This window comes from Guptibacillus spartinae (assembly GCF_028610625.1).
Lineage (GTDB): Bacteria > Bacillota > Bacilli > Bacillales > Guptibacillaceae > Guptibacillus > Guptibacillus spartinae.
On sequence record NZ_JAQQWU010000018.1, the window covers coordinates 1 to 57,671 of the forward strand.

Annotated in this window: 50 protein-coding genes and 2 riboswitches (1 of these 52 running past the window's edge); of the genes, 14 read left to right on the forward strand and 36 right to left on the reverse strand. The window is 40.7% G+C overall.

The genetic code is table 11. The annotated features are described in order from the left end of the window. Positions 1-416 precede the first annotated feature (416 nt). Positions 417-1,148, forward strand: a complete 732-nt coding sequence (locus PQ511_RS20950) for an MBL fold metallo-hydrolase (protein WP_273853918.1) — start codon at positions 417-419, stop codon at positions 1,146-1,148. Between the two features lie 34 nt (positions 1,149-1,182). Here PQ511_RS20950 and PQ511_RS20955 read toward each other — a convergent pair whose 3' ends face one another. From PQ511_RS20955 to msrB, 3 genes are all read right to left on the reverse strand, one after another. Beyond that, complete coding sequence (locus PQ511_RS20955) at positions 1,183-2,241, reverse strand: GGDEF domain-containing protein (RefSeq protein ID WP_273853919.1); 1,059 nt, start codon at positions 2,239-2,241, stop codon at positions 1,183-1,185. A gap of 138 nt (positions 2,242-2,379) precedes the next feature. Next, positions 2,380-3,375 carry an NAD(P)/FAD-dependent oxidoreductase gene (locus tag PQ511_RS20960; RefSeq protein WP_273853920.1) on the reverse strand — a complete coding sequence of 332 codons (996 nt, stop codon included), beginning with the start codon at positions 3,373-3,375 and terminating at the stop codon, positions 2,380-2,382. Further along, positions 3,372-4,331, reverse strand: coding sequence for a peptide-methionine (R)-S-oxide reductase MsrB (gene msrB, locus PQ511_RS20965; protein ID WP_273853921.1), 960 nt, complete (start codon positions 4,329-4,331; stop codon positions 3,372-3,374). Before msrB ends, PQ511_RS20960 begins: the two co-directional genes overlap by 4 nt. Before the next feature lie 222 nt (positions 4,332-4,553). On the opposite strand from msrB, the gene PQ511_RS20970 reads away from it, so the two are divergent. Continuing rightward, positions 4,554-5,786: an aminopeptidase gene (locus tag PQ511_RS20970; protein ID WP_273853922.1), complete on the forward strand. Its 1,233-nt coding sequence runs from the start codon at positions 4,554-4,556 to the stop codon at positions 5,784-5,786. A 130-nt stretch (positions 5,787-5,916) separates the two neighbouring features. Next, positions 5,917-6,861: an ATP-grasp domain-containing protein gene (locus PQ511_RS20975; RefSeq protein ID WP_273853923.1), complete on the forward strand. Its 945-nt coding sequence runs from the start codon at positions 5,917-5,919 to the stop codon at positions 6,859-6,861. 19 nt (positions 6,862-6,880) lie between these two features. On the opposite strand, the gene PQ511_RS20980 is transcribed toward PQ511_RS20975, so the two are convergent. After that, complete coding sequence (locus PQ511_RS20980) at positions 6,881-8,023, reverse strand: HD domain-containing phosphohydrolase (protein ID WP_273853924.1); 1,143 nt, start codon at positions 8,021-8,023, stop codon at positions 6,881-6,883. A 250-nt stretch (positions 8,024-8,273) separates the two neighbouring features. Here PQ511_RS20980 and PQ511_RS20985 point away from each other — a divergent pair, with 250 nt between their 5' ends. Next, positions 8,274-9,365: a DUF2515 family protein gene (locus PQ511_RS20985; protein ID WP_273853925.1), complete on the forward strand. Its 1,092-nt coding sequence runs from the start codon at positions 8,274-8,276 to the stop codon at positions 9,363-9,365. 47 nt (positions 9,366-9,412) lie between these two features. Here PQ511_RS20985 and PQ511_RS20990 read toward each other — a convergent pair whose 3' ends face one another. The 3 genes from PQ511_RS20990 to PQ511_RS21000 form a co-directional block, all read right to left on the reverse strand. Further along, a complete protein-coding gene (locus PQ511_RS20990) occupies positions 9,413-9,865 on the reverse strand; it encodes a hypothetical protein (protein WP_273853963.1) in 453 nt (150 codons plus the stop codon). A 4-nt stretch (positions 9,866-9,869) separates the two neighbouring features. Further along, entirely contained in the window at positions 9,870-10,676 is an 807-nt protein-coding gene (locus PQ511_RS20995; RefSeq protein WP_420541745.1) for a DUF3100 domain-containing protein, read from the reverse strand. Between the two features lie 213 nt (positions 10,677-10,889). Further along, positions 10,890-12,110 (reverse strand): dicarboxylate/amino acid:cation symporter, encoded by a 1,221-nt coding sequence (locus tag PQ511_RS21000; RefSeq protein WP_273853926.1) that lies wholly within the window; start codon positions 12,108-12,110, stop codon positions 10,890-10,892. 209 nt (positions 12,111-12,319) lie between these two features. Here PQ511_RS21000 and PQ511_RS21005 point away from each other — a divergent pair, with 209 nt between their 5' ends. Next, the gene (locus PQ511_RS21005) at positions 12,320-12,607 is read left to right on the forward strand and encodes a hypothetical protein (protein ID WP_273853927.1); all 288 of its coding nucleotides are present in this window, start codon (positions 12,320-12,322) and stop codon (positions 12,605-12,607) included. A 33-nt stretch (positions 12,608-12,640) separates the two neighbouring features. Here the strand turns inward: PQ511_RS21005 and PQ511_RS21010 are convergent, their stop codons facing one another. Together PQ511_RS21010 and PQ511_RS21015 are read right to left on the reverse strand one after the other, a co-directional pair. After that, positions 12,641-13,270 (reverse strand): class D sortase, encoded by a 630-nt coding sequence (locus tag PQ511_RS21010; protein ID WP_273853928.1) that lies wholly within the window; start codon positions 13,268-13,270, stop codon positions 12,641-12,643. A gap of 50 nt (positions 13,271-13,320) precedes the next feature. Next, positions 13,321-14,244, reverse strand: coding sequence for a DUF6612 family protein (locus tag PQ511_RS21015; RefSeq protein WP_273853929.1), 924 nt, complete (start codon positions 14,242-14,244; stop codon positions 13,321-13,323). Between the two features lie 388 nt (positions 14,245-14,632). Here PQ511_RS21015 and PQ511_RS21020 point away from each other — a divergent pair, with 388 nt between their 5' ends. The 3 genes from PQ511_RS21020 to ulaA are packed head-to-tail and all read left to right on the forward strand — an operon-like array spanning position 14,633 to position 18,408. Continuing rightward, positions 14,633-16,735: a BglG family transcription antiterminator gene (locus PQ511_RS21020; protein ID WP_273853930.1), complete on the forward strand. Its 2,103-nt coding sequence runs from the start codon at positions 14,633-14,635 to the stop codon at positions 16,733-16,735. A gap of 14 nt (positions 16,736-16,749) precedes the next feature. Continuing rightward, entirely contained in the window at positions 16,750-17,025 is a 276-nt protein-coding gene (locus tag PQ511_RS21025) for a PTS sugar transporter subunit IIB (RefSeq protein WP_160918338.1), read from the forward strand. Between the two features lie 3 nt (positions 17,026-17,028). Continuing rightward, positions 17,029-18,408, forward strand: coding sequence for a PTS ascorbate transporter subunit IIC (gene ulaA / locus PQ511_RS21030; protein WP_273853931.1), 1,380 nt, complete (start codon positions 17,029-17,031; stop codon positions 18,406-18,408). Between the two features lie 38 nt (positions 18,409-18,446). Here the strand turns inward: ulaA and PQ511_RS21035 are convergent, their stop codons facing one another. From PQ511_RS21035 to PQ511_RS21050, 4 genes are all read right to left on the reverse strand, one after another. Next, positions 18,447-19,013: a GNAT family N-acetyltransferase gene (locus tag PQ511_RS21035; RefSeq protein ID WP_273853932.1), complete on the reverse strand. Its 567-nt coding sequence runs from the start codon at positions 19,011-19,013 to the stop codon at positions 18,447-18,449. A gap of 15 nt (positions 19,014-19,028) precedes the next feature. Continuing rightward, on the reverse strand, positions 19,029-19,709 hold the full coding sequence (locus PQ511_RS21040; RefSeq protein ID WP_273853933.1) for an alpha/beta fold hydrolase: 681 nt from the start codon (positions 19,707-19,709) through the stop codon (positions 19,029-19,031). A 164-nt stretch (positions 19,710-19,873) separates the two neighbouring features. Beyond that, on the reverse strand, positions 19,874-20,053 hold the full coding sequence (locus tag PQ511_RS21045) for a hypothetical protein (RefSeq protein WP_273853934.1): 180 nt from the start codon (positions 20,051-20,053) through the stop codon (positions 19,874-19,876). A gap of 196 nt (positions 20,054-20,249) precedes the next feature. After that, positions 20,250-21,674 (reverse strand): aldehyde dehydrogenase family protein, encoded by a 1,425-nt coding sequence (locus PQ511_RS21050; protein ID WP_273853935.1) that lies wholly within the window; start codon positions 21,672-21,674, stop codon positions 20,250-20,252. A gap of 201 nt (positions 21,675-21,875) precedes the next feature. Between PQ511_RS21050 and PQ511_RS21055 the strand changes: the two genes are divergently transcribed. After that, positions 21,876-22,598 carry a 3-ketoacyl-ACP reductase gene (locus tag PQ511_RS21055; RefSeq protein ID WP_273853936.1) on the forward strand — a complete coding sequence of 241 codons (723 nt, stop codon included), beginning with the start codon at positions 21,876-21,878 and terminating at the stop codon, positions 22,596-22,598. A gap of 68 nt (positions 22,599-22,666) precedes the next feature. Here the strand turns inward: PQ511_RS21055 and PQ511_RS21060 are convergent, their stop codons facing one another. Continuing rightward, entirely contained in the window at positions 22,667-23,875 is a 1,209-nt protein-coding gene (locus PQ511_RS21060; protein WP_273853937.1) for an ABC transporter permease, read from the reverse strand. 2 nt (positions 23,876-23,877) lie between these two features. Then, on the reverse strand, positions 23,878-24,762 hold the full coding sequence (locus tag PQ511_RS21065; protein ID WP_273853965.1) for an ABC transporter ATP-binding protein: 885 nt from the start codon (positions 24,760-24,762) through the stop codon (positions 23,878-23,880). 688 nt (positions 24,763-25,450) lie between these two features. Between PQ511_RS21065 and PQ511_RS21070 the strand changes: the two genes are divergently transcribed. Next, positions 25,451-26,710, forward strand: a complete 1,260-nt coding sequence (locus tag PQ511_RS21070) for a helix-turn-helix domain-containing protein (protein ID WP_273853938.1) — start codon at positions 25,451-25,453, stop codon at positions 26,708-26,710. Positions 26,711-26,889: 179 nt separating this feature from the next. Here PQ511_RS21070 and mmuM read toward each other — a convergent pair whose 3' ends face one another. The 6 genes from mmuM to PQ511_RS21100 all read right to left on the reverse strand — a co-directional run bounded on the left by mmuM (position 26,890) and on the right by PQ511_RS21100 (position 33,011). Further along, positions 26,890-27,831 (reverse strand): homocysteine S-methyltransferase, encoded by a 942-nt coding sequence (gene mmuM / locus PQ511_RS21075; RefSeq protein ID WP_273853939.1) that lies wholly within the window; start codon positions 27,829-27,831, stop codon positions 26,890-26,892. Further along, positions 27,806-29,209 (reverse strand): S-methylmethionine permease, encoded by a 1,404-nt coding sequence (gene mmuP / locus PQ511_RS21080; RefSeq protein ID WP_273853940.1) that lies wholly within the window; start codon positions 29,207-29,209, stop codon positions 27,806-27,808. Before mmuP ends, mmuM begins: the two co-directional genes overlap by 26 nt. A gap of 83 nt (positions 29,210-29,292) precedes the next feature. After that, positions 29,293-29,395: riboswitch (SAM riboswitch) on the reverse strand. Between the two features lie 62 nt (positions 29,396-29,457). Then, positions 29,458-29,607 carry a hypothetical protein gene (locus tag PQ511_RS21085; protein ID WP_226654248.1) on the reverse strand — a complete coding sequence of 50 codons (150 nt, stop codon included), beginning with the start codon at positions 29,605-29,607 and terminating at the stop codon, positions 29,458-29,460. Between the two features lie 129 nt (positions 29,608-29,736). Continuing rightward, positions 29,737-30,969 carry an SGNH/GDSL hydrolase family protein gene (locus PQ511_RS21090; RefSeq protein ID WP_273853941.1) on the reverse strand — a complete coding sequence of 411 codons (1,233 nt, stop codon included), beginning with the start codon at positions 30,967-30,969 and terminating at the stop codon, positions 29,737-29,739. Between the two features lie 273 nt (positions 30,970-31,242). Then, positions 31,243-32,418, reverse strand: a complete 1,176-nt coding sequence (locus PQ511_RS21095) for a GNAT family N-acetyltransferase (RefSeq protein ID WP_273853942.1) — start codon at positions 32,416-32,418, stop codon at positions 31,243-31,245. Between the two features lie 11 nt (positions 32,419-32,429). After that, positions 32,430-33,011 (reverse strand): hypothetical protein, encoded by a 582-nt coding sequence (locus tag PQ511_RS21100; RefSeq protein ID WP_273853943.1) that lies wholly within the window; start codon positions 33,009-33,011, stop codon positions 32,430-32,432. Positions 33,012-33,192: 181 nt separating this feature from the next. Here PQ511_RS21100 and PQ511_RS21105 point away from each other — a divergent pair, with 181 nt between their 5' ends. After that, a complete protein-coding gene (locus PQ511_RS21105) occupies positions 33,193-33,477 on the forward strand; it encodes a spore morphogenesis/germination protein YwcE (protein WP_226654239.1) in 285 nt (94 codons plus the stop codon). A gap of 57 nt (positions 33,478-33,534) precedes the next feature. Here PQ511_RS21105 and qoxD read toward each other — a convergent pair whose 3' ends face one another. The 7 genes from qoxD to PQ511_RS21140 all read right to left on the reverse strand — a co-directional run bounded on the left by qoxD (position 33,535) and on the right by PQ511_RS21140 (position 41,837). After that, complete coding sequence (qoxD, locus tag PQ511_RS21110) at positions 33,535-33,858, reverse strand: cytochrome aa3 quinol oxidase subunit IV (protein ID WP_273853944.1); 324 nt, start codon at positions 33,856-33,858, stop codon at positions 33,535-33,537. A 1-nt stretch (position 33,859) separates the two neighbouring features. Next, on the reverse strand, positions 33,860-34,468 hold the full coding sequence (gene qoxC, locus PQ511_RS21115) for a cytochrome aa3 quinol oxidase subunit III (RefSeq protein WP_273853945.1): 609 nt from the start codon (positions 34,466-34,468) through the stop codon (positions 33,860-33,862). 14 nt (positions 34,469-34,482) lie between these two features. After that, positions 34,483-36,426 carry a cytochrome aa3 quinol oxidase subunit I gene (gene qoxB, locus PQ511_RS21120; RefSeq protein ID WP_273853946.1) on the reverse strand — a complete coding sequence of 648 codons (1,944 nt, stop codon included), beginning with the start codon at positions 36,424-36,426 and terminating at the stop codon, positions 34,483-34,485. 17 nt (positions 36,427-36,443) lie between these two features. Further along, positions 36,444-37,394 carry a cytochrome aa3 quinol oxidase subunit II gene (gene qoxA, locus PQ511_RS21125; protein ID WP_273853966.1) on the reverse strand — a complete coding sequence of 317 codons (951 nt, stop codon included), beginning with the start codon at positions 37,392-37,394 and terminating at the stop codon, positions 36,444-36,446. Positions 37,395-37,767: 373 nt separating this feature from the next. Continuing rightward, positions 37,768-39,207: a sucrose-6-phosphate hydrolase gene (locus tag PQ511_RS21130; RefSeq protein WP_273853947.1), complete on the reverse strand. Its 1,440-nt coding sequence runs from the start codon at positions 39,205-39,207 to the stop codon at positions 37,768-37,770. Positions 39,208-39,272: 65 nt separating this feature from the next. Continuing rightward, on the reverse strand, positions 39,273-40,667 hold the full coding sequence (locus PQ511_RS21135) for a sucrose-specific PTS transporter subunit IIBC (protein ID WP_273853948.1): 1,395 nt from the start codon (positions 40,665-40,667) through the stop codon (positions 39,273-39,275). Between the two features lie 180 nt (positions 40,668-40,847). Beyond that, positions 40,848-41,837 (reverse strand): LacI family DNA-binding transcriptional regulator, encoded by a 990-nt coding sequence (locus tag PQ511_RS21140; protein WP_273853949.1) that lies wholly within the window; start codon positions 41,835-41,837, stop codon positions 40,848-40,850. A gap of 219 nt (positions 41,838-42,056) precedes the next feature. Here PQ511_RS21140 and PQ511_RS21145 point away from each other — a divergent pair, with 219 nt between their 5' ends. Then, a complete protein-coding gene (locus PQ511_RS21145; protein ID WP_273853950.1) occupies positions 42,057-43,457 on the forward strand; it encodes an MFS transporter in 1,401 nt (466 codons plus the stop codon). A 41-nt stretch (positions 43,458-43,498) separates the two neighbouring features. On the opposite strand, the gene PQ511_RS21150 is transcribed toward PQ511_RS21145, so the two are convergent. From PQ511_RS21150 to PQ511_RS21175, 6 genes are all read right to left on the reverse strand, one after another. Continuing rightward, on the reverse strand, positions 43,499-44,830 hold the full coding sequence (locus PQ511_RS21150) for an NAD(P)/FAD-dependent oxidoreductase (RefSeq protein ID WP_273853951.1): 1,332 nt from the start codon (positions 44,828-44,830) through the stop codon (positions 43,499-43,501). A gap of 109 nt (positions 44,831-44,939) precedes the next feature. Next, on the reverse strand, positions 44,940-46,823 hold the full coding sequence (locus tag PQ511_RS21155) for a cation:proton antiporter (protein ID WP_273853952.1): 1,884 nt from the start codon (positions 46,821-46,823) through the stop codon (positions 44,940-44,942). Between the two features lie 341 nt (positions 46,824-47,164). Next, on the reverse strand, positions 47,165-49,327 hold the full coding sequence (locus PQ511_RS21160) for a DNA topoisomerase III (protein WP_273853953.1): 2,163 nt from the start codon (positions 49,325-49,327) through the stop codon (positions 47,165-47,167). A gap of 128 nt (positions 49,328-49,455) precedes the next feature. Continuing rightward, positions 49,456-50,364, reverse strand: a complete 909-nt coding sequence (locus tag PQ511_RS21165) for an HD-GYP domain-containing protein (RefSeq protein WP_273853954.1) — start codon at positions 50,362-50,364, stop codon at positions 49,456-49,458. A 99-nt stretch (positions 50,365-50,463) separates the two neighbouring features. Beyond that, positions 50,464-50,946 carry a hypothetical protein gene (locus tag PQ511_RS21170; protein ID WP_273853955.1) on the reverse strand — a complete coding sequence of 161 codons (483 nt, stop codon included), beginning with the start codon at positions 50,944-50,946 and terminating at the stop codon, positions 50,464-50,466. Between the two features lie 213 nt (positions 50,947-51,159). Then, complete coding sequence (locus PQ511_RS21175; protein ID WP_273853956.1) at positions 51,160-52,821, reverse strand: glycoside hydrolase family 13 protein; 1,662 nt, start codon at positions 52,819-52,821, stop codon at positions 51,160-51,162. A gap of 213 nt (positions 52,822-53,034) precedes the next feature. Then, a riboswitch (purine riboswitch) is annotated at positions 53,035-53,136 on the forward strand. A 41-nt stretch (positions 53,137-53,177) separates the two neighbouring features. Here PQ511_RS21175 and ade point away from each other — a divergent pair. Further along, positions 53,178-54,893, forward strand: coding sequence for an adenine deaminase (ade, locus tag PQ511_RS21180; RefSeq protein WP_273853957.1), 1,716 nt, complete (start codon positions 53,178-53,180; stop codon positions 54,891-54,893). Positions 54,894-54,932: 39 nt separating this feature from the next. On the opposite strand, the gene PQ511_RS21185 is transcribed toward ade, so the two are convergent. Next, the gene (locus PQ511_RS21185) at positions 54,933-56,096 is read right to left on the reverse strand and encodes an iron-containing alcohol dehydrogenase (protein ID WP_273853958.1); all 1,164 of its coding nucleotides are present in this window, start codon (positions 56,094-56,096) and stop codon (positions 54,933-54,935) included. Between the two features lie 66 nt (positions 56,097-56,162). After that, positions 56,163-57,134 (reverse strand): Gfo/Idh/MocA family protein, encoded by a 972-nt coding sequence (locus tag PQ511_RS21190; protein WP_273853959.1) that lies wholly within the window; start codon positions 57,132-57,134, stop codon positions 56,163-56,165. 174 nt (positions 57,135-57,308) lie between these two features. Between PQ511_RS21190 and PQ511_RS21195 the strand changes: the two genes are divergently transcribed. Then, on the forward strand, positions 57,309-57,671 hold the 5' portion of the coding sequence (locus PQ511_RS21195) for a CarD family transcriptional regulator (RefSeq protein WP_098445563.1). It continues 123 nt past the right edge of the window; the window shows 363 of its 486 coding nt (coding positions 1-363); its start codon is at positions 57,309-57,311; its stop codon lies off the right edge, out of view.

Genomic DNA, 57,671 nt, shown 5'->3' on the forward strand with positions numbered 1-57,671 from the left:
TTGTCTAGATTGGAACATTAAAATCACCGCCTAAATAGAATCTACCTATAGGATAACAAAACAAAATGGATAATTGAGGGAAATGAGATAAAAAAACAGGCTGTCGAGACTTTCTCGACAGCCTGAGAGCTGCCGATTGTCGGCAGCTCTTTTTGGTGTGGTTTTTATGGTTTGGCCAATAAATATGGAATTTGGCTAATAAAATCTTAATTTAGCCAATAAATTTCGATTTTGGCCAATAAAACTAAATTTTAGCCAATATCCCTCACCCCCCACTAGAAGATGAGCTTTTTTTCCATTTAAAAATCGCTATACTAGAAGTAGATTAGCGGAAGGTGTGATGGATTGTGCTCACCGTTTCAGAATTCGAGAGTATGAAAGCGATAAAAGGGACTTTCCAACTAGGTAGCGTAAGAATGAACGTGTATATGTACCTTGTCGATGAACTTTTAATCGACTGCGGACCTAGTCGTCTTCGAAAAGAAATTATTAATTTCCTTTCGAAGGAGAGCTATACCCAAATAATCTTAACGCATCACCACGAGGACCATACAGGCAATGCTCCCATTGTGCCATCCTCGATTCCAATTTATATTCACCCAAAAGGCGTACCTCTTTGTCGTACAAGACCTCATCTCCCACTCTATCGTCGTGTTTTCTGGGGTTCACGGAAGCCATTTGAAACGAAAGGAATCGAACATCAAATAAAAACGAAGCACCATACATTCGATTTGCTTCATACGCCAGGCCATGCACCTGATCATCTTGCCCTTCTAGAGAAAGATCAGGGGTGGCTGTTTACAGGGGATCTTTACGTGATGAGTCATCCTAAAAGCATTTTCGCCTTTGAGTCCATACCAGACGTCATTCAATCGCTTCAAAAAGTGTTATTATATGATTTTGACACTGTATTTTGTTCACATGCGGGAATTTTACATAATGGACGGAACCGTTTAGAAGAAAAGCTAGATTACCTCCTTTCTATTCAAGCGCAGGTCCTTCAAAAGTACAACGATGGGAAGCCTGTATCCGCCATTCAGAAGGAACTTTTCCCCGACCGACATGTGCTGAATTATTTTTCCTTATTTGAAAATTCCTCCAAGCATATCATCACGTCCATATTAAATAGAGGGGCCACACACCAATAAATCGCCATTCTTACAAAAAGGCTCACGCTTCCCCCTAACGCTGGGAGAGCCGTGAGCCTTTTTCTACATTTTGGTCGTACCAGAAGATTTGGTTTCTTCCCTGCTTCTTTGCTAAATACAATCGCTCATCTGCAAGTCTCATACTCGACATCATGCTGTCTTCGAGAGGAAAGAGCGCGGTTCCAAAACTCATCGTTACGCCAAACCGTTCCCCTTCTACCGTAAAAGTTGTGTTTCTAATGGCAACTTGAATGTTTATTAAACACGTTCTCGCTTCTTCTATGTTCGTTGAATCAAGTAAAATCGCAAGCTCTTCGCCCCCATAACGGTAGGCGCGTCCCTTTGTTCCAATTTGCTTCTTCAATACATCCCCAATCTTACGAAGCACCTGGTCTCCAACCAGATGGCCAAATTGATCATTAACGGATTTAAAATAGTCAAGATCCGCTAGAACGAGGAGAATTGGTTTTTCTTGATCAGCACAGTAACGCAAATCTTCTTGAAAAGAGCGATGATTGAACAAATCCGTTAAAAAATCCTTTCGGGCAATGTCTTCTAATTGCGAGTTTTTTGAACGCATCGTACGCTCTCTTGTAACGATTATTCCCCCTAATACCCCAATAAAAATTAAGAACATCCAGTTAAAAAGATAGGGGATGAGATTTTCACCGGTGAACGAGTAGTCACTAAATAGGAGAATGCCGGTATACCCTCCGCCTAGAAAAAGCGCTGCAATCATACCACCGCTAAACTTCCAATAAACCGCAACATGTAAAATAATTAAATAGGCGATTGGAAACAATGGACTCTCACCGCCACCTGTTAGCACAATTAGCCACAGGAAAGCAACATAGTCAAAACCAACGCTTACTTTCGTCATATATTGGTATCTTTTCGAATTCAAAGGAGACCGATGTAGCGCCATTTCAGCGGCCGTCATATAGACTACGCCAAATAAAAGTAAAAAGAAAAAGGAGATACTAGTCCCCTGCATGATGATATAGTAATAACCGCCTGCAATGATCAAAAATACCCATCGAAAAAGGGATAAAATCTTTTCAATCGTATGATCATTTTCTTTTGAAACGTTCACTTTGCTTTTCACCCTTTTCATGATGAACTTACGCAACTATGAAAATTTTTCCACTACCTTTATTATAACGTAATTCCATACCAACAATCATATGTTTTCAAAACTTTCGGAAATCTGATCATATAAAAAAAGAAGGCTTCACGTAGAAGCCTTCTCGTTCAAGTATCGCTGCAATTCTTCGGCTACTGAGAGCCCTGAAAGCACGGCACTTTCGACACGCGTTTTTCCTGCTGGGTCATTTTTTTGTAAGAAAGCATCACCTGCAACATAGATGGCTTCATTCGTAGAAACTTGCAGAAACGGATGATGATGCACGTGTTTCGCCTGAGCGTACCGCCATCTTTTTAACTGACGAGAAATAATGGCTTCATGAGGAAGAAGATGCCCCAATTTACCTAACATAAGCTCCAGGACGCTCTCATCATCTTGGTGATCGTAAGCTTTCGAAAAAGCAGGAGTGGCATAAATCGATATGATTTTTTCGTCAGAAATTCCTTTTACCTGATTATCCACGATTCGCTCAATTCCATCAGGAAGATGTGAGTCTTTGTGCCCTTCGAGGGAAAGTCCTGCTGTCTCACCACTCATCGTAAGGAGCCCAACGAGCGCAGGATCAAAAGTTATTTCTTTCAGTGTTTTCGACGCCTCTTCTGAAAGAAGGACCTCACTGTTTTCAAGTAGCTCAAGCGTTTGGGGCGCTGGTGGGGTAAAAAGGATCGCGCTGGATTTTACTTGCTCTCCTTTTTCAGAGAAGACCACGTACTTTTCCTCATTCCGCTCGATGCGCTCAACTTTACTAACGAGCTGAAGCGGGACTTCATTTGCCAGGTTCTTTACTAACTGATTCATTCCATTCACTGCTTTGTATCTCGGATGTTTCTCTCCAAACCACTTTGATACCCACCCGTTTGTTCTCCACTCATCTACCAGCTCTTGAAACGAATCAGTTCGAACAGTAAAAAACTGGGCACCGTGATCAGCACGGCCGCCCCCTATCCTTCTGGTAGCGAGACGGCCCCCTACACTTTTACTTTTATCCAGCACCAGGACCCTAAATCCAGTATTCATTAGTTTTCTTGCCGCTAGAATGCCCGTAACTCCGCCACCTACAACTGCAACGTCAATTTCCCTCATTCTTCAAATAGTACTCGGTATTCGCCGTATCCTTCTTCTTCAAGACTTTCTTTCGGAACAAACTTCATCGCCGCAGAATTGATGCAGTAGCGAAGACCATTTTCACCTGGACCATCGTTAAAGACGTGACCAAGATGAGAATCTGCTTCCTTGCTGCGCACTTCGGTTCGGATCATAAAATGACTAAAATCCTTCTTTTCCTTTACGAAATGATTGTTAATCGGCTGTGTGAAGCTTGGCCAGCCGCATCCTGCATCGTATTGATCGGTTGAGCTAAACAGCGGTTCACCCGATACGATATCCACATAAATACCTGGCTTAGCGTTATCGTAATACTCATTCTGGAACGGACGCTCTGTGCCGTTTTTTTGTGTGACTTCATATTGAATGTCCGTAAGGCGGCTACGTAGCTCGTCATCGTTCTTTTCATAAGCCCAGTTTTTTTCTATAAAATCCGCTCGACCTGATCCTTTTTTGTAGCGATTGTAGTGAGCCGGATTTTTTTTGTGATAATCCTGATGATAATCTTCAGCCGGATAAAACGGCTTAGCTGGAAGGATTTTTGTTACGATCGGTTTTGAAAAACGACCGCTTGCTTCCAGATCTTTGCGTGACTGCTCAGCAAGCTTTTGCTGCTCTTCATTATGGTAATAAATCGCCGTCATGTACGTGCTACCACGATCAAAGAACTGTCCTCCATCATCTGTCGGATCAATTTGACGCCAAAATAGATCGAGCAATTTACTATATGGGAAAACGTCGGGATCAAACGTAATTTGAACGGCCTCAACATGACCTGTTGTTTTAGAAATCACTTCTTCGTATGTTGGATAAGGCTTTTCTCCACCTGTATAACCAGATACGATGCTTTGAATGCCGGGCATTTCTTCAAATGGTTCCACCATACACCAGAAACAACCTCCAGCAAATGTTGCGAGCTCATAATTCGTACTCATTCTCTATCACTCCAATATAGAAGATTTATCTCACCTAAAAGTGAGGGTGATTTTCTCTCAATAGCTATAGAATTTTCATTATGTATAACATATCCGAAATGGACGGTTTATTGCCAGAAACTTGCTTTATGCGTATGCAATCAGGGAATAATTTACTAAAATTACTGAAATCTGCTACAATTTAGATGTAAAACTACGTGATAAAAAAGGAGACCTTCGACTATGGCTACGTTTCAAGAGAATTTACAGAAATACGCAGATCTAGCGGTAAAAGTTGGGGTAAATATTCAAAAAGGACAAACGCTTGTCGTCAACGCTCCTCTTACATCAGCTGAATTTGTGCGAAACATTGCTGAAAGCGCTTATGAAGCTGGAGCAAAAAATGTGCATGTGGAATGGAATGACGAAAGTCTGACTCGTATTAAGTATGACAAAGCACCTGACGAAGCATTCAAAGAATTTCCTACGTGGAAAGCAAAGGGATTCGAAGAAATGGCAGAAAACGGAGCGGCATTTCTCTCCATTACCTCTTCAAACCCGGACCTTCTAAAAGGGGTCGATCCTGAACGTATTTCCAATGCGAGCAAAACAGCCGGAAAGGCAATGGAAGGCTATCGAAACTATATTATGTCTGATCACAACAGCTGGTCCGTTGTCGCCGTTCCTTCAAAAGGTTGGGCTGAAAAGGTTTTTCCTGATTCACCTGAAGACGAACAGGAAGCAAAACTATGGGATGCCATTTTTGAAGCGACGCGCGTTTCAACTGGCGATCCGGTTCAAGCATGGAAAGAACATAGTGCCAACCTCGAACAAAAAGTAGATTACCTCAATACGAAGCACTACAGCAAGCTTCACTATCGTGCTCCAGGAACGGACCTTACGATTGAACTACCACAAGCTCATCAGTGGGTAGGCGGCATTAGCGAAAATGTGAAAGGAAATCATTTCGTTGCGAATATGCCTACAGAAGAAGTCTTCACCATTCCACATAAAAAAGGCGTAAATGGCGTTGTGTCTTCAACAAAGCCGCTCAGCTATGGCGGAACAGTCATTGAAGACTTCACCCTTACATTTGAAGAAGGTCGGATCATTAAAGCTGAAGCAAAGCATGGCAACGAGACACTTCAACACCTCATTGAAACAGATGAAGGCGCTCATTATCTTGGTGAAGTAGCACTCGTTCCTCATGATTCCCCTATATCGAATGCAGGTATCATTTTCTTTAATACGCTTTTCGATGAAAATGCATCGAATCACCTGGCAATCGGAAATGCCTATTCTTTCTGCCTTGAAGGCGGTAATACCATGTCGAAGGAAGAGCTTGAAGCGGCTGGAGCCAACGAAAGCGTAACGCACGTTGACTTTATGATCGGTTCTGCAGAAATGGATATTGATGGAATTAAAGAAGATGGAACAAGTGAACCGGTGTTCCGTAAAGGAAACTGGGCCATTTAGTTTTTTAAGCAGAGCGAAAACGCTCTGCTTTTTTTATTCCCAAACAGTTTCACTGGGATTTCTGTGCCATCTCCTTTATACTTGAGTAAAATGATGGGTTTTAACGGGTATTGATCAAGGAGGTTATAAAATGAGTGCTAAAGTATATATCATTCATGAAAACGAAGAATGGACAAAGCCGCTTAAGCAAGAGTTAGAGGCACTTCATGTCCCATACGAAGATTGGTTTCTTAGTGAAGGAAGTTTGGATTTAAGTGATGTACCACCAGACGGTATTTTCTATAATCGCATGAGTGCTTCTTCACATACGCGTGATCACCGATTTGCCCCTGAATATACAGCAGCTGTACTCGCGTGGCTTGAGAGTCACGGCCGAAGAGTGTTAAATGATAGCCGCGCTCTCGCTCTAGAAATAAGCAAAGTAGCGCAATACGCGGCCCTTCGAAAACATGGTATCGTCACACCGAAAACCATCGCTGCGGTCGGGAAGGATCATCTTGCTAAAGCAGCAGATGCGTTTTCTGACTCTTTTATAACGAAGCATAACCGAGCCGGCAAAGGGCTGGGCGTTCAGCTATTTAACAATCCTGAGACGCTGAAAGCATATGTGAAGAGCGATGCTTTTGAAGATTCAATAGATGGGATTACCTTGCTTCAACAGTACATTTCAGCACCTGATGCTTCCATCACGCGATGTGAATTCGTCGGAGGTAAGTTTCTTTATGCCGTTCGCGTTGATACGTCAGAAGGGTTTGAGCTATGTCCAGCGGATGCGTGCCAGGTTGGCGATTCCTTTTGCCCAACGACCGAAGAACCGAAGCCTAAATTCGAAGTAATCGAGAATTTTAATCATCCTGTGCTCGCTCATTACGAAGCTTTCTTAAAAGCGAACGGCATTGCCTTTGCAGGGATTGAATGCATTCAAAATGAGCGTGGCGAGCTTTTTACTTATGATGTCAACACGAATACAAACTACAATGCGGAGGCCGAGAATAAAGCAGGTGTTTCAGGTATGAAAGCAATCGCTAAAACACTCGCTCACGAACTTTCTCACCTCCACTCCTTTCAAAAATAAAGAGCGCCGAGTGCGCTCTTTATTTTGTCCTATCATCTTCGTACTTTTCTTTGATTTGAAGAAAACCATCTAGATTTTCTAAAAAAACGTCAACGAGAGTAGGATCGAATTGCTTACCTCGCTCCATTTTAAAATGAGTAAGAATCCGCTTCATCTCCCACGCTTTTTTATAAGGACGGTCCGTCGCTAGCGCATCAAAAACATCAGCAACGGCAACAATCCGCCCATAGATGTGAATGTTTTTGCCACTAAGTCCTTCTGGATAGCCCTTCCCATTCCAATGTTCATGGTGCTCTTTTGCGATAATCGCTGCCGCTTTTAGAATACTTCGTTTAGAATTCTCAAGAAGGTGGTAGCCGATATTCGCATGTTCCTGCACCGCAAGAAATTCCTCTTCCGATAGTTTACCAGGCTTATTTAAAATCGCATCCGGAATAGCTACTTTTCCAATATCATGCATAGGTGAAGCAACTTTAATGAGGTCTGCTTCCTCTTCGCTAAACCCAGATTTAATAGCAAGAAGCTTGGCATACTCCGCTACGCGTTTGACATGGGCTCCCGTTTCTTTTGAACGAACTTCCCCGATCTCCCCCATTTTAAAAATAATTTCTTTCTGTGCTTCTTCCATCTCCGTGTTCATAAGTACCGCTTCAAGCGCCTGAGCAGTATACGAGGCGGCAAGACTTAAATTTCTTACGTCCTGCGGCGTAAATAGGCCTTCCCTTGTTAATTTATTGATGACTTGATAAACGCCAAGTGTCTGATTCTGCTTATTTTTGAGTGGAATCACCATAACAGACTTGGTACGATAACCCGTCGTATGATCAACGTCTGCATGGAACCTTTGGTCTTGATAGGCGTCCTCAATAACGAGAGGTTCTGATGTCTGATACACGTAACCTGCTAAACCGCTCTCGGCAGGTACACGGACCTCCTTCATCCCATGAGCCCCATGAGCCACTTTCGCCCATAGTTCATCCATTTGCTCATCATAAAGCCAGAGAGTACAGCGATCGGCAACCGTCATATCCCGCCCCATATCTGCCATAAGCAACAAGAGACGATCGAGATTGTTCTCAATCGTAATACGCCCTGCATAATCAAAGATGATTTTAAGAAGCTCCTCTGATTCTAATTCCTTTTTCCAGTGGCCATTTGACATCCAGCATTTCGGCCTCCTTTACTAACGTCATTGAAAAAATAGTTAAAGTGATCCATCTCCCAAATGGCAAAAAAATAGCGTACTAACCCTTCGAATACTTCTATCATACACGCATATGACACAAAGTGGAAGATTAAGGAAGGGCAAGTGCAACCTCATCAAAACGTCCCTCCTCTTTCTTAAAAACAGCCTTCTTTCCTACACCAAGCAACATACGTATATAAAAACGAGGTGTTAGGGGGAAGACCGTATGAAATTTTCTTTTTCCTTGTTTCCATTTATCAAGCATCAGGATACACCACTTATAAAAGAGTTGAAGAACGCCACATCATCCCAAGCTCCTGACTTAACACCAGAAGATGTAAAGATATCCAATCAGATTCGTGAACGAACGGAACGTGCAAACCAAAACAATGTTACACGGACAAAGGCCTATCTCGATTTCTACTTAAAACATCCAGAAATTCACTGGGCCTTCCTTGCCCACCTAGTTTCACGGAATGCTGGTTGGACAATGACGGACTTAAAAGGGGAATATCTTTCTCGCCTTTTATCTCAAGAGGATCAGCAGTCCTTTTTCTCCTTCCTTGAACGAGGAAACTGGCTCATTTTTCAGGATGCCTTTCCTCAACTATTAATCTACGAAGAAAGCCTTAAGAAGAGAAAACCTCTTTTTCATCTTCTTTCATTCTTTCACGTTTCTTCTTTTATGAACGTTTTTTGGAGCCGGTTCTGGAGTGACAACGATTCAGTTACCCTTTCAGTTGCACTCATTATTAACGAGCAGCACTACATCGATTCACGTGTCATAAACAAGAAGCATTTTAAGAAAACCGTTTTTTTCACGCTTCCTTTTCAGCTTCAAGAAGTTTTGAATATGAACGTGCTCCTCTTCCCTATGATACGAAACAATTCAATACAACTCATAGGAGAACCAGCCCACCACTTTCTTTATGTGAAAGAACGGATTGAACTAGGAAAACGACTTTATCAACTCGTCTTCTCTAAACAATCTGTTTTAAAAGAGATCTTGAAATGGGCAGAAACCTCCCCTCATACTGGGTCTAGAAAAGATTTTTGGCCAGATCTATTTCATTCTATAAGAGAAGGTAGTATAGATGAAAAACGCGTCCTTCAAAAATGCACGGTTGAAAAAGGACCGCGCATTTATAGTCCTTCTTTGTCTGTTTGGAAAAATGTTCAGCAGGAAACACCAGATCGTAAAGATTGGTTCATAAACACTTCAGTCCTTTCGTTATTTTCATTACCAGAACCGGACTTTTCAGGTAATGTCCAAAAGATTTACTGCCGATCCCTTCACTTACTAGAAAGTCTTGTGTGAACATTGTTACTTCCAAAAAAAAACTTCCGCAAGGGAAGTTTTTAAACTCATATCATCTTTTGCATACGTAGAACTACTTCAGCAATCAATGCTGAACCGAGAAACGTTCCTACCATAACGAACATAGCCACAACAACGCTACGCCATCCAAGCTTTACAAAATCCGTCCATGAACGTCCTATTGCAATACCTGCATAGGCAAGTATGGGAGTTGCCAGAGCAAGAATGTTAATGCTTTCGGTCCACTTTACAATATACTCCGAACCCGGCATAACCGGCATAGATACAAGTATTCCGATAATCCCGATATAAGCAACGCTTGGGATATTCACCGGTAGAACGTGCTGAAGAATAAGCCCCGCTAAACAAATCACGATTAACACTGCCATACCTGGTAAAGAAGAACTTGGAATAACGCTGTAGCCAATCCAGTTTCCAACGGCCGCAATCAGGCCGAAGATGATTAATAACCATGTCCACTCTTGTATATTTTTTAGCAGCATCTTATGCCCCCTTCCCGACGCTATGCGAGGATTTTTCTCTGGTCATGAGCTGATACATCTTTTCGGTTAGTGGAAGACCGATGAAAATACTCATGTATAACCCCGTTGATAACGACAGCAAATTGCTCGCACCTGCAAATGCAATAATATCATCTGAGAATGCAGGAAAAGCAGCAACGAGCGAGCCACTTGCAGCAGCCATCATACTTCCACTTCCAATGCCAGACGCCATCGCGAACGATAACGGATGTAATGGCGTAATCGTCGCTAGGAAGCCAGAAATCACGCCCATAAATACAGCTCCAAAAACAGTACCAAAGATATAAATTGCCATCACCCCTCGTCCCTCAGGTGAATTGAAACCGTATTTATCAACAATCAACCCAACGTTTGGCTCTCGTGCTACAGAATGCGTCATTCCAATGCTCTCTCTTTTCAACCCAAGTAGAACCGCGATTGGAAGAGCAATAAAAATCGTACCTAAATTTCCGAATTCCTGCAGAAGCAAGGCCGGACCTGCTTCAATTAACTTGGATAGTGAAGGACCAATGATCACGCCTATTTTCGCAATAAGCAAGGTCACCCCTAACACAATAAGCGGTTCAGCATTTAGCGCCTGCGCTTTTTTAATCACTGGGGTAAAAAACAACCCAAGTCCAATGAGCATGGCATACAACATTGGCAGTAGTAAGATAACGCCTGGCCCTACCGTAAATTGAAAAACGCCAATCCACTCTGATAACGCCACAATTCCAAATACAAGTAGATGCAAACGCCAGTCCTTCCAAATTCCTTTAAGTTCTGTCACCCAAATCCCCCATTCCTTTTCCGCATGAAAGCTCTAAAGTTATTGTTATCTTAATATTTTGATTGTTAAAAGTAAATGGATTTTTCTTACACATTAGTGAAATGTAAGAGGGATTTAAATGCGAAAGGGGAACGAACTACCTAATTTACTTTTGCAGATAAGGGTTTAAAGCAAAATAAAAAGCCAGGCACCGAGCCTGACTTTTTTTGGAGATTAATTATCGTCACTAACCTTTTTTCGATTAATAATGCTCGCACCAACAAGATCCCCTGTTACATTAAGACCTGTGGCGCCCATTCCAACTAACGCATCAACGGCTGTTAATAACGCAACGGTTTCCATCGGCAATCCCACTTGCGCAAAAACGGTTGCGATCATAACAATTCCAGCACCAGGAACGCCTGCTGTACCAATTGACGCGAGGGTTCCTACGATAACGACCATAACCATATCCGTAAAGCTAAGTGGTGAACCCACAACGTTTGCAGCAAACACAGCGGAAATGGCAATGCGAATCGCTGCACCATCCATATTAATCGTCGCTCCCAATGGTAAGCTAAAGCTATAAAGACTTTTTGAGACGCCTAATCCCTTAGCTGCATTCATCGTGAGTGGTAATGTTCCAGAGCTACTTTGCGTCACAAATGCCGTAATCATCGGTTTGTTTGCATGGCTGAAAAACTTCTTTGGACTCACTTTAAAGAATAGTAAGAACAGTACGTAGATTCCTACTTGTACAATCAACGCAATATAAAGGACAGCGATCATGTTTCCAAGCGAGAGAATCGTATCCAGCCCCTGGTTCCCAATTGTTTTCGCTATTATAGCAAAGATCCCAATTGGCACATAGTGTAGAATCACGTTCATGATTTTAAACGTAGCTTCATTTAAGCCTTCAACCACTTTATATAGATGTTCGCCAAGTGCACCATGTTCTTCAGAGTTCCGTAAAGCAGCGATTGCGATCCCAAAAGCAAAAGCTGTAAAAATAATCCCCAAGAGATTCATCTCGCTAAATGCCGTCACAATGTTTGAGGGCACGATATTTAACAGTACGCTGACAATCCCTGGATTATCCGGTACATCGAACGATTGGCCTGGGTCAATGGATAAACCTGTACCTGGATTAAACACGTTCGCTACGGTTAACCCCACAATAATCGCTAGTGCAGATGTTAATACGTAATAGAGAAATACCTTACTGCCCATGCGTCCAAGGTTACTCAGTTTCGTTTGATTGACACCGACCATTAATGTAAATAAAATAAGTGGAATGATTAGGAACGAAAGCAATTTAATTAATAAGTCTCCAAGTGGTGCAAGAACGGCAGCATCTTTTCCAAAGATGAGCCCTACGGCAACTCCAAGAATAAGGGCAACCGTAATTTTTATAATTAACGAAGCATTTAAATAGCCTCTTAAGATCTTCTTCATCGTTGTCCCTCCTTTAAATTCAAATTCGCATACGTATACTAGGAAATAAGATACAGCACAATAGGTAGCCTGTCAAAAAGTTAGCTTTATCATCCAACTAAACCCAAGTTACGACACTTTGAATCTGTTATTCTCGTTTTCAAGTATACTGCTAGACTTATTTGGATAGACTGCTTCTTAAAGTCTATTAAAAAAGTTGGAGGTTCAAAATGAACAAAGTAGAAAATTTTCCTGTAACCCCTTTTGAAACGTATCTTGAAATGACGCAATACGGGACAGAGGTACACTTCGAACACGATAAGTACGAGCTCTTATCAGGAACGACTGAAGATGGAAAAATGTATTTTCTAATCGATTACAACACCGGCCTCACATATGAGGTGGAAGAAAGCACGGCGGTCAATTTGCTGCAGTTAAATGAGCAAGGAAAGGGCAAACAGCTCGTTGAAACCATCCTACCGCGTCTACGACCGACGACTTCTCTTTCCCACACGTAAAAAGTCCTGCTCGATGGCAGGACTTTTTATTGACTACATATCCGATACATTCACTAATTTAGACTGAATCACATACCGCTCAGGCGCACTTCCGATAAAATCAAATGGGTAGCATGTTGTTAACGTTAAGGTGGCTTCCTCTTTATCAACAATGACTGTTCGATCGCTTTCATCTACGACCTTCATGTCGATCACCGCATATTCATAACGCTTTCCATCGTATTCAAGAAACACGGCATCCCCTTTTTTTACGTCTTGTAGACCATTAAAAACCGTATCGCGATGGCCGCTTAAGACGGTGTGACGCTTCTGATCTGGTGTCGTTGTGAATGGACTAACAAACATACCAACGCCCTGGCTGAGCGTATCCTCATCTGTTCCCCAATAGGTTGTAAACCCTTTTTCGATCGTAGGGACGACTAACCTACCTACCTTTTGACCAGGGTCAAACTTCTTTATCTGATCACTCATGAAAACTTCTTGTGTATTCACAACTGGTTTTTTCATAACCTCTGTTTCTTTCGTATTCTGCCACTGTTTCGTTTCTTCCGCAGAAACTTGTTCGACTCCCTGTGTCCCCTGCCACCATTCATACCCATAGTAGCCCGCCATGACGATGCCTGCACACATGAGCAAAGCATATAATTTGTTCAACGTCTTCACCTCACTAAGAAAAGCGAAAAAACCGCTTATTAGGCGGTTTTTAAGCCATATTAACAGCTAACGGAACGTCTTCTATAAAGAAGCAAACCACCTGCAGCTACCGCCAATGCTACCCCACCCATAGCAAGCATTGGATTAGCTGAAGCTGTTTCAGGCAACTCTCCGCCCTCTTTCATTCCTTCAAGCGGTTTAGCAGAATCAATGATGTTTTGTGGAACAGTAATCGTGTCAACTTGATTAAAGTTGTCGATCGACATTTCCATTGATTGTTTCATGTTCATGCTTTCGTCTTCAATCTTCATATCCATATCAAGATCCATCGTTAAATGCTTCATGTAATACGTGTCTTTATCAACTGTTACTTTATAGGTAACGTCATTGATCGTCATTTGTTCCATGAGACCTTTCATCGATCCAGAGCCTTCTTCTCCTGACATGCTGTCTTGAAACATCTTCATAGAGGCTTCCATTAACGTCTTGCCATCGCCTTCGTATGTTAACACATAACCTTCATCTGTCTCTTCAACGCTCATCTCTTTGCCAAGTTCTTCAGCTTGAGTCATTTGTGCTTCAACCGAAGACATGCTTTGAAGTTCCTCTAAACCTTGTGTGAGTTCTTCTGGCATCTTGATCCAGCCTTTTTCGGGATCTTCTTGATAAAAACCTTCTTCAGTCCAATAAGATTCTAACGAAATTTCGCCTTCTTCAGGTGATTTTGTTGTGACGACCTGATGCATCGCAAAAGGCTTTAACGTAATGTCTGCTTCGGATTCGCTGGAAATCATCACTGTTTCTCCTTCAAGAGGCATCGACTGTTCCATCTTTGTTTTTGTAGAATAGCTCTCAACCTCCGTCATCGCTTCACTTGACTGCTTTAATATATCAGTTGCAGTCATTTCCTTTGCTGATGTGTGAAACGGAGCTCCTACTAAAACAATTGCTGCTACCGATAGAGGGACTAACTTCTTTAACATCAAAACACTCCAATTCATTTTTTTGGCAAGAGAAGGCTAGAGATGTGATGTGACAGTAAATGATGTATGAAGCTACCGGGATGGGACATCTTATATTCACCAGTTTCTTTCACCTAAACCTTATTTTCCCAATAGAGTGAAATTAAAACGCTTTTTTACCGTTCTCTAAAACATATTTTTTTATTGGTCCTTCGCTTTATTAACCGAGTATGACTTGGCTTAGGTGTCCAAAAATCACATCTGTTCACTTTTGCAAATTGACGAAATACAAAAACAACACATTGCAAACCCTTTCATATTTGTTCTATCGCCTATATACTTAGCACTATCAAATCATGATTTGTTTCATCCGTATCATTTTGCACTCGTAAGGGAGTTGGAGATCTCCATGTCACTTGATGAAAGAAGCACATTTCTATTAACGAAACTCGTGAATGCAACTGAGTTAGTTACGGTTGATCATGTCATCGACCAGCTCGGGATATCAAAACGAACCGTTCATTATGATCTACAAAAGATTAATGATTGGCTCGTTGAGAATAAACTACCCATTATCCAAACAAAACAAGGATTGGGTTACTATCTCTCAGAAGAGACCAAACAAACCGTTCCTAAATTGATGAAAGAACTAAAAGAATGGCAGTACCACTATTCGCAACCAGAACGCATCACCTTAATTGGTGTCGAACTCTTAACAAATGATAAGCCGATCTTTATGCAAGACTTTATGGATCGAACCCAAGTAAGTCGTGGCACAGTCGCTAAAGATTTAAAGCTTGTTAAGAAAGTTCTGGCCGAAGAATCATTAACGTTACAGTTTGAACGATCAACAGGGTATCGTGTGGAAGGGAAAGAGGAAAACAAGCGGAGAATATTGAGTCGTTTTCTGTCCGAGGTCCTCACCAATGGGCAATTAACCGAAATGACGAATTTTCTTTATCCGCTCTTAAAGAACGGTGATGAACACACTTATTCGCACCTTATACCAATGAAGCAAATCATCATGAATGCGGAACCCATTCTAAAGGTAGAGTTAACAGACGATACAATCCATGTTCTAGCCATTCAGCTTGTCGTTCTTCTTCAACGTTTGAAAGGCGAACATCGTATCCAGCTCGATCCAGATGAAAAACACGCTCTTTGTTCAACAAGAGAGTTTGAAGCAGCAAAGAGCATTGCCAAAGAATTAGAAGCTCAATTTAAACTCTCCCTTTCATTAGATGAGATTGCCTTTATCACCATGCACCTTCTTGGCTCAAGAGTCAATTATTCTGAAGTAGGCACGGTCGGTAGTCTTGAAAGTAATAAACTTAGAAAAGTTGTTTCTGAAATCGTGAACGAATTTCAAGTTTATGCGTGTGTCCTATTTGAACAGCGCAATGAACTAGAAGAAGCTCTTTTTCTTCATCTTAAACCAACGTACTACCGGCTGAAATATCACGTTCCGATCACAAACGAATTAACAGCATCAGTCCAACAGGAATATCCTGATGTTTTTTCAATTACGAAACGAGCGGTTTGGCCGATTGAATTGATGATGTCTCAAAAGCTCCCTGATGATGAGTTAGCTTATCTCGCTATGCACTTTGGCGCTTGGATGCAGAAGGAAGAGCTTCCAGAAGTAACATTTGGGAAAGCGATTATCGTTTGTGAAAAAGGAATTGGCACCTCAAATATTTTAAGAGGACAACTTGAGAAGCTCCTCACAAATGTGGAAATCATCGGGACAGTTTCAAGGAGGCAATTTCTACAAAATCACTACGACGTAGATTATGTCTTCTCTACATCACCATTGGAGCATGAGACGTTACCCATATTAACGGTTAACCCGATTTTGACTCAGCAGGGAAAAGAGAAAATTCTGCATTGGATGGAAGCACAAACAACTCCAAGTGAAGAGAGTGGACCTACCCCAGACGTGATCGTTGAAATCATGAAAAAACACGGCACGATTACGAATGAGAAAGAACTAAGAACTGAATTACAGCAGTTATTCGCGCCATCACCAACCACCTTATCGATAGAAAGGTTTGAACGACCTATGTTAAATGACTTATTACACGAAGAAACGATCCAATTTGCTACAGATACACCCGATTGGAAAGAGGCGATTAAAACAGCAGCCATGCCGCTTCTTGCTACAGATCAAATCGCACCTTCCTATATCGATGCTATGATCAAAAATGTAGAAGAGCTAGGGCCCTATGTCGTGATTGCTCCAGGAATCGCTATCCCTCATGCCCGTCCTGAAGAAGGCGTGAATACGGTTGGAATGAGCTTGCTTCGACTAGATCAAGAAGTTCCTTTTTCCTCTAAAGATAAGCACCAGGTCAAGTTGCTGATTGTGCTTGCTGCAGTCGATAACGAAACACATTTAAAAGCTCTTGCTCAACTCTCGGAGCTTCTATCAGAAGAAGAAAATCTAGATATGATTTATCGCGCAGAGGAAAAAGAAGAAATTATTAAACTTGTATCAAAATACTCAAATTAAGGGAGAGAATAAAAATGAAAAAAATTCTTGTTGTATGTGGAAATGGACTAGGAAGCAGCTTTATCGTAGAAATGAATGTAAAAAGTATTCTTAACGAGCTTGGAATTGAAGCCGAGGTTGATCATACGGATCTCACAACTAGTAAATCTGAGAACGCCGATTACTTCTTAGGCTCAACTGAGATTGTTGAAAATCTAGAAGACGGCAAGCGAAATGTGATTAAGCTAAATAATTTGATGGATAAAAAAGAATTAAGGACGGCGATTGAAGCAAACTTGAAAGGGGCATAAATCATGGTCGATCTCATAATGAAAGACATTCTAGGTACACCAGCGATTCTTGTAGGGTTATTTGCCCTTATCGGCCTCCTTCTTCAAAAGAAGGACGTCGCAAACGTCATATCAGGTACATTAAAAACGATTATGGGATTTGTTATTCTAGGGGCAGGAGCAGGTGTACTTGTCGCCTCCCTTGATAACTTTAGTAGCATGTTTGATCATGCATTTAAAATTCAAGGTATCATTCCGAACAATGAAGCGATCGTTGCACTAGCTCAAGATGCATTTGGTGCAGAAACGGCGATGATTATGCTCTTCGGAATGGTAGCCAACATCCTACTCGCGCGCCTCACACCTTTTAAGTATATCTTCTTAACAGGTCATCATACGATGTTCATGGCTTGTCTGATCGCCGTTATTCTTTCAACTGGTGGCTTTAGTGGCGCAACAATGATTATCACTGGTTCCCTTATTCTCGGATCTTTGATGGTGTTGTTACCTGCACTGTTACAACCTTACACAAGAAAAATTACGGGTAGTGATGACTTTGCGATCGGCCACTTTGGCTCGTTCGGCTATTTAATCGCAGCCGCTGTCGGAAAAGCAGTTGGGAAAAATTCTAAATCGACTGAAGAAATTAAAGTACCGAAGTCATTCAATTTCTTACGAGACACATCTGTATCTGTGTCACTTACAATGGCGATTCTATTTTTCGTAGTCGCTCTTTTCACAGGACCAACCTTTATCGAATCCGAACTAAGCGGTGGGACAAACTTCCTAGTCTTCTCATTTATGCAAGCGTTAACGTTCGCAGCTGGCGTCTACATCATTTTGGCTGGAGTAAGAATGCTCCTATCTGAAATCGTTCCCGCATTTAAAGGAATTGCAGATAAAGTCGTACCAAACGCCATCCCAGCCCTTGATGCTCCGTCTGTGTTTCCTTTCGCAAACAATGCGGTCATTATTGGCTTCTTCTTTAGCTTTGTTGCAGGACTGCTCAGCATGTTCCTTCTACCGATCTTAGGTCTAAAAGTGATTGTCCCAGGTCTTGTGCCTCACTTCTTTACCGGTGCCGCAGCTGGCGTATTCGGTAATGCGACTGGCGGTCGTAAAGGAGCGGTATTTGGCTCAATGGCTAATGGTGTCATCATCAGTTTCTTGCCAGCACTACTTCTGCCAGTACTTGGTTCACTAGGCTTTCAAGGAACGACATTCGGAGATTCCGATTTCGGCGTAGTTGGACTCCTTCTCGGCGGCTTGATGGAACTGCTCTCTTCTAACGTTCTATTCCTTGTGATCTTATCGGCACTACTCCTTGCTGTATTTGTCGGATCTGCCTTGATCAAACGCTCTTTAGCGAAAAATGATTTAGAAGAAAAACATGATGCAATTTAGTTGAGAAAGACCATCCTGGTTAAAAGGATGGTCTTTTTTCATTCTATCTCGTTTTCAGCAGTCATCACATAAACCAACTGATCCGTCCACTTATCATTCTCATAAATGAACCCTTTCCTCACACCCTCATATACCATGCCTACACTTTGGGCTAACTGAGTCGATGGTTTGTTATCCAGGTTAATATGTGCCTCAATACGATGAAAACCAAGATCATGAAAAGCGACCTGAAGCGCTGTGCTCACCGCTTCTTTTCCATACCCTTTTCGCCAATACTGATTATGGATCGTGTAGCCAATCCGTGCCCATTGAAAATTCATTCTTGCTAACGTTGAAAAATCAACCATTCCAATATGGGTGCCATCTTCTATATGAAAAACACCAAAAACGTGGGCTGTATCATTTATGGCTAATTCTTGGTGCTTATTCACTAAGTCTCTAAACCACTCTTCCGTGCAATCACTCATATCCAACTTTCCAGGATCATGGGTGTGTTGCGAAGGATGCCTTGCATGAAACTCCCGTAACCAGTTTTGATAGTCTTCCATTTTTAATGGTCTGATTACTAATCTTGCTGATTCTTTTTGCAGATTAAACTCACTCAATTGAACACCTCTACCTCATTTGTTAATAAACTTTTGAACCATGCTGTTATATAGATCCGGTTGATCCATGTTGGCCGTATGACCGGCATCAGGAATTAGGCCAACACTTATTTTATCATTGCTTCTTTTCAAAAATTGAACAGCCTCTACTTCATAAAGCTCATTTCCTCCATTAAGCACCATAAGCGGTACTTCAAGTTCAGCAATCTCATTCTCTGAAACGCTCGGATATTGAAAAGTCATTATTTTATTTACTTTCTGTAACGTATCTAGCCATTTATCGCCGTGAATTTGTTTAAAAGAAGCGGCAATCTCTTGATCGTTTTCTTGAATGTTATTGAAGTAAATATATTGCTCTTCCATGATGCTCTTTAAATTATCCGGTATAAACGGTGTATAACCTGTTAAAACTGCGCCCTTTACAAGCTCTGGTCTTTTTAAGGCGAGATGAATGGTTAATGAAGCACCTAAAGATAATCCAACAACATACCCTGGCCCTTTGTTTGTTACTTCCCCCACTAACCACTCTAAAGTACGAGCAAAATATTTTTCATCTGCAGGAATAGTTGAATGACCATGACCTGGTAGGGTTAACGCGATTACCTCCATGTCACGCTCAAAAAAAGCTTTCTGATGCTCAAAGTGTAAATCCTCTGTCCCCATAAACCCGTGAAGAAAATAAATTCTTTTCGTCAAAACACAGCCCACCCTATTGATTCACATTTTAATGAAATACTTTATCTCCCTCTTAAACTTTAACATAAAATGAAATCAGAACTCACTGAATCTTTAAAATTTTGATTGAGCTATGTAAATGTATTAGGGCGACAGCCCAGTTTCTTTTTAAACGGCTCTACGGATCATTTACAAAACTTATCTCTTTCTAAATCAAGCTTTCTATTAATTTCATGAAGCAAAAACAGCCCTCGAAGCAAGCAACCCACGATAACGCCAAATCCTATGATGAGTCCGATTTCATGCAAGGACAATAATAAAAGTCCAACCACGCAGCTTGATACGATCAGAAAAAAGAGAAACATCTCACACCTCCTATATTCATACAAAACTAATTTATCATTTCTACAGTTTAAAATGATGCGAGCAAAATGAAAATTATCCTTTAATTGTTTTATTACAAACCTAAATTAGTGATATACCTCTGCTTTTCTCTATACCCAAACGAAAAAAAGCAGCTGCCTTAAGGGCAGCTACTTTTTTCTATTCTATTATATGAACTTAAGACGGGAATCCTAGTACTGCTTTCGTTTCAAGGTACTCTTCAATTCCGAAGTCTCCCCACTCGCGGCCGATACCAGATTGCTTGTAGCCACCGAATGGTGCTGAGAAGTCCATATCCGCATTGTTCACTTTAATGCGACCGGCACGGATGCTTGTTGCGACTTTGCGAAGCGTTTCTTTATCTTCACCAAAGACATATCCAGCAAGACCGTATACGACGTCATTCGCAATTTCGATCGCTTCATCAATTGTTTCATATGTGATGATCGACATAACTGGTCCAAAGATCTCTTCTTGCGCAATGACCATATCATTTTTCACATCTGTAAAGATCGTTGGTTTTGTATAGTAGCCTTTCTCAAGACCTTCTGGCTTACCAGTTCCACCTGCGATCAAGTTGGCACCTTCGTCGATTCCTTTTTGGATGTAAGACTGCACGGTATTCCACTGCTTTTCAGAAACGAGTGGTCCTACATAGTTGTTTCCGTTCGGATCACCTACTGGGAATTCAGGAAGAACATTTTTTACGGCTTCTTCAAATTCTTCTTTTCGAGAAGCAGGGACGATCATTCGAGTACCAGCCGAGCAAACCTGACCGGAGTTGGTTGCAATATGACTTACCGCAGCTTTAGCAGCTTTCGTAATATCTGCATCTTCTAGCATCACAAATGGAGATTTCCCTCCAAGTTCAAGTGCTACTGTCTTGATTGTTTCTGCTGCGTTTTTCATCACTTTTTCACCAACGCCTGCAGAACCAGTGAAGGATACAAAGTCGATGTCAGGATGTGAGCTAATTCCGTCACCAATCACTTCGCCTGTTCCGTTCACGAGGTTAAATACGCCTTTAGGTACGCCCACTTTATCAAAAATTTCGGTTAAGATAATGGCAGCAAACGGTGTGATTTCAGCAGGTTTTAAGACAACTGGACTTCCTGCTGCAAATGCACTCGCAATTTTCGTAGACGATTGATTTGTCGGGAAGTTCCACGGTGTAATTAAACCACTCACGCCAATCGATTCTTTAAAGATCGTATGATCGCCACGATCTTCTGAGAAAGAATACTCTTTCAATGCTTTTGCTGCTTCAGAGAAGTGTTGATACCCCATGTTGTAATGAACTTTCTCTGAAATAGAGCGTGGAGAACCAAGTTCTTGTGTAATCACGTCAATGATTTCTTCTTTACGGTTCGCATATTCTTCCGCGATATCTTCAAGCATTTTCACACGTTCTTCTCGACTGGTTTGAGAGAAAGAAGGGAATGCCGCGCGTGCTGCTTTCACTGCTTTATCCAAATCTTCTTTCGTTCCTAAACTAACTTTGCCGATAACTTCCTCTGTCGCTGGATTGATTACTTCATGTGTTTCTGAACCTGTTGATTCAACCCATTCGCCATTAATGTAATGTTTTAATTGGTTACGCATGATGTAAAAACTCCTTTTTATGTTTGATCGATTTTAATTGATTTAACTTTTCTTTGCTTCCACAGTAACTGTAACCGTTAAGGACTATAGTTAAACATATGGGTGCTCTTATGAAATTCAGAAAGCGGTTGCTTATCTTTGAATCCGAGGTATATTAGCTTTAGACTAAAATAGAGAGATTTCCAGAAAGGATGATTGAGAATGGGACAAACGATCAAAGGAAAAATAGCTTATATTACAGGCGCGAGTAGTGGTATCGGACGTGCTACCGCTCTTCAACTCGCGAGTGAAGGGGTGCATGTTGGCTTAATTGCCAGGACAGAACAAAAGCTGAAAGAAGTAGCAACGGAAGCAGAATCTCACGGCGTTAAAGCGATCGTTGCTCCAGCTGACATTTCGAAGATAGAAGATGTGGACACTGCGGTAGAGAAATTAAAAAATGAACTCGGAACAGCAGATATTTTAATTAATAATGCTGGAATAGGCCGCTACGGTTCGTTCTTAGAAATCGAGCCTGAGGACTGGAAGGAAACGTTCGAAGTCAATGTTTATGGAACGTATCATGTAACGCGAGCTGTTCTTCCACAAATGATCGAAAAAGACAGCGGTGATATTATCACAATTTCCTCAAGTAGCGGTCTAAAAGGAACGGCTGGCTCCACCTCTTATAGCGCTTCTAAGTTTGCTATTCAGGGCATGACCGAAGCACTTATGCAAGAAGTTCGTCGAAATAACATTCGCGTTTTCACCCTTAATCCGAGCCTTGTTGCGACTGAGCTCGTCTTCGGTGACAAGCTTGATGAGCAGGATAAAGAAAAGTATATGCAGCCGGAAGATCTTGCGGAATATATGGTGGGGCAGTTGAAGTTACATCCTCGTATATTTATTAAGCAGTCCTTACAGTGGGCGACAAATCCGTTTTAATGAAAGCATTTAGAAAGGAGCTGACAAGTTCAGCTCCTTTAGTAATAAGATCAACAATTTATTCCTTTTTAAGATTTTCTCATAATAAGCTGGCGTAATTTTAAGTTCTCTCCAAAGTGGAGAATTCCTTTAGGATAAACCTTCGCAGCAAAATACCCAAAAACGAAAGTTGTTATCACCAGTAAACCAATAGAAATACTAATCTCTACTAAGGAAGCAGCATCCTTCATAACCAGAATAATCATGTTAAATGGCGAGGTGAAAGGGAACGTGGCGAGGAATTTCGATAGCGTTGATGTTGGATCATCAATCACGAATAAAATTCCCGAAAATGCACTTGCCATTAATAGAATTGAAATTGGCGTTGTTGTACCATTAAGTTCTTCTGGTCGACTTACCATAGATCCGAACACCGCGTATAAAGAGGCGTATAACAAATAGCCTAGTAAAAAGAAAATGAAAAAGTAAATGCAATGGTAGACCGTTAACGCTGAAAGATTCAATTCAAACTTCCCTAGGCTTTTAGCAGGTTCCACAATTCCTGACTTAAGATATAGAGCGACACTACCAAAAAATGCCGTAAACTGGAGGAGGCTTGCTAAAGCAATCCCAAATATTTTCCCAAAAATCATGGAGAGAGGATTTACTTTTGTCACCATCACTTCCATTACTCTAGAGGCTTTTTCTGAAGCTACACCGGTTGCAATGGTTGTGCCGTACATCATAATCGCCATTAAGATAAACATCAGCATTATATATGTTACAAAAACAGAAACTTCATTCTTCGCAGTGAATTCTCCTTTTTCCATGACCACTGGAACGAATAATGACTGTTGATCAGCTGCTGAAAGGTTATGATCTAGTGCGATTTTCTGAACATTCTTTGCTTGGAGATACATAGATAATTCCGAGTTTAAATTAACGTCATTTGATTTAGAGTAATAGTTCACAAAGTAGTTGCTTTCATTCTCGTCAATCACATACAGGCCGAGTATTTTCCCTTCTTGAGCTTCTTGTTTAAAGAAACTCAACTGGTTAGGCTCTGCTCCCTCCCACATCCAACTGGTTAATGTTTGTTGAATCTCTGAAACTTCAATATCTGTAGCATTTGAGATCACCACCACTTCCCCCTTAGGAGAGGAAAAATTCTCAAGAATACTTGGTAACGAAATAGCAAAGATAGAAAACAAGATTAAGGCAAGAGTCGTCATAAGGAAAGACTTGGACGTTACTTTTTCTCGAAAAGATTGTTTGAAGACTAATTGAAAATTCCTCATGATTAATCCCCTACCTTTTCAATAAAAATTTGGTTTAACGATGGATCGGCAATACCAACTTTTCGAAGATCGACGATGCTTTTAAGTTTTTCAATTAAGTATAGACCCTGCTCCATCGTTTTCACTTGAACCTGGTATTCCTTTCCTTTTCTCACAAAATCAGTTTGTAATTCGATTAACGACTCTTCTAGAGGTTGGGAGGATTCAATATTCACATATTTAAATCCATATTTGGTTTTGATGTCATGAAGTGAGCCAGAAAGGACGACCTCACCATGCTTCATCAGATAGACCCTATCGCAAAAAGATTCAACGCTTTCCATTCGGTGACTCGAAAAGATCATCGTTTTTTTCTGCTGAATGAAGTCTCGAGTCACTTCTTCTAACATCTGTGCATTCACGGGATCTAATCCACTAAAGGGTTCGTCTAAAATAATCAAATCGGGATTATGCATAACCGCTGCGATGAGTTGAATTTTTTGCTGATTTCCTTTAGAAAGATCACCTGTATCTTTTTTAAGATATTCGTTGATTCCTAAGCGATCAATCCATTTTAGTGCTTCCTGTTTTGCAGCTCGCTTACTCATCCCTTCGAGACGGCCAAAGTAAATCAACTGGTCGAGCATATTCATCTTGGGATATAGCCCTCTTTCTTCTGGTAAATAACCAAGCTTGATTTCTTTACGTGATAAAGGTTTTCCTCCCCATTGAATACTTCCACTCTCTTGATTCAATAAGCCTAAGATCATTCTAATGGTAGTTGTCTTTCCAGCACCGTTTCTTCCTAGAAGACCTACTGCTTCCCCTTCCTCAACTGACAAAGATAAGTTTTTCACAGCGTGATAGGGACCAAAATGCTTGTTAACATCATTGATCATCAGATTCATAATCTGTCGTCCTCTCTTTTTTAAGAATGTTTTATACAGTACAACGGCTAGCACACCCGCTATAGCAAATACCCCATAAATGACTCTATTTTTCATATCTTTCTTTCCTCAACTCTGTCAGTTATTGAATAATCATTTCTTATACATTTTCTTCTTTTTTAATTGGTGGTACCGAAGTTGTATTTCCAATTATTTCCCGCTCAATCTCCGAGTGATTTATGTTGTCACTACATCTAATATAAACAATCAAATAAGATAAAAAGAATTAGTAAAATCTACGTAATTAATTCTTATTTAAACCCAATTTCACACCATCATTTTAACTAAATATCCTTTATATGGAATATTTTCTGCGTAATCTCATACAAAAGCAATCGTTATGAATATAAGATAAGTCCATACGATCGCTTTCTGATACTATGAAAAGGTAGATTAAATTAAACTAAATGAACCATTATATAAAAAAGAGAAATGAAAAGAACAAACAACCTCGAATTATTATGTTATATGCCTTCAAAAGAACTTTCCTACACTTCACAAAAATAGATAATATTATATAATTTGTATGCGATGACCGTTTGCACGAAACAGTAGCACTTCCTGCATGAGACAGTTCTTCTGACAAACTAGCATTTCAGATTATAATCATGATGAGCAACACCTAGATTGAAATGAAAAGAGTGAGAAAATGGAGATAGGAGAAAGAATTCGACAAATTAGGATACATAAAGGATTAACTCAAACTCAATTAATTAGAGGAATTTGTTCCAACACGTATATTAGTAAGATTGAAAGTGGGAAATCAAAACCATCTTATTCTTTTATTCTCAAAATCGCTAAGGTGTTGGAAATCGATTCGGACTTCCTACTCGATACAAATATGAAGAACGTTGAACCAGATGTTGATCGTATTTATGACGCCTACATTCAAACGAAAGAAATCGACTCCCAGGACCTTGCTTTATTAAAATTACATGCAAGGGAAAATCATTCGAATTCGACTTTGGTTAAGATTTACTATATCTTAATTTCGTATTACACAAGCCACAACATTAAAGAAGCCTATCAATTCGTTGAACAAGCAATAAATGTTATTTCTCCTCACCAGAAATCAGTAGAAAACGAACTTTCCTATTACTTTGATAGCCTTTTAAAATATTTTTATTACAATAGAAATTATTCAGATGCCTTACTTTATGCGAATTTACATATCAAATCTTTCAATCAAGAAGAGGCAACTCTGCAAGTGGCCAAAGCCTATTTTAATCTAGCTATGATTCGAAGAAAGATTGACGTGGATTTAGAGCTTGCACGTATTTATAATAAAAAAGCCCTTCATATTTTTAAAAAAGAAGACTTTAAAGTCGGGATTGGAAATGCCCTCTCCGAACTAGCGATTCAATATCACCGGGATGGCTTATTTAACGAAGCATTAGAGGTTTTAAACGAACTCTCAGATTTCTCGAAAGACTATAATACAGACTACTATGCTCCTGTTTTGGCATACAATTATGGGAGGATCTATCAAAAAAGAGGGGATTATGACCAAGCCATTAAGTATTACTTCAGTAGCATGAAATATGATGTAAATGCGGAAAGAGAAGAACACACAATTTATGCCCTTAAGTGTTTAGCTGAAATTAGTATTGAACAAAAGAATTGGGAAGAGGCCAATAACTATCTGCAAAAAGGCTTCAAATTAACCGATTTATTTCATTTTCCAAACGTATACATCCAGCTTTTGCATTTGAGAGCCCAGATTTATAAAGTTCGCTTTGATTTTCCTGCATATGAAAAAGAACTAAAACAGGCGATCCAATTAGCACAGGACGGAAAGTATCCCCTGCTCATTAAAGAAATCAGTATTGAATTAGGCAATCACTATCACGACGCTCGAGCTTATAAAATGGCATCCAAATACTATCAAATTGCACTAGGATCTGATTGATAAAGCCAGAGAACAAAAAAGAGAGCTTGCGTAAACATTCGCCATCAAGCTCTCTATTATACGTTTTATGTTTTAAAAACAAATTTCACCATCACAACTGTGGTGAGAGCATTCGTAAAAATACTACAAAGGAATTGCCATCCATCGGCATGACATCCCCTTCTCATACATGAAGATGCTCATCTCCACTTTCTAAATAGACGCTTGATCTCTTCAGGACTTGTCCGACAGCATCCACCAATTAATCGTGCACCTGCATCAAACCATTCATTTGATCCATCGACAAGGCCATCGCATAATTCACCACCCCGCCATGTTTTGGTCTTAGCATTATAAATTTCTCCAGAATTAGGGTACACAATAATCGGTTTATCGGTTTGAGAAGCTAATTGATGAATTGCTATAGTCACAAGCGAAGGAGACGCACAGTTAATGCCAATTGCCGCAATCTGGTCATTTTCCTTAAAGTATTGAGAACATACTTTTAAAGCTGTTCCATCGCTCATTTTATCATTAGTTTGAAGAGTGAATGAAAGCCAGGCATAAGTGGATGGAAACTCTTGTAACAGGGAACCTAAAACTTTCGCTTCTTGAAAAGATGGAATCGTTTCGAATGCTAAAACATCAGCACCTGCCTCAATCAACGCTTCTATTCTTGGGCGATGAAACGCGGTAAGTACCTCGTCGCTAACATTGTAATCACCTCGATACTCCGATCCATCAGCTATGTACGCCCCATAAGGTCCAACAGAAGCTGCAATAAAAGGTTTTGGGCGATTTAACTTTTCATCCTGCTCCCAGAAATCATCGCGTGCCTTGCGCGCAAGAAAAACCGTTTTCTTTATTAGCTCCACAGCCTCCTCTTTACTTAAACGACGGCTTGTTAATCCTTCCATTGTAGCCTGATAACTTGCCGTTATCGCACAATCAGCTCCTGCACGGAAATAATCTAAGTGAACCTGATAGATAAGCTCTGGATTTTCAAGTAAAACGCGAGCGGACCAAAGTGGATCATTTAAGTCACAGCCATATTTTTCGAGCTCTGTTGCAAGCGCCCCGTCCAGTATCACCAAATTAAACTCTTCTAATATCGCCTTAATAGGATTCTGTTTCTGCCACATCACTGACTCCTCTTTTCTTTATTCGTTTTGATAAATAATAATTTCCATAGCAAAGTGCAATGAATGGAATCCCGCAATATAACGCGATTCGCTGGGTTGGATCAAAAGCAATCCCAATCAAAGAAGCGAAGCAGAGGACGAAGGCTAGGATCGGAACAGTTGGATAGAATGGCGTTCGATAGCCTAGGTCTTTAATCGATCTGCCGTCTTTGACATATTTCTTCCTAAAAAGAAATTGTGACGCGCTAATACTCATCCAGACAATGACAACGGCTAGACCGGATATCGAGACAAGCACTACATAGACGGTATCTGGTGCAATGATGCTTGAAAGTAGTGCCAGCACTCCGCCTAGCATACTGAGATTTACTGCGTTAAGAGGGACACCATTTTTGTTAAGTCGAGCAAAAACAGGAGAAATCATTTGCTTGTCTGAAAGTGACCAGAGCATTCTAGATGAAGCATATAACCCTGAATTTGCAGCGGATAAAATGGCTGTTAGAATAACAAAATTCATGATATCAGCCGCATAAGGAACCCCAATTCTTTCAAGCACCGATACAAATGGACTTTCAAGAACGCCAGCTTCTGATGCCGGTAGAAGAGCTGATAAAATAAAGATTGAACCTACAAAAAATAGAATGAGCCGAATTAGCGTGGTTCGAATTGCTTTTGGTATGGTTTGCGCAGGGTTTTCTGTTTCTCCAGCTGCAATGCCAATGAGTTCCGTTCCAGAGAAAGCAAAATTTACTGCCAGCATCGTCATGAAAATGGCAAACGCGCCATTCGGAAAGATACCTTCATTTGTAAAGTTAGCGAACAAGGATTCATTCGCTCCAGATGCCATCGGAATAAACCCTACGATCGCTGCCGCACCTAGGATAATGAACAACACGATAGCCAGAACCTTTACAAGAGCAAACCAGAACTCACTCTCAGCAAAAAACTTCACAGTTAGCACATTTAAAATAAAGATCATTGCAGCAAACAACCCGCTCCAAATCCATACGTTAATGAGTGGAAACCATCTCTGCATGAGCATACCAGCAGCTGTAAATTCAGAACCAAGCGCAACTGTCCAAGTTAGCCAATACAACCAGGCAACAGTATAGCCTGTTCCTCCGCCAATGTATTTCGCGGCATAACTATGAAAGGAACCGGTCTCTGGCATATGAACTGCTAGCTCACCCAAACACAGCATGACCAGGTAAACGACAAGTGCCCCTACCAGATAAGACAGTATCGTCCCAATAGGACCAGCTTGTTGAATTGTGTATCCAGAACTTAAAAACAATCCTGTCCCAATCACTCCTCCAAGGGAGAGCATCACCACATGTCTTGATTTCATCTCCCTGTTAAAACCCTGTTTGCTTTCCATATTATTTCTCCTTACTTTTCCATCCAGAAAAACAAAAAAACGCACTCGAATGGAGTGCGTTACTGACAAAATAAAACCGAAGGCTCTCATCTATCAGGTTTATCACCCGCTGGAGTTAGCACAGTATCCTATGGACCTGTTGCTGAGGTTTCAAAGGGCCAGTCCCTCCACCTCTCTGGATAAGAAAATATATTTTTACAAAAATACCAAGTTAGACAGGATTTGTCAAGACGCGATGATACAAACACCTACCAAATATCTCTTTTCCATTGACGACTTCCCTGCATTTGTCTTTGGACAATTGTTTTCATCCCATCGCGTTTCTTTACCTTCGAAAATCGCGTCATCGCTTCCCTCATATCTTTCTCAGCTTGTTTTAAAACGTACTCATTTTCCATTCCCTTTCCCTCCTCCTAAAAAAAGATGGCTCCCCTTAAGATAGTGGAAGCCATACCATGATGTGAGAACGTATATTCGGTTGATATTCTAAGTCTAGCGAACATTCGTTCTTTTTGCAAGGAATACTTTTATTTAAATATTGAAAAATCCACCTCATCTGCCATCTTTTTATACCCTTCATCATTCGGATGCAAATGATCCCCAGAATCATACTTCGAGAGAAACTTTTCTGGATCATCTGGATCTCTTAATGCTTTATCAAAATCAATAACAGCATCAAATTCTCCGCTTGTTCGAATCCACTCATTCACTTCCTGCCGCGTCTTTTCTCCCTCTTCAGTATACATACTAGAATCTTTATAAGGGGTTAAGGTACCTCCATAAACCGGTATCCCCTGTTCATGAGTCGCTTTAATGATTTTTTTCATTCGATCAATGATTTTCTGTGAATTATATTCAGGATAATGTCTTAAATCATTGATGCCTTCATGTAAGATCAGACCTTTGATTCCTTCTTGACTTAGAACATCTCGTTCTAGTCTTGCCAACGCATTTTGGCCTTTTCCTTCTTCACTATTAATCAAGTGGTTTGCAGAAATTCCTGCATTTAATACAGACATTTTTACACTAGCGTCTTTCGCATTCATTCGATTGGCTAAATAATCAGGCCAACGTCGGTTTGCGTTTAACGTGGAATAGTTGCCATTTGCAATTGAGCTTCCCATTATAACAACAGAACCGTCTACAGATTCTTCAGGAACAACCTCTAAACGGTCTAGCCAGAACCACGCTTCTTCTTTGGACGTGTACGCAGAATCTTTTTCATCTGCGGCATGGTTTCCTTCTTTAGACATATAGACCGTTTGATTTGAACGTTGGTGCCACGTTGTTGGCCCTGTTTCACGATCTACGTACAAACTAACCGTTATATTTTGATCGGCTTTTACCGAAAAATCAATTGGATCACTATATTGCGTTTCTCCTTGTGGAATCGTAACGGCTTCTTTACCATCAAAGGTAATCAGCTTGTCCGTCTCTTTATCAATACTTGCTCCATCCTTGGATATCGCAACTCTCACTTCTTTCATGGATAAAGGAAGGGAACCAAATTCATTGGATAATCGAATCCGCATCTTCTCCCCTTCCATATGCGGTCGAAGAATCAACCTGATTGTTTGATCCTTAAATCCGTCATGAGAGTTTCCATCTTTGGCAGGAGCCTGCATGCTTGCTGTCCATGAACCGACCCATTCACTCTTCTTGGCTGCATCCTTCATAGAAGAAGGCCAGCCTTTTGCGCTTACTACACTTAATAATCCAGCTATAAGAATCAGTACGAATAATGTTACGATACGTGTCATTGTTTACTCGCCTCTCGTTTACAGTTTCATTCAACCTCTATTAGATCCTCACAAAAGCCTTCGTCCATCATAACTAGCCTCAGTTGGTCTTAATCTTTCTGTCTCTAAATTGTTATTAAACAGAATATCCCTATTTGGATGGATTGATGCTCTATGTAATTGCAAACGAAAGAACAATAGATTAAATAATTTTGAACTATTAGCACATCTAGCACTTTTGTTATCTTACGAACAAAATCCCTAACCTCGCATATGAGGTTAGGGATTTTTGTGTTAAAAGAAGTCCATGAAATTTGTTTCCTTTGTTGAACGTATGCTTTGCAACCGTACTACATCATCCTCTGCTCCTTCTAATAAACCAGCTTCATAGAGAAAATAAGGATCTTGGTAGCCCGTCAATACAGAAGTCAGCGTATTAATGTTACATCGAAGGCCACGTTTTGGTGGATGAGCACACGCTGCATTCGGTTTATCTCCCTTAAATACCCTCACTCCTTCACGATCGATCAGATAGCTTCCATTGTTCCACTCTGCCTGATCATCGGTAATATGGAGGAAGAGAGTTTCATCCGCCTTTATTGTAAATGGATACTCTTTTAGAAAATTTTCGACATCAACAATGCGCGCCATAAAGTACGGCTCGACTGTGGTTTTCACTTTTGGATTGGCTAATAAAAACGTTAGCTGATCGCTTTCATTCGTTAAAATTGTTACGCGCTCAACCATAGAATCATGCTGACAGAGGTAATTCCATAATCCTCTTCTTGCCTCGCCATCTGTACAAACCATTTCTTCAACTTCCAATTTCCGATTTTCTATTTTGTAAGAGAGGTAACCAGTTACATTCCCCTCTTCATTTGTATAAGTAGCAAACCGAAAACCTTTCGAATAAACGCGTTCCTTCCACCAATTTTCCGTTCGAACGAGCATACCATTAAAGCGAGCCGCAAACGTTTCGTATACAGGATTCAGGACTTCAAAGATGTGATCAAGTTCCACCCGCCTTATTTTTCCACTTACAGCACGAAGAGGCTTAAGGTCCTCCACTTTCAACTCTACCTTCTTCCAGTTATTCAACACTTCATACCCGAATTTTCGATAGAATGAGATTTGAAACGGATGGAGTAAAGAGATGGTTTGGCCTTTTTGCTTCATTTCAAAAAGACCATTTCGAAGCAGGCGTGCAACCCTTCCTCCTCTTCGATGTTCTGGATACGTCGCAACTGATGCAACGCCGCCCATCTTTATTTTCTTTCCTGCAAGCCATGTTTCAAAATTAATTAGATGGAGCTTCGCAGCAAGTTCATCCGCCTCGAAATCGCCCCATATTTCATGCTCGCGATATCTTTGGATTTTGTCATCTAACTCTTCTTTAGGGACTGTATATTGAAAGGCATACTCTGAAAGTCTTACAGCATCAATTACTTCGTTTTTATCTAATTTCCGCATGGTTCCTCTCCTTATCGTGTTTTAGTGTAGATAAAGTATAGTGGGCCGATAATTGGGAAGAACCCAATCCAGCCAGCGGCCCCATCCCGACTCCTTAAAGCGAAAATTGATAGTCCCGTTAATACAAGAAAATCAATGGTCATCACATGAACAAAATTTGATTCTACAAAAGCTTTTTGATATAAAGTCGCTTCCCCAGCAACAATCCCATATACCATTAAACCGATTGTTAAAAGGATCAGTATACTTAAGAGAATTTTCGATTCCAGAAGTCTTTTTAACTTATTAGGTGTACGATTCGGTCGATGTGTTTTTTTATTTACAATAAAGTACGGAAGTAAACTAAAAGCACCTAACGCAAAAGAGCCAAGAACAAATGGCCAGGCTGGAACTGATCCGCTATCGTCTCGTAAAAGTAATATAGCAAAGACGACCGGAAAAATCCCAAGTAAAGAAAACATGGCAAGCAAGCCAGCATCAGGATCATTCATTGTTATAAGATCTGAGAGGTATGATCCATTGCCATCCGGAGCCAATAAAACCGCATATAAAATAAATCCAATCCATATAATAAATAAAGAAATTCTCTTCATCATAAACCCTACTTTCTTATATTGCTTCTTAAATCATAAGGTTACCGGAAAAAAATCTCAAATATATGTAGAATTTTCTAACAATTGTGGTATACTAATTGTAACAAAACATTCACAAATTATTCTTTATTTTGACATAAGTTTAATTTGTAAGCGGTATCATAAAAAGGAGTTGTTAACTATGGATGTCTATATGGTCTATCTTTTCGTTATTACGGCAACCCCACTTTTTCTCTGGCAGGATTATAAAAAGCTCGCATTTGTACACACGCCTTTTATTGTAGCAATCTGGGCGCTACTGATCTTCTACATTGGTGGCGGTATGACTCCAGTTGCACATACACTCTTTATTACACTTTTTGCGATTAACGTTCTATTTGCTCATTTAGCGGCATATCTTATCTTTGCTCGTCCTTTCCTTAAGGAACGTCAACTTGCAAAGAAAATGTCTCGCGTTGAAGAATAAACCTATATTCATAAAAAAACCGTTGTTCCCTTCTTACCGGGAACAACGGTTTTTCAATTACATATTCATATTGTGCATGCCAAATGACATAACCCAGATTGTACCGGCAACGATTGCTACGGCAATAAAGACCGCATATAAAATCGTACCAACTTGAATCCGACTACTATCGCTCTCTGTGATGTGCATAAACATCAAAAGTTGAATAGCTGCTTGAATTAATGCCAGGATGACGACAATAATCATAATTGTTCTAAAGCTAAAGTCTGAAGCAAAGCCTACCCACAAAGCTAATAATGTGAGGACGATCGAAAGACCGAAACCAATTAGGTGGCTCCATGGAAAGTGGCTATGACTGTTTGTCTGCTCGTTGTTGGACACCTTACATCACCATCCCATACAAGTAGACTGCTGTGAAGATAAAGATCCACACAACGTCAAGGAAGTGCCAGTAAAGACTGGAGATAAAGACCTTCCTTGTTGTATCAGGTGTTAAACCGCGCTGCTTTAACTGAATTAAAATGAGTGAAATCCATGCGATACCCATTGTAACGTGGGCACCGTGCGTTCCGACTAATACAAAGAAGCCAGACCAATAAGCACTTGTTGTTAGTGCCGCACCTTCATGAATATAGTGAACAAACTCATAAATTTCAAAGCCCAGGAATCCTAGACCCAATGCTAGCGTAACACCGATCCAAAGAAATACACCTTTTAGTGAGTGATTTCTCATATAATGTATAGCTAGTCCACAAGTAAAACTACTTGTTAGAAGTAAAAACGTTTCAATTAACACACCACTTATTTCAAAAAGCTCTTCTGGTCCTGGACCGCCAGCTGTTCGGCCAACCAATACTAAGTAAGTTGCGAACAACGTTGAAAATAGGGCAATTTCGGCGCCGAGGAAAATCCAGAAGCCTAGAATATTCAGTCGGCCAGTTTCCGACTGATATTCTAAAGGCGTGTTAGGAGAATATTCGACTGATTCCATGCTTCACGCCTCCTTTATAAGGTAGTCTTTTTCTCAGTTTCTTCTATTTCTTCTACGCTAACGTAGAAACCTTTATCATAATCAAACGAACGGATTACCATTGTCGCAAGGACACCGACTAGTCCAAGTATGGACATCCAGTGCCAGGAGAAGACCATGCCGAATCCGGCAGTAAAGAAGAACACACTCATAATAATCGGTACACCAGAGTAACTTGGCATATGAATCGGTTTATATGGTTTCTTCTCAGGTGCTTTTCCTTGTTTCTTCTCTTCTTTCATAATCCAGAATGCATCATGTCCTTTCGCTTCAGGAAGATGAGCGAAGTTATAATGTGGTACTGGAGCTGGAGTAGACCATTCAAGTGTTCTAGCATCCCACGGGTCACCAGTCGTTTCACGTGGAGAGTAACGGAAGCTGTAGTAGATGTTATAAACAAGAATCAAGAAGCCGATTCCCATTAGTACACCACCGAATGTAGCCAATACGTTCAAGCTCATCCAGCCGTCTCCAATTCCGTAAGTGTAAATACGACGAGGCATTCCTGCAAGACCTAAGAAATACATTGGGAAGAAACATAAGTTAAATCCAGCAACGAAAATCCAGAAGCTCCATTTACCAAGACGTTCGTTCAAACGGTGGTTGAACATTTTTGGATACCAGAAGTATAGACCTGCGAAACAAGCATACACGGTACCAGAAATAAGTACGTAGTGGAAGTGAGCAACTAGGAAGTACGTATTGTGATATTGATAGTCAGCTGCTGCCATCGCTAGCATAACACCTGTTACCCCACCAATAACGAAGTTCGGGATAAAGGCAAGCGACCATAGCATCGCTGTCGTAAATCGTATTCGTCCTTTGTACAGAGTGAATAGCCAGTTAAAGATCTTCACACCTGTCGGAACGGCGATTAACATCGTTGTGATGGAGAAGAATGAGTTAACTGCTCCACCTGCTCCCATCGTAAAGAAGTGGTGAACCCAAACTAGGAAGCTTAGCCCGGCAATAACGACCATGGAGTAAACCATTGCTTTATAACCGAAAAGCGTTTTACGTGCAAACGTACTAATAATTTCAGAGAACATACCAAATGCTGGAAGAATAACAATGTATACTTCAGGATGTCCCCAAATCCAGAAGAGGTTTGCCCAAAGCATTGGCATACCGCCATCCATCATTGTAAAGAAGTGACTTCCAAACAAACGGTCAAATGTCATTAGTGCAAGTGCCACAGTTAGAACCGGGAATGCAAAAATGATGATAACCATTGTAATCAATGAAGACCATGTAAACATAGGCATTTGCATAAGCTTCATGGATGGTACTCTCATTTTCAAAATGGTAACGAGGAAGTTAATACCCGTTAACAAAGTACCGATACCCGCAATCTGCAAACCTAGTAAATAATAGTTCTGTCCTACTCCAGGACTTAGTTCAAGACCAGCTAGTGGTACATAACTTGTCCAACCAGCAGAAGGCGATCCCCCGATAACAAATGAAATGTTAAAGAGCATAGCCCCCATGAAGAAAGTCCAGAAACTTACTGCGTTCAAAAACGGATAAGCCACGTCACGTGCTCCAATTTGTAGTGGAACAACAACGTTAATTAAACCGATCAAGAACGGCATCGCCATGAAGATAATCATGATGGTACCGTGCGTTGTGAAAATTTCATTATAGTGATTCGCATCCAAAAAGCTTGAATCCGGAACGGTTAGCTGTGCCCTCATGAGCAAGGCATCCACACCACCGCGGAATAGCATTAGGACGGCTGCGATGATATACATGACACCGAGTTTTTTATGGTCAACAGTTGTTAGCCATTCTGTCCATAACCACTTCCACTTCTTGAAATACGTTAGTACGAAAATGGCACCGATCATTGTTAACGCGATCGAAACATCCGCACCGTAAATCAGCGGATCCCCGGTGACAAAAAATTCATCCAATTTCATGGTGTCTTCCTCCTCTCTTAATGCGAGTGTTCCTCGGAATCTTTTTCAGAATCGTCATGGTTCATTTCGGAATGATCCATTTCTGAGTGATCCATTTCTGAGGACTCATCTTCATCAGTTGATTCGCCATTACGGACCTTTGTTGCGTATTCAGCGTCCATTCCATGATCAACCCACTGAAGGTGAGTTTCTGAGAATGTCTGCTCTTCTGTATGACCTTTAAGCATCAACTCATTGTATTTTTCTTGGGTAAGCTTAGGTGCGTCTTGCGCCTCTTCTACCCACTCATCGTAATCTTCTTGAGATTCAGCCGTTACAGTAAATACCTGCTCCGTAAATCCTTCACCAGTGAAGTTAGCATTACGTCCGCGATACTCACCAATTTCATCAGCTTGCAAATAAAGTTCTGTCATCATGCCAGACATTGTGTATTCCTGCCCACCAAGTGACGGAATCCAAAATGATCCCATTGAATCTGCCGATGCTAATTTAAATAAAATTGGGTGATCTTCAGGGATATGAAGATAGTTCACCGTTTCAATATTTTCTTCTGGATAGCTAAAGACCCATTTCCAATCGACTGATGTCGCATGAATGACGATTGGATCTTTATGAGACGTTGCTTCCGGTGCCTCTTCAAGTGCAAAGATCGTTTGTACAGTTGGCACTGCAAGAACAATAAGAATAATTACCGGAATAACCGTCCAAACAATTTCTAGAAATACGTTCCCCTCGATGTGAGGAGGTTCATATTCAGGACCACTCTTACGTTCACGATATTTAACAAGGATGAGTGTAAATAGCACGAACACGACCAAAACAATAAACAGCATAAATCCAATAGAGAAAAGAATTAAATTTGCTTGTTGTTCTGCTACAGGTCCTTTTGGATCAAGCACGGTTAAGTTACTACAGCCACTCAATACCATTACTGCAAGAAACATACTGAGCGCAAAGAATGATTTCATTCGCTTCACCGCCAGGCCACCTTCCTTTCTTCCTATATAATAGTTAAGTAGATTTTAAACAATAAATGACATGGAACAACAGTTACCATTGGCTATTGTAGCAGGTTCCTCATATAAATGTGACACGTGTCACAAAGTGTCAAAAGTTGCTCATGCATTTATCACTTTTTCGACACATTTCGTTCATAATTCGTTCAATTTTGTGGATTTTTTTAACTTTATTGGATATAACAGCGCTTGCTTGTTTTACAAAATCTCTCCCTACTATTCACTCTCATTTTGTTTCATATGAAAAAGAGATAGAATTGACATTGATTTGTATATACATGGCACGAAACCCCACTAACAAAGTTAGTGGGGTTTCGCTTACTTATTACTTTAATAACCATTTCGTCACATGAAACATTGAATGACCGCCTGCTTCAAACACAAGACTTTCGTCGTTTTCATCTGGGAAAAATCTTGAGGTAAACACCTCTTCACCATTATTTACAAAAACTTCAATCGAAGAAGAATCAACATAGAAACGGAGGTCGTTCACGCTCTCAATCCAGCAGCTACGTGTTTCTTCTTCCCCATTCACAAAGCTTTTTCTCTTAAATGTTAACAATGAATTTGTGGCATCATACATCATTGAAGCATTGTTTCGAATGGATACAGAAAATGTTTCTTCTACCTTATCAAGTTGAACAAGTAATTCATATACCGCTCCGTTCAACTCCCTCCATTCTTTTCGTTCATTTGAAAGACTGACTACCTTAGTTATGTCACTATGTCTCATTGCTTCGAGTTCTACGGCAGGACGTTGAAAAAGTTGATCTCCTTCATAATGAAGCTCACGCGGAATGGTTAGAATGTGAACCCATTTATGAGCGATCGTTGGATGATGCTCTTCTCCCTGCTCCGGTACACCCATCCAGCCGATGATCAATCTTCTACCCTTCTCATCAAGCGTCGTTTGTGGAGCATAAAACTCAAAGCCGCGATCCAGCTCTGTAAATGGCCCGTGATTCATCTTTCCGCTCGCATAATCCAGTTCTCCAGATAAATAGCCGGTTTGATAAACGTTTTGATACAGATAGCCATCCGCTTTAAGGCCTTGTGGTGAAAAGAGGAGTATGTCTTTTCCGTTTAACTCGAATAAGTCTGGGCACTCCCACATATATCCCAGATCACCAATCGCTTCTTGTCCCGAAGCGGTGACATCGCCTTTAAACGTCCACTCTTTTAAATCAGAAGACTCATATAAGACGATGCGCCCTTCCTCATTTAAATCCTGTGTGCCAATGACCATATACCACTTATCTAAATGCTGCCATACTTTCGGATCACGAAAATGTGGGGTGTACCCTTCTGGCAATCCAATGACCACGCCCTTCTTATCAAAATGAAGCCCATCTTCTGATTCGGCTACACATTGATACGTTTCACGATTTCCGTTCTCATCCTTCACATTTCCTGTATAGAAAAGTTTCATTTTCTGATCGTGGACGACCGCACTTCCTGAATAACAACCATTCTTGTCATACCAATCACCAGGAGCTAATGCAATTGGCGCAAGCTCCCAGTTCACAAGGTCTTTGGATGTATAGTGCCCCCAGAATTTTGCCCCATGCTCTGTCTTAAACGGCATCCATTGAAAGAAAACATGATAAGTGCCATTCCATTGAACAAATCCGTTTGGATCATTCAGTAAGCCTACGGGTGGCATTAAATGAAACTCTGGACGGTAAGGGTCACGCTTAACCGTCTCGTGGTGCAATTCCATTTCTTTTATAGCTAGTTCCTTTAATTCATTGTTTCGATCTAACATGAAATCACCTAGTTTGTTTAAATTTTGAAAAAGGGGTCCGCTCTTTTGAGGACCCCCTTCCATGATTATTTATCTAGCATACCGTCTTTATAGCCAAATGCCCATGTAAGACCAAAGGCAATGGCGATCGCTATCACATTCACAAGAAGATATAACACGATCTGACTGTTTAAAAACAAGAGGGTACCTGGAATCACGGTAACCGCAAGACCAGTAGCTTTTAGTTTAAAGAGTGATGCAAGGAATCCACCAACTGCCCCACCAATCAACCCCATAATAAATGGTTTCATGTAACGAAGATTGACACCAAAGATTGCTGGTTCTGTTATTCCAAGAAATGCAGATAGAGAAGATGGAAGCGCTAATGCTTTTAGTTTTTTCGATTTAGTTTTCATCCCGACTGCAAGTGCCGCCCCACCTTGAGCCGCGATAGCAGCCGAAATGATTGGGTTAAACGGATTATAACCAAGATTCTCAAACAACTGAATTTCAAGGAAGTTAAAGATATGGTGCACACCGGTAATGACAATGATTTGATGGAAGAAACCAATAATTAGCCCACTTAGACCAAATGGAAGATCAAGAATATAGATCGTACCATCCATAATGTATTCTTCTACCGTATGGAAAACCGGTCCGATCGCAAACAGCGACAGGGTAATCATAATGAGCAATACTAAAAATGGTGTTAAAATAAGATCCAATGCTTCAGGAACTATTTTCCGAATACGTTTCTCTAACTTTGCACCGAGTAAACCAGCAACGAATGCTGGAATGACGGAGCCTTGATACCCAACTACAGGTATAAATCCGAGAAACTTAAGTGGTTCTGCATTTCCTGCCGCTACTTCCCATGCGTTTGGAAGAGCTGGAGTCACTAACATTAAGCCGAGAACAAGACCAATGGTTGGATTCCCTCCGAACACTCGGAATGTCGACCAAGCGACTAGTGCCGGTAAGAAAATAAACGCTGTATCTGTTAGAACTTGTGTAAATAGAATAAAGTTATCTGAAATATCCCCTGGTGTTAACCCGAAAAGAGCAAGTATCTCTTCTTGGAGCACAAGTCCACGTAATCCCATAAATAATCCAGTTGCAACCAGGGCAGGAATGATCGGCACGAAAACGTCACCAAATGAGCGAATGGCACGTTGAAAAGCATTTCCCTGCTTTGCCGACTCCTCTTTGATTTCGGACTTTGTTGAACCAGTTGCTCCAAGTGCCGTCACTTCTTCATAAATGCGATTAACCGTTCCTGTTCCAAAAATAACTTGATATTGACCGGAATTATAAAAGGCACCCTTTACTTTTTCAACCCCTTCTACTCGCTCCTGATCAATCTTTTCTTTGTCGTGTACCATGATTCTAAGTCTCGTTGCACAATGGGCAACAGATTGAATATTTTCTTGTCCCCCAATAGCATCAATGACTTCCTGAGCAATTTCACGATTTGTAGCCATATTATTTTCTCCCTTCACGATTTATCTTGCGCCTGGTATCGATTCCACATTCTGCGAAACAAAATGCGAGCGTTTTCATTTACTCGCTCTTCCGTTATTCCAATAGTAAGTTTGGGTCTGAACGATGTGTGAACGATTCCACATTAGTAAAAAAGAAATTGACATCGTTTTCATAAGTTACTATACACTATCTCGTTCAATAAGTCTATAATCAAGTTTAATTTTTTCTTTTTCAATCACTTTCCCTGATAACTGCTCTAAAATAAGCTGAGCCGTCTTCTGTCCAGCATCTTCATTGAAGTAATCAACAGTTGATAGGGCTGGTGTCACATGTCTCGATAAATCTGACGCACCAATTCCAAATAAAGCCATATCTTCAGGGATACGAATATTTTTTTCTTTTAGCAGGCCTAGTGCCCCGATCGCCATTCGATCTGTTACAGCAAAAATAGCTGTCGGTCGATGCTCAGATTGCTCCAATACTTGCTTTGCGGCTTCATAGCCGGATTCAAACGTAAAGTTTCCATACTGAATCCAACCTTCTTCTACTAATAAACCGTGCTTTTTCATTGCATCTAGAAAGCCCTGTTTACGAATAACTCCAACGGCGTGGTCACTCTCTGGTACGCCAATAAAACCGATATTACGATGCCCTTTTTCAATAAGCAACTCGGTTACACTAAAGGCAGAATGATAATCGTCGTAAACAACAGACGTCACTCCGCTTAGCTCCTGACCAATTGCCACAAAGGGAATGGAAGTTTCTGAAATCGTATCGATTAAATCTTGATTACGGTTTGTAGCAAGCAAAATAATGCCGTCTACTTGACGACTTTTCAATAGTTTAATATTTTGTAGTTCTTTCTCTGGCTGTAACTGTGTATTGGTTAAAAGAATTTGATATCCGTTGTCCGCAAGCTCTTTTTCAATTCCGTTCACAACGCGACTGGCCGTTTCCGTACTAATCCTTGGCAAAATAACGCCAATTACTCCAGAGCGTTTCGTTCGCATCGTTTTAGCATGCGCACTTGGAATATAACCCATTTCTTCCACTGCCTCAACGACCCGCTTCCTTGCTTCATGACTTACGTAGCCATTGTCATTGAGCACTCGTGAAACTGTGGTACGAGAGACTCCCGCACGTTTTGCTACATCCTTAATAGTTGGCATAACCGTTCCTCCATTAATACAATCTTTCCTTCTATCATCATAATCGAAATAACCTCTAAAGTCTATAATTGGGAAAATATGTACGATTAAACCTATTAGATAGGCATATTAGTTTACTTCTCACCAAAAGGCCACTATGATTAAATGGAATGTGTTTTATTTCGGGATACTAAATAAATAATGCTGAAGGAATAACATACCAATTAAAGGAGGGCTGCTATGTCAGACTATACAGAACACGAAAAATTAGATGCCTCAGCACGCCAAAAGCTGATCATTCTCGTTTGTACGATTTTAGCTTTTGCTGTTATGAATGGAACGATGTTTAACGTTGCCATTCCTGATATTGCTGCATCGTTTAACCTTAGCCCTTCAGAAGTAAGTTGGGTTTTAACTGGATATATCCTTGTGTTTGCGATTGGTTCGCTCATGTACGGCAAGCTGGCGGATCTCTATCCAATCAAAACGCTTTTTACAATAGGAATTACCATCTTTGCGATCGGTGCTTTTATCGGCTTTCTTTCCCCAAACTACCCGACTTTATTAGCAGCACGAATTCTTCAAGCGATTGGTGGGGCAACCATTCCGGCACTTGCCTTTATTGTGCCGATTCGTTTTCTACCTAATGAAAAAGGCAGAGTATTTGGATTGATTTCTTCTACCGTTGCATTTGCTTCAGGAGTTGGCCCGATTATTGGTGGAGTTGTAGGCGGCACCCTCAACTGGCGCTTTCTTTTCCTCTTCTCTGTTGCTACCATCTTTGCGATACCACTGTTTCGAAAATGGTTGCCCGATGAAGAAAAACGTTCAGGTTCAATTGATTTACCAGGGGCTGCTCTTATGGCTGTGTCTGTTGCCTCTTTGTTGTTTTATATCACTACGTTCCTATGGGTTTTACTTGCTATTTTCATTGTGTTTTTCATTCTTTTTCTCTGGCGGACATTTACAATTACCCACCCCTTTATTGATCCAGTTATATTAAAAAACACCAAGTATACCATAACTGTTTTAACAAGTTTTCTAGGGACTTCAGCACTTTTTGGCCTCATTTTTGTCATTCCGATTATGTTACGTGAGCTAAACGGACTATCAACGTTAAAGATCGGACTTGTCTTATTCCCTGGGGCCATGGCAGCTGGGTTAATTGGACAAATTGGCGGTAAAATTATTGAACAGCGCGGCGCCATTCTTGTTGTTAAAATCGCTTTGCTCCTCATTGCAAGCGGGACATTTTTCATTTCAACATTTGCAGGATACAGCGCTTGGGTCATTGCACCATGTCTGTTAATTGCTTATCTCGGATTCCCACTCATTCAAAGCTCTACTGCTGATTTACTATCGACCATCCTACCTGATAACCAAAACGGTGTTGGAATGGGCGTGTTCAATTTATTGAACTTCCTTGCCGGTGCTTTTAGCTCAGCGATCTTTGGAAGACTACTCGACATGAAAAACGTCTCGTTTTCTATGAACCCCTTCTCCCTTTCTGGAAGTAATCTTATCTTTAGTAACCTTTACCTTGGGTTAACCTGTATTGGCATACTCGCTTTTTCAATCTTCACACTGAAATTTTTATCTAAGCGAGAAAAAACGCTATCTGAATCATCCGTTTCTTCATAAGCAATAAAAAGATCGGCCACTTGTGGGAGCCGATCTTTTTATTATATCATTTGGGCGGTATATAAACCGCTGGCTGCTGCCTGCGATAAGGAATGCGTTTCACCCGAACAATCACCGATTAAAAAGAGGCCACTTACTTTTGTTTCAAAATGGTCATTTGTTGGGATTTTTGCTTCGTAGAACTTCCCGTCCATGCCATATAGCAATGTCTCTTCATCGATCTGCTCTCCTATCAGCTGTTCAAGACAGTCGAAAAACTCCAGAAGGGCACGTAGATAGATGTGAGGAACTTCCTTTATCAGGTTTCCAGCAACTGAATCAAGGGATGGTACGATTGAATTTAATCTCAAAGTCTCAGAAGTGGTCGTCTGCTTCTTTCTTAAATCCTGTAGACGCTGAACAACTATTCGATCCGTATCTCTATTAATTCTCCCAATCACCTGGTTCGCAACTTGATCGGCTTCCTCTTTTGAAGAATAAAAAGTAGGTACAAATAACGTAAAGTTTAAATTACTACTCGCCTCGTCCCTTTCCCTCTTATTCTGTCCATCTGGCATGACAAGATTGTGTTGATATTTCCTTATAATCCTCCCATTTGGGTTCATACAGTAAGTTGTTGCTTCGAAAGTCTCTCTTTTGATATGAAGCTTTGTTTCAAATGTTTGTTTTAATAGCGCTTGAAGCTGATTGCCTCGCATTTCAACGCGAATACCCAAATCAAGACGAGCAGGACCAGGAAGTAAACCGAGCTGCGCACATTGATCATACATCCACTCACTTCCGCTATTCCCTGTTGAGAGCACAACCTTCTTTGATTGGATGATTCCTTTTGAAGTGATGATATTGAAGCACTCAGCTTTTTCAATTGAGTAAATATCTGTTTCAAAGTGTAGCTCAATCCGACCTCTTAAAAACTCGTACATCTTTTGAAAAACAAGGCCCGACCGTTTCGTACCAAGATGGCGAACTGATGTGGTCAATACTTCTAATCCGGCTTTTTTTGCGTCCCTTTTTAACTCTGGACTATGTGTGTGATAGAGTTCTGCTCCATCTCCCCCAAAAGAACATAGAATACGATCGACTTCCCACATTAGCTCTCCAGCCCGATCTGATCCAATTTTTCTACCGAGATTACCACCAAAGTCATTGGTATAATTAAACTTTCCTTCCGACTTACCGAGTCCACCAAACCCTATGTACTGATCACAAACATCACAAGAACACATCTGTTTTGAACGAGCTTTGCACTTACGTTCTGAAAGCTCCTTCCCTTTATCAATTAGTAAAATTTTAAAATCCGGGTGTAGCTCAGTCAGCTGATAAGCCATAAAGATCCCACTTACCCCAGCTCCAATGATGGTTACGTCATACATGAGAACCCCTCGCCTTCTATTAAAAAAAGCATATCATAATCCAGTACTGAAACGGTGGATGTCACCTCGTTTTTTATAAATGAAAAAGCCCCTTTGACAGGGGCTTTACTTACTTGTTTTCTTCAGCATTTTCTTTTTCTTTTTCATTTCTCTCATCAGTACGTTGCTTTTCAAGCTTTTCACGAATACGATTAAATTCTTTACTAGGCGGCATCAAGCTGACGAGCACATCACCTGCTTCTGCTCTTGTTTGAGAGTCATGCGCAAAAAACTCTAAACTTCCAGAAGGTTTTTTCACAAAAAGCATGATTGTTTCCTCATCTCTTTCCTCAAGATATTGGTCATAACCATACTGCTGTGTAATATTTGTTTTTCGGAATACGTAGCCACTTTCTACTTTACGATTCAAGCTTTCCCATGTAGCACCTTCTTTAAAGGCTACACGTCCCCCTATCGTATGCACGAGCTCCTCTAAATCATCCCCTCGGTCATTCCGTAAACTTAACTGAAAGAGATTGTTTCGACCAATTTCAGGAACAAATGTTGTACAAACCAGTGCATTGTAAGAATCAAGCTCCGTAGCCGCAATCATATACTCATACGGTGTTAAATCAAGGCGATATTCGGTTTGTTCGGATAGAATTTCTCCTCTATAAAACGGTACACCAGCTTTTCTTGTTGTAAGTAGCCTTTGCCATGACGAATCCGTAATTAAAACTGGAATTTTTAATTCTTTTAGCGTTTTAGATAAAGCTGTGGAGAACGTACTGCCCCCCACGATAAGAACACCAGGCTGGCCATCGCTCGCTAGTCCGAGCTTCTCGGCCGTCCATCTGATCGAAAAACCGTGTACCACAACAGTAGCAAACACTAATGCAAATGTAAGAGACATTAATATTTTCGCATCTTCAAATCCAGCATCAAGTAACACACTGGCAAAGTAGCTCGCGACAGTTAATGCAACGATTCCTCGCGGTGCTATCCATCCAACAAGTGTTTTTTCCTGCCAGGATAAGTCCGTTCCAATGGTTGAGAGCCATATTGAAATGGGTCTCACGACAAACAACATAAGAAGGACGAAGGCAAGAATTTGCCAATGGAAAATTTCAAGAAGTGTTTCAACGGATAATGAGGCGGTTAGCATAATGAAAATTGTGGAGATCAACAATACTGAAATATTTTCCTTGAAGTGCCTCATATCGTCTATTGATGAAATATGCATATTCGCTAGCGTAATACCCATTGCGGTAACAGCGAGTAATCCTGTCTCATGAGTGATTTCATCCGCTACTGCGAAACAAAGAATGACAACTGCGAAAACCACTGGAGATTTTAAGAACTCCGGTACATACCCCTTCTCAAACATCCATCCAACGCCTCGGCCACATAGGAAGCCAAAAAGCGTTGCAAATAATGAACCTAAGAAAAAGACGAGAAGAACGGTTGGCGTTGCTTCTTCTACTTTTAAAAATTTTATTATTTCAAACGCAAAAACGGCAAGAAGCGCTCCAAGTGGATCGACGATAATGCCTTCCCACTTTAATATTTTTGCTGGTCTTGGCTTTAGTTTTGCCTGTCTTAATAGCGGTAAAATAACGGTTGGTCCCGTAACGATAAACAAGCCTCCGATGACAAACGCCACACCCCAGGATAATCCCGCAACGTAATGGGCTGACAGTGAGCCTAAAAGCCAGGCGAGAAATGCGCCGACGGTTACAATTCTTCCAACTGGTCGACCAAGCCCTTTAATTTCACGAAAATCAAGATTCAGACTTCCTTCAAATAAAATAATGGCAACCGCAATTGAAACAAATGGATCAAATAAATCCCCGAATACATCTTCAGGATGCAGCAAACCGAAAATCGGACCGACAAGCAAACCAATAATCGACATAACAACAATGGCAGGCAAGTGAAAACGCCAGGCAATCCATTGCGAAAAGATGCCAAGGGCACCAACAAGCATAATATTAAATAAAATCGAATCGACCATGGATAGCCTCCTTCTGTTTACAACTAACTCTTCCTTCATTCTATTCTGTCCTATGTACCTAACTTCACTATAGTCGATACGGACAGAAATGTTTGAAGATATGCTCAAAAATACCGTAAATAGTAAAAAAAAGAATGAAACGTATATTACATGTCGTCATTTTATATGCAATTCATACCATAAGGCAACTATCTACTCTTTTTGTGAAATAGAAACTTTACATATTTTAGTTATGGAAGAAGTATTACCCTTTAGAAGTCAAAACGAACCCAATTCCAATTAATCTTATTTTATACAAGGACCAGGTTAAATTGAAAAAGAGCAGGTCACCCTGCTCTTCGCTACTTATTTTGGTCTAAATTTAATTTTGCTAACGCATCAGCAAGAGCGGTATTAACCGGCTCGTCTTTCTGCTGATTTTTCATATAACTTGATACATCTTTCTTCGTTGCTTTTGTGTTTTTCTCTTTTTTACGACGTTCATTAAACGTGGACAGTTTTTCACGATGGCCGCATTTACATATAAAGGTTTGGGCATCGCCCTGGCCATGAAGTTCAAGTTTCTTCTTACACTTAGGACATCTTGCATTTGTCACTTTGCTTTTTCCTTTGCGGTAGCCACATTCGCGATCCTGACAAACGAGCATTTTTCCTTTTTTACTCTTTACTTCGAGCATTAAGTTTCCACAATCTGGGCATTTTGTTTCTGTGACATTATCATGTTTATATTTCTTCGTACTTGATTTGATTTTCTGAACAGTTTCATTCGCATATGCTTTCATTTCATCAATAAATGCCTGTTTTGATAGATGACCTTTACCAATCGCTTCAAGTTTTTGCTCCCATTCGGCAGTGAGCGCTGGGGATTGCAATTCATCTGGCACGATCTCAAGCAATTGCTTGCCTTTTGATGTGATTGTTAGATCCTTACCATTCTTCTCGATCAAAAAGCTATTAAATAATTTTTCGATAATATCCGCACGCGTGGCGACTGTGCCAAGTCCACCAGTCTCTCCAAGCGTTTTCGCAAGCTTGTTATCTTGCGCGCTTAAAAATTGAGCTGGCTTTTCCATAGCAGTTAATAAGGTTCCTTCGTTAAAGCGTGATGGCGGGTTGGTTTTCCCTTCCGTTCTAGTCAGAGAGAGCACACGAAGTTCCTGACCTTCTTTCAACTCAGGAAGCAGGACATCTGCCTCCTCTGTTTCATATACTTCTTTCCAACCGGCTGAAAGAACCCTTTTCCCCTTTGCATCAAAGTTGGCTTCACCAATTTTGGCTTTCACCGTTACTTGCTCATATTCAAACGGTTCATATAACGCCGCTACAAATCGTTTAACAATCAAATCATATACTTTTCGATCCTTGTCACTTAGTTCACGAATGACTGGAGTTTGCTCTGTTGGAATAATGGCATGATGATCGGATACTTTTCGATCATCAATAATATGCTTGCCTGTTTGAATGGTTTTCCCAAGTACTTTACGCGCTGTTTTTTCATAAGGAGCTACGGCTTCTAGTCTTTCTTTCAACGTATCTTTCATATCGGATGATAGGAAACGAGAGTCCGTTCTCGGATAGGTAACGAGCTTATGCTGCTCGTACAAGCGCTGGGTAGCCGAGAGTGTTTCTTTCGCTGAAAATCCATAACGTTTATGAGCATCTCTTTGTAGCTCGGTAAGATCATACAATCCAGGGGCAAATGACTTTTTCTTAACTTTTTTCACTTCTTCGATCCGTGCTTTCTTTCCTGATAACACCTTAAGATCAGAATCAATGCGGTCACGATCAAATATCCGAGTATCGTTCGATTTTGAATCACGATATGTTAATGTAAAGCCATCCACTACCGCCGCTAGTCCATAATACCGTTCGGGTTGAAAAGATTTTATTTCCTCTTCTCGCCTTGCAATAATAGAAAGTGTCGGCGTTTGCACTCTTCCACTTGAAAGCTGAGCATTGTATTTTGTTGTAAGCGCTCGAGTTGCGTTTAATCCAACGTACCAATCCGCTTCAGACCTAGCTGCGGCTGCATGATATAGATTGGTATACTGATTCGCATCTTTCAACTTTTTAAATCCATCCCGAATCGCTTTGTCTGTAACGGATGAAATCCATAATCTTTTAAGAGGCTTTTTAGCCCGTGCTTTCTCAATAATCCACCGTGCCACAAGCTCTCCTTCACGCCCTGCGTCCGTTGCAATTACAATTTCACTTACATCATTACGGTTCATTTGCGTTTTTACAACGCTAAACTGCTTTCCACTTCTTTTAATAACCACCAGCTTTAGCGGGGCTGGAAGCATTGGCAAATCTTCTAACTTCCATGTCTTGTAGGAGTCATCATAAACTTCAGGATCAGCGAGTGTCACTAAATGACCAAGTGCCCACGTTACAATATAGCGATCCCCCTCAAGAAAACCATTTCCACCTTTTGTACAATTCAATACCCTCGCAATATCGCGCCCAACGGAGGGTTTTTCTGCAAGAATGAGCTGTTTACCCACAATACCAATCTCCTCATAGTTCGATTATTTCTATGTTCTATCATAACAGCTTCAATGTTACACGTGAAACATTGCCTCTTCGTATTTTTTAACAAACAAAAAAGAAGATGTCTCCCATCTCCCTTCGGCTAGTTGCTATTTAAAATACCTTCTTCTATTAAAACAGCTTCAAGGGCATCGACTACTTCACCATCGTACAACACGCCTGAAAGACGCTTTAATTCATTCAAGGCATATTCAGGTGTATACGCTTTTCGATAAGAACGATCATCCGTCATCGCATCAAAGGAATCACTGACCCCAATGATTTTTGCACCAATTGTAATCTCATCGCCTTTCAGACCATCCGGGTAACCCGAACCGTTCAGTCTTTCGTGGTGCTGACGTATAATAGTGCTTATATCTGAATAATAGGAGTCTTTAACCATTTCCGCACCATCAGTTGGATGTTTTTTAATAATGTCATATTCCTCATCCGTAAGACCGCCTGGCTTATTCAATATTTCTTCAGGAACATTTATTTTGCCTACGTCATGAAGAACGGAAGCAACAATTAGTGTATCTAATTCATCTTTTAGCAACTTGAGTTTTTTGCCCATTTTAATACTCGTATTCTGTACTCTAATACTATGCTTAAAAGTGTATCGATCCTTTTCTTCAACCTTACTAACTACCTCTAATAACAAAGAAACTTTTTGACTAATTAAATGGAAAACGGACTCATTTATCATCCAAATCATTGAGACTTCAGAAGCTGCTTCAAAAAACACGATATCTTTAAGATCTTTTACGAAAAAGTAATCATCTTTTTTTAAAGTAAGGGATAGCTCTTCGCATACCAGTTCACCTTCTAAAATATAAAAAAATTCGAAACTTTCTGGATTGTTTCCGGGATATAAATAAAACACGGTTCCTTCGTACACTACTTGTTTCATGACTTCAATGCCAGAACCTCTACCTAATAAACTAAGTTTCGCAGATTCTTGCACTACTTCTTCCAAACTCTCCTGCTTACGTCCAATTGATAAACCGTCCAAATTTACACCTCTTTTTCCACTAACATACATTTCCTCTATATCTTATTATATAGTACTAAGCATATAATAAAAAGCATCTCAAAAGAGATGCTTTTTCAATTAAACTCCTACGATTTGAATCGGATCAACCCAAACCCATCGGTCTGCAATTTGTACATAGACCCAAGAACATTCTGCTTGAATGCCCTCTTTTGCTGCTTCCTCAATCATATCAGCAGTCATTTTATTCGTTTTACGAATAAGGTCATTGATTAACTTATCAAGATCCTGGTTGTACTTTTCAGTAAGCTCATCTTTTTTCTTCTTTACTTCTTTTTCGATAACCGCAACGTCTGTTGGTGAAGCGCCATTTAGACGGGCATTCTCAATCTTAGCATCGAGCTTTGCCGTTTCGAGGGAAAGCGTTGCCAATAATTGATCTCCTTTACCCTGAGCCTTTTGGATTTCCGCTTCAATTCTTACATTCGTTTCGTCAATTTTTTGCAAGATTTCATTGTGGTCACTTTCTGCCGCAAAAGTGCTGGTACCCATAAACATAAATAGTGCAACTACTGAAAATAAAGCTACAATCAACTTCTTCATGTTAATCCTCCCCTATCAAACTAGTATGTAGTGAAAGTTTGAATTAGGTCATACCTCCCACTAATCAACACTATACGGTAAATTTTTCAAGAAATCTATCCTTTTTCACCCTGTTTCCTCGACAAATTTGGTAAATTTTATACATAAACAAGTCTTTTGAAACCCTTTTTTCTACCTAGAAAAAGACAGTCGATTTTACTCGACTGCCAGCTGTTAGCGATTAAGGCGATAAACTCTTGCTTCGTAAGGCTTTAATACAATCGAATCGTTCACTTCTCTTGCTACAGGATAGTTATTCAAAAGTAATTGGGTCGGTTCTAACTTAAGTTTTGTGTTGAATACAGCCGGTTCAATGGATAGATTTGTAACAACGAGAACAGCGTCTTCTTCCATCGTTCTTGTATAAGCATAAATTTGCGGATCTTCTTCAAGTAGCAAGTCATAGCTTCCGTATGTGAAAACCAAGTTGTTCTTCTTTAATTCAATCATTTTTTTATAAAAAGCTAGAATGGATTGATCGTCAGCTTCTTGCTTCTCAACATTAATATCCACAAAATTTGGATTCACTTTTAACCATGGTGTTCCAGAAGAAAAGCCAGCATTATGATCATTGCTCCACTGCATTGGTGTGCGGCTATTATCACGAGAGGAAGCCCAAATGACTTTCATAATATCCTCATGTGGTACACCTGCTTCGCGTTGAATGCGATAGCGGTTTTTATCAGCCACATCATCATAATCTTCAATAGAAGGAAACTGCACGTTAGTCATCCCGATTTCTTGGCCCTGATAAATAAATGGCGTTCCTTGCATAAGGAAATACATGGCTCCCATTGAAGTGGCACTTTCCCTCCAATACTCCTGGTCATTTCCCCACGTTGAAATAACACGAGGTTTATCGTGATTTTCAACAAATAAAGCATTCCAACCTTTGTTTTCAAGTCCCTTTTGCCAGCGTGTTAACACTTTCTTTAAAGACACGATATCAAGATCAGGATTTTCTTCTGCATCCCATAATCCAAGGTGTTCAAATTGAAAAATCATATTCATTTTTCCGTCTTTTTCGTCCACCCATTGGTCTGCTTCATCAATGCTTACACCGTTTGCTTCTCCAACCGTCATGACATCGTACTTCGAGTACGTTTTATCCTTGAACTCCTGAAGAAATGTCTGAATCCCCTTTTGGTTCATATGCATATCAAATGAGGAAACGTATTTTTCTTTGTTTGGATTCGGCATATCCGGAAATCCTGGACGCTTCTTAATATGACTAATTGCGTCAATTCGAAAACCATCAATCCCTTTATCAAGCCACCAGTTGACCGTGTCATAAAGCGCTTCACGAACTTCTGGATTTTCCCAGTTTACATCCGGTTGCTTTGTTGAGAAAACATGCAAGTAATATTGATCGGTTTTTTTATCATATTCCCAGGCAGATCCACCGAAAATACTTTCCCAGTTGTTCGGTTCTTTGCCATTCTTTCCATCACGCCAAATATACCAATCACGCTTCGGATCTTCTTTCGATGAACGTGACTCGATAAACCACTGGTGCTCATCGCTCGTATGATTTAAAACAAGATCGATAATTAATTTCATATCGCGTTTATGCACTTCTTTTAAGAGTAGATCAAAGTCTTTCATTGTACCGAAATCTTCCATAATATCCTGGTAATCAGAAATGTCATAACCATTATCATCGTTAGGGGATTTGTACATTGGACAAATCCAAATGACATCGATACCAAGATCTTTTATATAATCCAGTCGCTGAATAACACCTTGTAAGTCTCCAATTCCATCGCCATTTGAGTCCTGGAAGCTTCGAGGATAAATTTGATAGCCAACCGCTTCTTTCCACCAGATTCTTTTCATATCTCTACACCCTCATCTATTTTATAAAGTTCGTTAAAGTGCAAACGTTTGCTCAAAACGCGATAAAAAAAGCGCTTTCTTTTTTCCTTATTTACTTCTACCTACTTGTAGTTTACTTGGATTTGACACAATTATCAATACGAAGATGAAAGTATTTTTTAGGGAGGTCGGTGACAGGCTATTGACGAGCGACCTAGACATCTATAAAATACGCTAATAATACGTACCAGGTTTCGTATAATTTTGGAGATATGGTCCAAAGGTTTCTACCAAACTACCGTAAATGGTTTGACTACGATGACAATTCTGGCAATGCGAATTTGTCATCCTCTGTCTAGACTGAGAGGAGATAAAGAATGGATAAACTAACACGAAGAATACAAACTGCCGCCGGAGAACGTGAGGCCGACTACGTTATTAAAAATGGACAGATTTTAGATAGTTATAACCTCGAATTTATTGAGGCTGATGTCGCCATCATCGATGGCGTTTTTGCAGGCATAGGAAATTTTGAAGGGAAGCACGTCATTGATGCAAAAGGAAAATACGTCGTTCCCTCTTTAATTGATGCGCACGTCCATATTGAATCCGCTATGGTTCCTCCTTCTGAATTTGCCAGGGCAGTCCTTCCATGTGGGGTAACGACGATCATTACTGATCCCCATGAGATCGCGAATGTTTCTGGGGCGGAAGGGATTTCTTATATGCTACAAGACTCAGAGAATATTCCGATGGACATCTATTACATGCTACCCTCAAGCGTTCCTTCTACACCTTTTGAAAATAGTGGAGCAATTCTTTCTGCTGAAGACTTAAAGCCCTTCTATGAACATAAACGCGTTCTCGGGTTAGCTGAAGTGATGGATTATCCATCTGTCGCAAACACCTCCCCTTCAATGATGAAAAAACTTGTCGACGCGCAATCTAAAAAGATTGATGGCCACGCGGCAGGTCTTGATACCCGGGCTTTGAATATTTATAAATCAGCTGGCATTGGAACAGATCATGAATGCATCACCGCCCAAGAAGCACTTGATCGAGTGAAACGCGGGATGTATGTTTTTATTCGAGAAGGCTCTGTCGCAAAAAATTTAAAAAAGCTCCTTCCTGCCGTAACCGAACGAAATGCGAGACGGTTTATGTTTTGTACGGATGATAAGCACATTGACGACTTAATAACAGAGGGAAGCGTTGACCATAATGTTCGCCTTGCTATCCAAGAAGGACTTGACCCGCTGCTCGCCATTCAAATGGCCTCCCTAAACGTAGCGGAGTGTTATCATTTATCTACAAAAGGCGCCATCGCACCAGGTCTTGATGCTGATTTTCTCCTCCTAAACGACGTGTCAACATTTTCAATTGCACAGGTCTATCGAGCTGGTGAGCTCATTGCAGAAGAAGGCGAGACGAAGAGAATCGAGACGGTAACGCCATCCAAAAGAATAACCAATTCTGTTCATCTACCAAAGTTAACGAAGGAACACCTGCATTTAGCAGTAACAGATCAAGAAGCAAATGTGATTCAAGTGATTCCAAATCAGATCGTGACAGAAGCAAAGAAGTTTACCGTTAATCGCAATGACAACAATGGCTTCGTCTCCTGTTATGAAAAAGACCTCATGAAACTCGCCGTTATTGAGCGGCATCACAACACAGGCAATGTTGGCCTTGGCATTGTTAAAGGTTTTCAGTTTAAAGATGGGGCCATTGCCACAACTGTTGGCCATGACTCTCACAACTTGATTATGGCTGGAGTTAGCGACGAGGACATGATCAAAGCAGCTGAAGTGATTCAAGAAATGCAAGGTGGTTTAGTGGTTGTACGCAACCAGGAAGTGCTGGCAAAATTGCCGCTACCTATTGCGGGACTCCTTTCGACTAACGACTACCACTCTGTCGTGAGAGAACTTGAAGAAATCGAACTGGCATTAAAAGAGATTGGTGCACCTGAGCACTTTAATCCTTTTCTTACGCTTTCCTTCCTAAGTCTTTCAGTCATTCCAGAGCTTAAACTAACAGACATGGGACTCTTTAACGTTAATGCGTTTCGCCATATTTCTATTAATGAGTAAAGAAAAAGCAGCATGGCGTCGCCATGCTGCTTTTCTGTATTAGAGAGATCGGGTTAGAATATCTCGAACGCTTTCTCGATCAAGTTCTTTATAGGTGCCAACGCCTGGTTTAATAAAGGTTTTTTCAACCATACTGTCAAATTCAGCATCATCGATTTCATAATCTGCAAGACGAGACGGTGCACCAAGAGAGTTCCAGAACGTACGAAGTGCTTTCGCTCCTTCTACAGCCACTTCGTAATCACTTTTACCTTCTGATGATACGCCAAGAACGTTCATGGCTAACTGTTTCACTCGAGAAGAATCTTCTTCAAGGACGTGTTCCAACCAGTTCGGGAATAAAATGGCCAATCCACCACCGTGAGGAATATCGTAAACGGCAGATATAGCATGTTCGATGCGGTGTGTGGCCCAATCACCGCCATCAGTGCCGTTACTTAATGTGCCGTTAAAAGCCGTTGTACTAATATACATCATTGTTTCACGGTGTTCATATGAATTCAAATCCCTTAAGAGCTTTGGACCTGTCTCAATCGCCGTGCGAAGAAGGGATTCGATAAACCCATCAATCATTGGGGTGTTGTTTGTGCGGTGAAAGTAATGTTCCAACGCATGTGACATGCTATCAACGATACCATAAACCGTTTGATTTTCTGGAACTGAAAATGTGTAAGTTGGATCAAGAACAGAAAACGTTGGAAATACATGAGGAGAACCCCATCCAAGCTTTTCTTTCGTTTCCCAATTTGTAATTACCGACACGGAGTTCATCTCTGAACCTGTTGCAGCGAGGGTTAAAACAGTTCCAAACGGCAGGGCTGATTCAATTGGTTCTTTTTGCGTAATTAAATCCCATGCTGAACCTTCATAGTGAGCGCCCGCAGCAATTGCTTTCGTACAATCGATTACGCTTCCACCGCCTACTGCCAGCAGAAAATCGATGCCCTCTTTTTTACAAATGGCGGAACCTTTTTCTACTGTTGTCAGACGCGGGTTTGGTTCTACTCCAGAAAGCTCATACACTTCCGCATTCACTTTCTTAAGTTCAGTCATGACAGCGTCATAAACGCCGTTTCGCTTGATGCTTCCGCCACCATATACCACGAGAACTTTCACCCCATAATGAAGTTCTCCTGCTAATTCTTTTATTTTGTCTTTGCCAAAATAAAGGCGGGTCGGATTGTATTGTAAAAATGGTTTCATAAGACACCTCATTATCATTAGTCGAAGCTAGTGTACCATACTCCCATCCTCAAACTGTAGGATGGGCTATCGGGGATTGATCACAACTTCAGACTTTGTTTTCTCCGCTTGATAAGCTCCCTCCATTAACACGGTTAGATCAAGAGCAAGCGCAACGTTTTCATCTGTCCCTTTACCCGTTTGAATGTGGTCAATCCATTGTGAAAATGGAGAAGGTTTATCCGTGGGTATCCTAACCTCTTCCCATTTATCCGAAACTTTTTTGATTAGTTTCTTATCAGGAATTCCGTAGATAGCAGAGCCTTTTGTACCGTGTATTTCGATAGTAAATGGGGAGTGAGCTGTGACAAAACCCGTTTCCACTACTCCATAAGATCCATTTTCATACCCGAATGTGACGATCGCCTGATCTTCGACTTCTTTTTTCGTTACATACCCGAACTGTGCTGTGACACGGTCTGGCATTCCATGAAAAAGTCTTGTTAAGTAAACCGGGTGACAACCAAGGTCAATTAATGCTCCACCCTGACACTCCTCTTTATTGTAGAAATGATTTGGAAGCCAATCAGCAGTGGCTCCATTATGTGCAAGTCGCACGCGCGTCTGCGTCAGTTCTCCCAGCTCACCTGATTCAATCAAGTTTTGAACAGCTTCCGTGTAGCCATCATAAACGCGCGGCAATGAAACAAATAACTTTATGTCTGATTCCTTCACTGCATTCAGTATATCAATTGCTTCTTCTTCAGTAGACGCCAGAACTTTCTCAGTAAAAATATGCTTTCCTGCTTGAGCTGCTTGTACCATTACTTCCTTATGACGATTTGTCGGAGAGCTAACAACAACAGCTTCTATTTCTTGCCGGTTCAGAAGATCTTCTAGATCACTTATGTACTCTACTTCTCTCATTTGAGCTTCTTTTCTTCCACGCTCTTCATTTTCGTCCCAAATCGCTGCAATTTCCACATCAGGATGAATCCGCGCTTCTTCCGCATAATCTTTTGCATGGACGTGCCAAAAACTAATCATTCCAATCTTCATTTTTGTAACCGCCTCCATTATTGGCTAAAACCATATTTGTCTATTATTGTAATGGAGTTTGCATCGATCAATCAATCAAACAGCCATATCGAAAAAAATATTCCATTCGTACAAATTAATTGTTTATGTTATAATAGGAGATGTGCTATAATTTATAAATTTGGGGGTGGGCGCTTGTTTGAGGTAGGCGATAAGATTTTTTATCCCATGTACGGTGCAGGTATAGTCGAAGCTATCGAAGAAAAAGAAATACTGGGTGAAACTCAGATCTATTATATTCTTAATATGCCTTTTCGAGATATTCAGGTGATGATTCCAAAAGGGAAGACAGAAAACCTGAAAATTCGTGAAGTGTCTGACGTCAGCACAATGGACCAGGTTCTCACTTCTTTTAACGAAGAAGTAGACGTGGAAGAGCCCAGTGCAAATAGAAACCAGCGTTACAGGGATAATATGAACAAGCTCAAAACCGGTGATATCCACAATCATGTGGAAGTGATCCGTGAGCTCGTAGCCCTAAACAAGAAACGACCACTC

Bases quoted from the DNA above. Each gene is read 5' to 3' on its own strand.
- PQ511_RS20950 (WP_273853918.1), top strand. From the start codon at position 417: ATGAACGTGTATATGTACCTTGTCGATGAACTTTTAATCGACTGCGGA.
- PQ511_RS20960 (WP_273853920.1), bottom strand. From the start codon at position 3,375: ATGAGGGAAATTGACGTTGCAGTTGTAGGTGGCGGAGTTACGGGCATT.
- msrB (WP_273853921.1), bottom strand. From the start codon at position 4,331: ATGAGTACGAATTATGAGCTCGCAACATTTGCTGGAGGTTGTTTCTGG.
- PQ511_RS20970 (WP_273853922.1), top strand. From the start codon at position 4,554: ATGGCTACGTTTCAAGAGAATTTACAGAAATACGCAGATCTAGCGGTA.
- PQ511_RS20975 (WP_273853923.1), top strand. From the start codon at position 5,917: ATGAGTGCTAAAGTATATATCATTCATGAAAACGAAGAATGGACAAAG.
- PQ511_RS20980 (WP_273853924.1), bottom strand. From the start codon at position 8,023: ATGTCAAATGGCCACTGGAAAAAGGAATTAGAATCAGAGGAGCTTCTT.
- PQ511_RS20985 (WP_273853925.1), top strand. From the start codon at position 8,274: ATGAAATTTTCTTTTTCCTTGTTTCCATTTATCAAGCATCAGGATACA.
- PQ511_RS21000 (WP_273853926.1), bottom strand. From the start codon at position 12,110: ATGAAGAAGATCTTAAGAGGCTATTTAAATGCTTCGTTAATTATAAAA.
- PQ511_RS21005 (WP_273853927.1), top strand. From the start codon at position 12,320: ATGAACAAAGTAGAAAATTTTCCTGTAACCCCTTTTGAAACGTATCTT.
- PQ511_RS21015 (WP_273853929.1), bottom strand. From the start codon at position 14,244: ATGTTAAAGAAGTTAGTCCCTCTATCGGTAGCAGCAATTGTTTTAGTA.
- PQ511_RS21020 (WP_273853930.1), top strand. From the start codon at position 14,633: ATGTCACTTGATGAAAGAAGCACATTTCTATTAACGAAACTCGTGAAT.
- PQ511_RS21025 (WP_160918338.1), top strand. From the start codon at position 16,750: ATGAAAAAAATTCTTGTTGTATGTGGAAATGGACTAGGAAGCAGCTTT.
- ulaA (WP_273853931.1), top strand. From the start codon at position 17,029: ATGGTCGATCTCATAATGAAAGACATTCTAGGTACACCAGCGATTCTT.
- PQ511_RS21045 (WP_273853934.1), bottom strand. From the start codon at position 20,053: ATGTTTCTCTTTTTTCTGATCGTATCAAGCTGCGTGGTTGGACTTTTA.
- PQ511_RS21050 (WP_273853935.1), bottom strand. From the start codon at position 21,674: ATGCGTAACCAATTAAAACATTACATTAATGGCGAATGGGTTGAATCA.
- PQ511_RS21055 (WP_273853936.1), top strand. From the start codon at position 21,876: ATGGGACAAACGATCAAAGGAAAAATAGCTTATATTACAGGCGCGAGT.
- PQ511_RS21060 (WP_273853937.1), bottom strand. From the start codon at position 23,875: ATGAGGAATTTTCAATTAGTCTTCAAACAATCTTTTCGAGAAAAAGTA.
- PQ511_RS21065 (WP_273853965.1), bottom strand. From the start codon at position 24,762: ATGAATCTGATGATCAATGATGTTAACAAGCATTTTGGTCCCTATCAC.
- PQ511_RS21070 (WP_273853938.1), top strand. From the start codon at position 25,451: ATGGAGATAGGAGAAAGAATTCGACAAATTAGGATACATAAAGGATTA.
- mmuM (WP_273853939.1), bottom strand. From the start codon at position 27,831: ATGTGGCAGAAACAGAATCCTATTAAGGCGATATTAGAAGAGTTTAAT.
- mmuP (WP_273853940.1), bottom strand. From the start codon at position 29,209: ATGGAAAGCAAACAGGGTTTTAACAGGGAGATGAAATCAAGACATGTG.
- PQ511_RS21085 (WP_226654248.1), bottom strand. From the start codon at position 29,607: ATGGAAAATGAGTACGTTTTAAAACAAGCTGAGAAAGATATGAGGGAA.
- PQ511_RS21090 (WP_273853941.1), bottom strand. From the start codon at position 30,969: ATGACACGTATCGTAACATTATTCGTACTGATTCTTATAGCTGGATTA.
- PQ511_RS21095 (WP_273853942.1), bottom strand. From the start codon at position 32,418: ATGCGGAAATTAGATAAAAACGAAGTAATTGATGCTGTAAGACTTTCA.
- PQ511_RS21100 (WP_273853943.1), bottom strand. From the start codon at position 33,011: ATGAAGAGAATTTCTTTATTTATTATATGGATTGGATTTATTTTATAT.
- PQ511_RS21105 (WP_226654239.1), top strand. From the start codon at position 33,193: ATGGATGTCTATATGGTCTATCTTTTCGTTATTACGGCAACCCCACTT.
- qoxC (WP_273853945.1), bottom strand. From the start codon at position 34,468: ATGGAATCAGTCGAATATTCTCCTAACACGCCTTTAGAATATCAGTCG.
- qoxB (WP_273853946.1), bottom strand. From the start codon at position 36,426: ATGAAATTGGATGAATTTTTTGTCACCGGGGATCCGCTGATTTACGGT.
- qoxA (WP_273853966.1), bottom strand. From the start codon at position 37,394: ATGAAATCATTCTTTGCGCTCAGTATGTTTCTTGCAGTAATGGTATTG.
- PQ511_RS21130 (WP_273853947.1), bottom strand. From the start codon at position 39,207: ATGTTAGATCGAAACAATGAATTAAAGGAACTAGCTATAAAAGAAATG.
- PQ511_RS21135 (WP_273853948.1), bottom strand. From the start codon at position 40,667: ATGGCTACAAATCGTGAAATTGCTCAGGAAGTCATTGATGCTATTGGG.
- PQ511_RS21140 (WP_273853949.1), bottom strand. From the start codon at position 41,837: ATGCCAACTATTAAGGATGTAGCAAAACGTGCGGGAGTCTCTCGTACC.
- PQ511_RS21145 (WP_273853950.1), top strand. From the start codon at position 42,057: ATGTCAGACTATACAGAACACGAAAAATTAGATGCCTCAGCACGCCAA.
- PQ511_RS21150 (WP_273853951.1), bottom strand. From the start codon at position 44,830: ATGTATGACGTAACCATCATTGGAGCTGGGGTAAGTGGGATCTTTATG.
- PQ511_RS21155 (WP_273853952.1), bottom strand. From the start codon at position 46,823: ATGGTCGATTCGATTTTATTTAATATTATGCTTGTTGGTGCCCTTGGC.
- PQ511_RS21170 (WP_273853955.1), bottom strand. From the start codon at position 50,946: ATGAAGAAGTTGATTGTAGCTTTATTTTCAGTAGTTGCACTATTTATG.
- PQ511_RS21175 (WP_273853956.1), bottom strand. From the start codon at position 52,821: ATGAAAAGAATCTGGTGGAAAGAAGCGGTTGGCTATCAAATTTATCCT.
- ade (WP_273853957.1), top strand. From the start codon at position 53,178: ATGGATAAACTAACACGAAGAATACAAACTGCCGCCGGAGAACGTGAG.
- PQ511_RS21185 (WP_273853958.1), bottom strand. From the start codon at position 56,096: ATGAAACCATTTTTACAATACAATCCGACCCGCCTTTATTTTGGCAAA.
- PQ511_RS21190 (WP_273853959.1), bottom strand. From the start codon at position 57,134: ATGAAGATTGGAATGATTAGTTTTTGGCACGTCCATGCAAAAGATTAT.